53 protein-coding genes and 1 tRNA gene (2 of these 54 cut by a window edge) are annotated in these 57,128 nt (G+C 62.2%); 22 read left to right on the forward strand and 32 right to left on the reverse strand.

The annotated features are described in order from the left end of the window. The 7 genes from hisS to GRF63_RS16745 all read left to right on the forward strand — a co-directional run. Window positions 1-64, forward strand: partial view of a histidine--tRNA ligase gene (gene hisS / locus GRF63_RS12880; protein WP_160486463.1) — the 3' end only. Its footprint begins 1,193 nt before the window's first position; the window shows 64 of its 1,257 coding nt (coding positions 1,194-1,257); its start codon lies off the left edge, out of view; the stop codon is at window positions 62-64. Continuing rightward, a complete protein-coding gene (prfA, locus tag GRF63_RS12885; protein ID WP_160486464.1) occupies window positions 61-1,128 on the forward strand; it encodes a peptide chain release factor 1 in 1,068 nt (355 codons plus the stop codon). The genes hisS and prfA overlap by 4 nt, the downstream gene beginning before the upstream one ends. Next, on the forward strand, window positions 1,121-1,990 hold the full coding sequence (prmC, locus tag GRF63_RS12890; protein ID WP_160486465.1) for a peptide chain release factor N(5)-glutamine methyltransferase: 870 nt from the start codon (window positions 1,121-1,123) through the stop codon (window positions 1,988-1,990). The genes prfA and prmC overlap by 8 nt, the downstream gene beginning before the upstream one ends. Before the next feature lie 217 nt (window positions 1,991-2,207). Further along, window positions 2,208-2,987: a DUF4167 domain-containing protein gene (locus GRF63_RS12895; RefSeq protein ID WP_160486466.1), complete on the forward strand. Its 780-nt coding sequence runs from the start codon at window positions 2,208-2,210 to the stop codon at window positions 2,985-2,987. A gap of 77 nt (window positions 2,988-3,064) precedes the next feature. After that, window positions 3,065-4,672: an apolipoprotein N-acyltransferase gene (gene lnt / locus GRF63_RS12900; protein ID WP_337189666.1), complete on the forward strand. Its 1,608-nt coding sequence runs from the start codon at window positions 3,065-3,067 to the stop codon at window positions 4,670-4,672. Window positions 4,673-4,722: 50 nt separating this feature from the next. Continuing rightward, window positions 4,723-5,943, forward strand: coding sequence for a methionine adenosyltransferase (gene metK / locus GRF63_RS12905; protein WP_160486468.1), 1,221 nt, complete (start codon window positions 4,723-4,725; stop codon window positions 5,941-5,943). 21 nt (window positions 5,944-5,964) lie between these two features. Then, window positions 5,965-7,227: a DUF418 domain-containing protein gene (locus tag GRF63_RS16745; RefSeq protein ID WP_160486469.1), complete on the forward strand. Its 1,263-nt coding sequence runs from the start codon at window positions 5,965-5,967 to the stop codon at window positions 7,225-7,227. Here GRF63_RS16745 and GRF63_RS12915 read toward each other — a convergent pair. The 8 genes from GRF63_RS12915 to GRF63_RS12950 form a co-directional block, all read right to left on the reverse strand. Beyond that, window positions 7,190-8,473 carry a spinster family MFS transporter gene (locus GRF63_RS12915; protein ID WP_160486470.1) on the reverse strand — a complete coding sequence of 428 codons (1,284 nt, stop codon included), beginning with the start codon at window positions 8,471-8,473 and terminating at the stop codon, window positions 7,190-7,192. The genes GRF63_RS16745 and GRF63_RS12915 overlap by 38 nt on opposite strands. A gap of 274 nt (window positions 8,474-8,747) precedes the next feature. After that, window positions 8,748-9,122, reverse strand: coding sequence for a hypothetical protein (locus GRF63_RS12920; RefSeq protein WP_160486471.1), 375 nt, complete (start codon window positions 9,120-9,122; stop codon window positions 8,748-8,750). A 14-nt stretch (window positions 9,123-9,136) separates the two neighbouring features. Beyond that, the gene (locus GRF63_RS12925) at window positions 9,137-9,676 is read right to left on the reverse strand and encodes a hypothetical protein (RefSeq protein ID WP_160486472.1); all 540 of its coding nucleotides are present in this window, start codon (window positions 9,674-9,676) and stop codon (window positions 9,137-9,139) included. Between the two features lie 26 nt (window positions 9,677-9,702). Then, entirely contained in the window at window positions 9,703-10,245 is a 543-nt protein-coding gene (locus tag GRF63_RS12930) for a GbsR/MarR family transcriptional regulator (RefSeq protein WP_337189667.1), read from the reverse strand. A gap of 92 nt (window positions 10,246-10,337) precedes the next feature. Then, complete coding sequence (locus GRF63_RS12935; protein ID WP_160486474.1) at window positions 10,338-11,021, reverse strand: glutathione S-transferase family protein; 684 nt, start codon at window positions 11,019-11,021, stop codon at window positions 10,338-10,340. After that, window positions 11,021-11,344 carry a hypothetical protein gene (locus GRF63_RS12940; protein ID WP_160486475.1) on the reverse strand — a complete coding sequence of 108 codons (324 nt, stop codon included), beginning with the start codon at window positions 11,342-11,344 and terminating at the stop codon, window positions 11,021-11,023. The genes GRF63_RS12935 and GRF63_RS12940 overlap by 1 nt, the downstream gene beginning before the upstream one ends. 46 nt (window positions 11,345-11,390) lie before the next feature. Next, window positions 11,391-12,056 carry a CoA transferase subunit B gene (locus GRF63_RS12945; protein WP_160486476.1) on the reverse strand — a complete coding sequence of 222 codons (666 nt, stop codon included), beginning with the start codon at window positions 12,054-12,056 and terminating at the stop codon, window positions 11,391-11,393. Continuing rightward, window positions 12,053-12,772, reverse strand: a complete 720-nt coding sequence (locus GRF63_RS12950; RefSeq protein WP_160486477.1) for a CoA transferase subunit A — start codon at window positions 12,770-12,772, stop codon at window positions 12,053-12,055. The genes GRF63_RS12945 and GRF63_RS12950 overlap by 4 nt, the downstream gene beginning before the upstream one ends. Window positions 12,773-13,263: 491 nt before the next feature. Here GRF63_RS12950 and GRF63_RS12955 point away from each other — a divergent pair, with 491 nt between their 5' ends. Continuing rightward, window positions 13,264-15,570, forward strand: coding sequence for a CDC48 family AAA ATPase (locus tag GRF63_RS12955; RefSeq protein ID WP_160486478.1), 2,307 nt, complete (start codon window positions 13,264-13,266; stop codon window positions 15,568-15,570). A 55-nt stretch (window positions 15,571-15,625) separates the two neighbouring features. Here the strand turns inward: GRF63_RS12955 and GRF63_RS12960 are convergent, their stop codons facing one another. Both GRF63_RS12960 and polA read right to left on the reverse strand, forming a co-directional pair. Continuing rightward, window positions 15,626-16,735 carry a mechanosensitive ion channel family protein gene (locus tag GRF63_RS12960; RefSeq protein ID WP_237392488.1) on the reverse strand — a complete coding sequence of 370 codons (1,110 nt, stop codon included), beginning with the start codon at window positions 16,733-16,735 and terminating at the stop codon, window positions 15,626-15,628. After that, window positions 16,735-19,587 carry a DNA polymerase I gene (gene polA / locus GRF63_RS12965; protein WP_160486479.1) on the reverse strand — a complete coding sequence of 951 codons (2,853 nt, stop codon included), beginning with the start codon at window positions 19,585-19,587 and terminating at the stop codon, window positions 16,735-16,737. Before polA ends, GRF63_RS12960 begins: the two co-directional genes overlap by 1 nt. 216 nt (window positions 19,588-19,803) lie before the next feature. Between polA and GRF63_RS12970 the strand changes: the two genes are divergently transcribed. Further along, window positions 19,804-20,061, forward strand: coding sequence for a hypothetical protein (locus GRF63_RS12970; protein WP_160486480.1), 258 nt, complete (start codon window positions 19,804-19,806; stop codon window positions 20,059-20,061). A gap of 98 nt (window positions 20,062-20,159) precedes the next feature. Here GRF63_RS12970 and GRF63_RS12975 read toward each other — a convergent pair whose 3' ends face one another. The 3 genes from GRF63_RS12975 to GRF63_RS12985 form a co-directional block, all read right to left on the reverse strand. Further along, window positions 20,160-21,248, reverse strand: a complete 1,089-nt coding sequence (locus GRF63_RS12975; RefSeq protein ID WP_237392489.1) for a serine hydrolase — start codon at window positions 21,246-21,248, stop codon at window positions 20,160-20,162. 115 nt (window positions 21,249-21,363) lie between these two features. Continuing rightward, the gene (locus GRF63_RS12980; protein ID WP_160486481.1) at window positions 21,364-21,771 is read right to left on the reverse strand and encodes a baeRF12 domain-containing protein; all 408 of its coding nucleotides are present in this window, start codon (window positions 21,769-21,771) and stop codon (window positions 21,364-21,366) included. 82 nt (window positions 21,772-21,853) lie between these two features. Beyond that, entirely contained in the window at window positions 21,854-22,645 is a 792-nt protein-coding gene (locus tag GRF63_RS12985; protein ID WP_160486482.1) for a class I SAM-dependent methyltransferase, read from the reverse strand. Window positions 22,646-22,778: 133 nt separating this feature from the next. Here GRF63_RS12985 and GRF63_RS12990 point away from each other — a divergent pair, with 133 nt between their 5' ends. From GRF63_RS12990 to GRF63_RS13000, 3 genes are all read left to right on the forward strand, one after another. Then, a complete protein-coding gene (locus GRF63_RS12990) occupies window positions 22,779-25,049 on the forward strand; it encodes a DUF305 domain-containing protein (RefSeq protein WP_160486483.1) in 2,271 nt (756 codons plus the stop codon). A gap of 66 nt (window positions 25,050-25,115) precedes the next feature. Then, window positions 25,116-25,523 carry a hypothetical protein gene (locus GRF63_RS12995; protein ID WP_160486484.1) on the forward strand — a complete coding sequence of 136 codons (408 nt, stop codon included), beginning with the start codon at window positions 25,116-25,118 and terminating at the stop codon, window positions 25,521-25,523. Window positions 25,524-25,555: 32 nt separating this feature from the next. Further along, window positions 25,556-26,614, forward strand: coding sequence for a transporter (locus GRF63_RS13000; RefSeq protein ID WP_160486485.1), 1,059 nt, complete (start codon window positions 25,556-25,558; stop codon window positions 26,612-26,614). Window positions 26,615-26,679: 65 nt separating this feature from the next. Here GRF63_RS13000 and GRF63_RS13005 read toward each other — a convergent pair whose 3' ends face one another. The 5 genes from GRF63_RS13005 to GRF63_RS13025 form a co-directional block, all read right to left on the reverse strand. After that, on the reverse strand, window positions 26,680-27,981 hold the full coding sequence (locus GRF63_RS13005; RefSeq protein ID WP_160486486.1) for an APC family permease: 1,302 nt from the start codon (window positions 27,979-27,981) through the stop codon (window positions 26,680-26,682). A gap of 132 nt (window positions 27,982-28,113) precedes the next feature. Then, window positions 28,114-29,964, reverse strand: coding sequence for a DUF885 domain-containing protein (locus GRF63_RS13010; RefSeq protein ID WP_160486487.1), 1,851 nt, complete (start codon window positions 29,962-29,964; stop codon window positions 28,114-28,116). Window positions 29,965-30,087: 123 nt separating this feature from the next. Beyond that, complete coding sequence (groL, locus tag GRF63_RS13015; protein ID WP_160486488.1) at window positions 30,088-31,740, reverse strand: chaperonin GroEL; 1,653 nt, start codon at window positions 31,738-31,740, stop codon at window positions 30,088-30,090. Between the two features lie 62 nt (window positions 31,741-31,802). Further along, a complete protein-coding gene (gene groES / locus GRF63_RS13020; protein WP_160486489.1) occupies window positions 31,803-32,090 on the reverse strand; it encodes a co-chaperone GroES in 288 nt (95 codons plus the stop codon). 178 nt (window positions 32,091-32,268) lie between these two features. Beyond that, window positions 32,269-33,663 carry an MATE family efflux transporter gene (locus tag GRF63_RS13025; RefSeq protein ID WP_160486490.1) on the reverse strand — a complete coding sequence of 465 codons (1,395 nt, stop codon included), beginning with the start codon at window positions 33,661-33,663 and terminating at the stop codon, window positions 32,269-32,271. A gap of 178 nt (window positions 33,664-33,841) precedes the next feature. Here GRF63_RS13025 and GRF63_RS16580 point away from each other — a divergent pair, with 178 nt between their 5' ends. Both GRF63_RS16580 and GRF63_RS13035 read left to right on the forward strand, forming a co-directional pair. Further along, window positions 33,842-34,435 carry a c-type cytochrome gene (locus tag GRF63_RS16580; RefSeq protein ID WP_160486491.1) on the forward strand — a complete coding sequence of 198 codons (594 nt, stop codon included), beginning with the start codon at window positions 33,842-33,844 and terminating at the stop codon, window positions 34,433-34,435. Window positions 34,436-34,504: 69 nt separating this feature from the next. Beyond that, window positions 34,505-35,050 (forward strand): acyloxyacyl hydrolase, encoded by a 546-nt coding sequence (locus GRF63_RS13035; protein WP_160486492.1) that lies wholly within the window; start codon window positions 34,505-34,507, stop codon window positions 35,048-35,050. Between the two features lie 28 nt (window positions 35,051-35,078). On the opposite strand, the gene GRF63_RS13040 is transcribed toward GRF63_RS13035, so the two are convergent. The 9 genes from GRF63_RS13040 to GRF63_RS13075 form a co-directional block, all read right to left on the reverse strand. Further along, complete coding sequence (locus GRF63_RS13040; RefSeq protein ID WP_160486493.1) at window positions 35,079-35,345, reverse strand: DUF1294 domain-containing protein; 267 nt, start codon at window positions 35,343-35,345, stop codon at window positions 35,079-35,081. A gap of 146 nt (window positions 35,346-35,491) precedes the next feature. Beyond that, window positions 35,492-35,866 (reverse strand): 50S ribosomal protein L7/L12, encoded by a 375-nt coding sequence (gene rplL, locus GRF63_RS13045; RefSeq protein ID WP_160486494.1) that lies wholly within the window; start codon window positions 35,864-35,866, stop codon window positions 35,492-35,494. 75 nt (window positions 35,867-35,941) lie between these two features. Continuing rightward, window positions 35,942-36,457, reverse strand: a complete 516-nt coding sequence (gene rplJ / locus GRF63_RS13050; protein ID WP_160486495.1) for a 50S ribosomal protein L10 — start codon at window positions 36,455-36,457, stop codon at window positions 35,942-35,944. Between the two features lie 378 nt (window positions 36,458-36,835). Further along, entirely contained in the window at window positions 36,836-37,078 is a 243-nt protein-coding gene (locus GRF63_RS13055; protein WP_160486496.1) for a hypothetical protein, read from the reverse strand. 78 nt (window positions 37,079-37,156) lie between these two features. Further along, complete coding sequence (locus GRF63_RS13060; RefSeq protein WP_160486497.1) at window positions 37,157-37,363, reverse strand: helix-turn-helix domain-containing protein; 207 nt, start codon at window positions 37,361-37,363, stop codon at window positions 37,157-37,159. Further along, entirely contained in the window at window positions 37,363-37,914 is a 552-nt protein-coding gene (locus GRF63_RS13065; protein WP_160486498.1) for a DUF2975 domain-containing protein, read from the reverse strand. The genes GRF63_RS13060 and GRF63_RS13065 overlap by 1 nt, the downstream gene beginning before the upstream one ends. Window positions 37,915-37,940: 26 nt before the next feature. Further along, entirely contained in the window at window positions 37,941-38,069 is a 129-nt protein-coding gene (locus tag GRF63_RS16700) for a hypothetical protein (protein ID WP_272914672.1), read from the reverse strand. Window positions 38,070-38,307: 238 nt separating this feature from the next. Then, complete coding sequence (locus tag GRF63_RS13070; RefSeq protein WP_160486499.1) at window positions 38,308-39,327, reverse strand: phytase; 1,020 nt, start codon at window positions 39,325-39,327, stop codon at window positions 38,308-38,310. Further along, window positions 39,327-42,227 (reverse strand): TonB-dependent receptor, encoded by a 2,901-nt coding sequence (locus GRF63_RS13075; RefSeq protein WP_160486500.1) that lies wholly within the window; start codon window positions 42,225-42,227, stop codon window positions 39,327-39,329. The genes GRF63_RS13070 and GRF63_RS13075 overlap by 1 nt, the downstream gene beginning before the upstream one ends. Window positions 42,228-42,478: 251 nt before the next feature. On the opposite strand from GRF63_RS13075, the gene GRF63_RS16435 reads away from it, so the two are divergent. Next, window positions 42,479-43,444 (forward strand): hypothetical protein, encoded by a 966-nt coding sequence (locus tag GRF63_RS16435; protein WP_202131748.1) that lies wholly within the window; start codon window positions 42,479-42,481, stop codon window positions 43,442-43,444. Between the two features lie 40 nt (window positions 43,445-43,484). Here the strand turns inward: GRF63_RS16435 and putA are convergent, their stop codons facing one another. Next, window positions 43,485-46,592 carry a bifunctional proline dehydrogenase/L-glutamate gamma-semialdehyde dehydrogenase PutA gene (gene putA / locus GRF63_RS13085; RefSeq protein ID WP_160486501.1) on the reverse strand — a complete coding sequence of 1,036 codons (3,108 nt, stop codon included), beginning with the start codon at window positions 46,590-46,592 and terminating at the stop codon, window positions 43,485-43,487. Window positions 46,593-46,679: 87 nt separating this feature from the next. On the opposite strand from putA, the gene GRF63_RS13090 reads away from it, so the two are divergent. Then, a complete protein-coding gene (locus tag GRF63_RS13090; protein ID WP_160486502.1) occupies window positions 46,680-47,411 on the forward strand; it encodes an Nmad3 family putative nucleotide modification protein in 732 nt (243 codons plus the stop codon). On the opposite strand, the gene GRF63_RS13095 is transcribed toward GRF63_RS13090, so the two are convergent. Genes GRF63_RS13095 through ftsE form a run of 4 tightly spaced genes read right to left on the reverse strand, consistent with a single transcriptional unit; the run spans window position 47,408 to window position 50,292 of the window. Beyond that, the gene (locus tag GRF63_RS13095) at window positions 47,408-48,127 is read right to left on the reverse strand and encodes a 1-acyl-sn-glycerol-3-phosphate acyltransferase (RefSeq protein ID WP_160486503.1); all 720 of its coding nucleotides are present in this window, start codon (window positions 48,125-48,127) and stop codon (window positions 47,408-47,410) included. The genes GRF63_RS13090 and GRF63_RS13095 overlap by 4 nt on opposite strands. Further along, a complete protein-coding gene (locus GRF63_RS13100; protein ID WP_160486504.1) occupies window positions 48,124-48,654 on the reverse strand; it encodes a YdcF family protein in 531 nt (176 codons plus the stop codon). The genes GRF63_RS13095 and GRF63_RS13100 overlap by 4 nt, the downstream gene beginning before the upstream one ends. Next, window positions 48,651-49,571, reverse strand: coding sequence for a cell division protein FtsX (locus GRF63_RS13105; RefSeq protein WP_160486505.1), 921 nt, complete (start codon window positions 49,569-49,571; stop codon window positions 48,651-48,653). Before GRF63_RS13105 ends, GRF63_RS13100 begins: the two co-directional genes overlap by 4 nt. A gap of 4 nt (window positions 49,572-49,575) precedes the next feature. After that, window positions 49,576-50,292, reverse strand: coding sequence for a cell division ATP-binding protein FtsE (gene ftsE / locus GRF63_RS13110; protein ID WP_160486506.1), 717 nt, complete (start codon window positions 50,290-50,292; stop codon window positions 49,576-49,578). A gap of 163 nt (window positions 50,293-50,455) precedes the next feature. On the opposite strand from ftsE, the gene GRF63_RS16585 reads away from it, so the two are divergent. From GRF63_RS16585 to GRF63_RS13140, 6 genes are all read left to right on the forward strand, one after another. Continuing rightward, window positions 50,456-51,520: a zinc-ribbon domain-containing protein gene (locus tag GRF63_RS16585; protein ID WP_237392490.1), complete on the forward strand. Its 1,065-nt coding sequence runs from the start codon at window positions 50,456-50,458 to the stop codon at window positions 51,518-51,520. Between the two features lie 119 nt (window positions 51,521-51,639). Further along, a tRNA-Leu gene (locus GRF63_RS13120) sits at window positions 51,640-51,726 on the forward strand. Between the two features lie 207 nt (window positions 51,727-51,933). Next, window positions 51,934-53,418: a carboxylesterase/lipase family protein gene (locus tag GRF63_RS13125; RefSeq protein WP_160486507.1), complete on the forward strand. Its 1,485-nt coding sequence runs from the start codon at window positions 51,934-51,936 to the stop codon at window positions 53,416-53,418. 10 nt (window positions 53,419-53,428) lie between these two features. After that, on the forward strand, window positions 53,429-54,202 hold the full coding sequence (locus tag GRF63_RS13130) for an SDR family NAD(P)-dependent oxidoreductase (RefSeq protein WP_160486508.1): 774 nt from the start codon (window positions 53,429-53,431) through the stop codon (window positions 54,200-54,202). Between the two features lie 112 nt (window positions 54,203-54,314). Then, window positions 54,315-56,519: a TonB-dependent receptor gene (locus tag GRF63_RS13135; protein WP_160486509.1), complete on the forward strand. Its 2,205-nt coding sequence runs from the start codon at window positions 54,315-54,317 to the stop codon at window positions 56,517-56,519. Window positions 56,520-56,523: 4 nt separating this feature from the next. After that, on the forward strand, window positions 56,524-57,128 hold the 5' portion of the coding sequence (locus tag GRF63_RS13140) for an FAD-binding oxidoreductase (RefSeq protein ID WP_160486510.1). Its footprint extends 811 nt past the window's final position; only the first 605 of its 1,416 coding nucleotides appear in the window; the start codon lies at window positions 56,524-56,526; its stop codon lies off the right edge, out of view.

The following is a 57,128-nucleotide window of genomic DNA, read 5'->3' on the forward strand; positions in this document are numbered from 1 at the left end:
GACGAACGTCCGCATCAAGGCGGAAGACGACATGACCGCTCGCATCAAGGCAGTGCTGAATTGAGCATTCCCGCCGAACGCCTGCGCCAGATCGCAAACCGCTTCGCCGAGCTGGAAGCGCGCATGGCCAGCGGCCAGCTAGAGGGCGACGAGTTCGTCCAGGCAAGCCGCGACTATTCCGAACTGGAGCCGGTGGCGCAGATCGCCGCCGAGGTTTCCGCCATGCGCGAGGAAATCGCAGGGCTGGAGGATATGCTCTCCGACCCTGAGATGAAGGCGATGGCGGAAGAGGAGCTGGACGCGCTGCGCAAGGCGCTGCCCGAAGCAGAGCGCAAGCTCTCCCTCGCCATGCTGCCGCGCGACAGCGCCGATGCGCGTCCCGCCATGCTGGAAATCCGCGCCGGCACGGGCGGGGACGAGGCCGCGCTGTTCGCGGGCGATCTCTACCGCATGTACGAGAAATACGCGGCAGAGCAGGGCTGGAAGGTGGAACCTGTCAGCATGAACGCGGCCGAAGTCGGCGGCTTCAAGGAAGTGGTGGCCAACATCAAGGGCACCGGCGTGTTCGCCAAGCTGAAGTTCGAAAGCGGCGTGCACCGCGTGCAGCGCGTGCCCGTTACCGAGAGCGGCGGGCGCATCCATACCAGTGCCGCCACCGTCGCCGTGCTGCCGGAGCCGGACGAGGTGGACATCCATATCGACCCGACTGACCTCAAGGTGGATACCTATCGCGCCAGCGGGGCAGGCGGCCAGCACGTGAACACAACGGACAGCGCGATCCGCATCACGCACGAACCCTCCGGCCTCGTCGTCACCTGCCAGGACGGGCGTAGCCAACACAAGAACCGCGAGAAGGCGATGCAAGTGCTGCGCGCGCGCCTGTATGAAAAGACCCGCGACGAAGCGCAGGGCGCGGAGGCCGAGGCGCGGAAGGCGATGGTGGGCAGCGGTGACCGTTCCGAACGCATCCGCACCTATAATTTCCCCCAAGGCCGCGTGACCGATCACCGCATCGGGCTGACGCTGCACAAGCTGCCGGAGGTGCTGGAAGGCACCGGTCTTGGCGAAATGGTGGACGCACTGATTGCGGAGGACGAGGCCAAGCGGCTTTCGGCGATGGATGGCTGACACGGTCGCCAGCGCCATCCGGGAGGCCGCCACGCGCCTCTCCGGCACCAGCGACACCGCCCGGCTTGATGCTGAACTGCTGATGGCGCATGCGCTGGGTTGCAGCCGGTCTGACATGTTGCTGCGGCGCATGCAGGACGCCGCGCCCGCAGGTTTCGCCTCGTTGGTGGATCGCCGCGCCGCGTGTGAACCGGTGGCCTATATCATCGGCGCGCAAGAGTTTTACGGGCGCAGCTTTGCCGTCACGCCCGATGTGCTGATCCCGCGCGGAGATAGCGAAAGCGTGGTGGAAGCGGCCCTGAATGCTGTACTGAATGCTGCACCCGAAGCGCCGCGCATCCTCGATTGCGGCACCGGCTCCGGCGCGCTGCTGCTGACATTGCTGGCAGAACTGCCGGACGCGCAGGGCGTGGGTATCGATGCGTCTGCACCGGCGGTGGAGGTGGCGCGCGGCAATGCTGCCCGGCTTGGCATGACAGGCAGGGCGGACATTCGCGTGGCGGACTGGACCGTGCCCGGCTGGGCCGATGATCTTGGCCAGTTCGATCTCATCATCGCCAACCCGCCCTATGTGGAAAGCGATGCACAACTGGATGCCGATGTGCGCGATTACGAACCTGCAAGCGCACTTTTCGCCGGGCCGGATGGGCTGGACGATTATGCAATCCTGATCCCGCAATTGCCCAAACTGTTGATGAAAAACGGCATCGCCGTGCTGGAAATCGGGTCCACACAGGCTGAAATGGTTAGCGAAATCGCGCAACAGCATGGCTTTGCCGCAACTGCACATAAAGACCTTGGGCAGCGCGACAGGGCGCTTTTACTGCGATTAAGGCTTGGCAAAGCCGAATCGAGTGGCTAACCCTGATATCAGGTCCACGGCGCAAGGCGCTGGATCAAACCCCAACATTTGCCAGCTAAGCGGCGATAAGGCCGCAGCGCGACTGTTCAGAACAGAATAGGGCAGACAAGGGATCGGGATGCCTCGTGACATGCTGTTTTGACGACATGCTGTTTTCACGATGGATTATATGGCCGGACGGCTTTTGCCGCAGCCAGATTGAGGAAGCGAATAGCCCTTGAATAACAATCGGAACAACAATCGTCGTCGCGGCCGCGGTAACAACAATAACAACAATCGCGGCGGAGGCGGTGGTAACCTCTCCAACAACCGGATCGATTCCCGCGCGCGTGGCAACGCCCCGCAGATGCTGGAAAAATACAAGAAGCTGGCCAGCGAAGCCCAGCTGAATGACGATCGGGTGCAGACCGAATATTATCTGCAATTCGCGGATCACTATTTCCGCGTCCTGGCCGATAACAAGGCACAGAAGGACGAGGCGCAGGCCAAGCGCAATGCAGAGCGCGGCACTGACAATTCCGACGATGACGACGATAATGACGACGACGATCGCAATGATCGCGGCGACCGGAATGATCGCAACAGCCGCAGTGACCGCGGTGATCGGAATGACCGCAATGATCGTGGTCGCAATGGCCGCGGGAACAGCCGCAATCGCCGCGACAGCGACGATGATATGGACGAGGGCGTAGAAGGCGCAGCGGGCAATCAGGAGGATGATGACAATCCCTTCACCCGCGATGCCCGCGAAGAAAAGCCCAAGAGGGCGCGCAAGCCAGCCGCTCGCAAACCTGCCACCCGCAAGCGCAAGGATGCGGAAGACCAGGTGGAAGACGATGGCAGCCTGGACCCCAGCATGCTGCCGCCCGCCATCGCGCGCGCATCCGAAGATGACGATGCCGCAGAAGCAAAGCCGAAGCGCAAGCCCGCCACCCGTACGCGCCGCAAGAAAACGGACGAGGACGATGGCGGAGAGGCGCTTGAAGCGGTAGGCTGACAGGCGCGGTTGCGGCATAGCCCACGCGGCAGGACGCGACAGCAATGGCCAGCGGGCATTCCCTGAAACAGCATTCGGTGACCCAGCCCTCGGTGACACAGCGGCTTGATGCCCACCCGCATTTGGCGTCGCTGGGTCTTGGCCTGTTGTCCGCCACCGGGTTTCAACCGTTGGGCCTGTGGCCCGTCGCCTTGCTGGCAGTGGGGCTGTTTGCCCTGATCGCCGCCAATACCGCCAGCTGGCTGCGCGCGTTCAGACTGGGCTGGCTGTTCGGCGTGGCGCATTTCACCCTTGGCAACAACTGGATTGCCACGGCCTTCACCTTCCAATCCGAAATGCCCGCGATGCTGGGCTGGGCCGCCGTGCCGCTGCTGGCGCTGTATCTTGCCGTGTATCCCGCGCTGGCCGCGATAATCGCGCGGCTGGTGGTAAGAAACCGCGCAGGGCTGGCCTTTGCGCTCACCTTTGCCGGGGCCTGGATATTTACGGAATGGCTGCGAAGCTGGGTTTTCTCCGGCTATGTCTGGAACCCGCTTGGCATGGTCCTCCTCGGTCCGATGGACCGCCCTGGCCTCGCCGCGATCACGCCCATCATGGGCACCTATGCCCTGTCTGGCCTGGCGGTGTTGCTGGGCTGCGCGCTGGTGCTGATGCTGAAAGAGCGAAACTGGCTGGCGGCCGGGGCCACCGCGCTGCTGCTGGTGGCAGGAATGTTTTGGCCCGCCGGAGAAGCGCAGCAGGGTGATCTGCTGGTCACGATAGTCCAGCCCGATATCCGGCAGGAGAGAATTTCCGATCCGCGCTTTTTCGAGGCGAATTACAACCGACTGGCGCAGCTTTCCCGGCGCGAAGAAAGTGGCGCCGGTACGAATACCGACGCCGAACCGCGCATCGTCCTATGGCCCGAAAGCGGCATGGCGGATTATCTGCGAGAGGGATATCCGCAACGCTATTACGATCGCACCACCGCCTTGGGCAGCCCGCTCTATGCCCGCCGCCGCCTGGCCACCGCCGTGGGTGATGACAGCGTGCTGCTGACAGGCGCAGTGGACCTTGAAATAGGCGCGGACGAGACTGGCTTTGTGCGTGCATTGGGTGCGCGCAACGCCGTCACCGCGATTGGCAGTGATGGTGAACTTCTGGGCGGCTATGCCAAGGCGCATCTTGTCCCCTATGGCGAATATTTGCCCATGCGCGAATGGCTGGAGCCGCTGGGCCTCACCCGGCTGGTGGCGGGCTCTATCGATTTCTGGCCCGGCCCCGGCCCGCGCACGCTGGACTTGGGCGAATATGGCAAGGTCAGCCCGCAGGTCTGCTATGAAATCATCTTCAGCGGGCAGGTGACGGATCGCAGCAACCGCGCCGATTATATCTTCAACCCGTCTAACGAGGCATGGTTCGGCGGCAATGCACAGCCGCAGTTTCTGGCCCAGTCCCGCATGCGCGCGATAGAGGAGGGACTGCCCGTCCTGCGCGCCACCACTACCGGAATCAGCGCGGTGATCGATGCGCGCGGCGTGGTGCGGCAACACCTTGCCCAGCACGTGCAGGGACGCATTGATGCACGCGTGCCACCCGCAACCGCGCCAACGCTTTTTGCGCGTTTCGGGAACATGCTGGGCCTGGCATGGTCCATCGTCTTGATGCTGGCAGGTTTTGTTGCCATGCGTCGGCAGCCTGTCTAGGGCCGCCTGTCGAAGCAATCGATTAACCAAAAGAGAAGGCAATCTCCAACATGCGCCAATCCTATCTGTTCACGTCCGAAAGCGTTTCCGAAGGCCATCCGGACAAGGTATCGGACCAGATCTCCGATGCCGTGGTCGATCTTTTCCTGTCGAAAGATCCCGAAGCGCGCGTGGCCTGTGAAACGCTCACCACCACCAACAATGTGGTGCTGGCCGGCGAAGTGCGCGGCAAGGGCATGATTGATACAGATGGCAATTGGGTGATCGGCGCAAAGGCAGAGATCGAGAAGGCCGTGCGCGATACGGTGAAGGCCATCGGCTATGAACAGTCCGGCTTTCACTGGGGTGACCTGACTTTCGTCAACCACCTGCACCCGCAAAGCGCGGACATCGCGCAGGGCGTGGATGCGGGCACCGAAGGCTCCAACAAGGATGAAGGCGCGGGCGATCAGGGCATCATGTTCGGCTTCGCCTGTGACGAGACGCCGGACCTGATGCCGGCCCCCATCGATTACAGCCACAAGATCCTGGAACAGATGGCGGCAGACCGGAAGAACGGCACAGCCCCGTTCCTGGAGCCTGACAGCAAGAGCCAGGTTACGCTGCGCTACGAGGACGGCAAGCCCGTTGCCTGCACGGCAGTGGTCGTCTCCACCCAGCATGCCGAAGGATATGACGAGGGCGACAAGGAAGCCGAGCTGCACAATTATGTGAAGGGCGTTGTCCGCAACATCCTGCCGGACGGCTTCCTGTCGGACGACACCGCGTGGCACATCAACCCCACCGGCAAGTTCGTGATCGGCGGCCCCGATGGCGATGCCGGCCTTACCGGGCGCAAGATCATCGTCGATACCTATGGCGGCGCGGCCCCGCATGGCGGCGGCGCGTTCAGCGGGAAGGACCCCACCAAGGTGGACCGTTCTGCCGCATACATCACCCGCCACCTAGCAAAGAACGTGGTGGCCGCCGGCCTCGCCACGCGCTGCACCATCCAGATCGCCTATGCCATCGGCGTGTCGGAGCCGTTGTCGCTCTATGTCGACACGCACGGTACGGGCACGGTTGCCGACGACAAGATCGAGGATGCCATTCGCGGTATCGACAAGCTGGGCGGCCTGACCCCGCGCGGCATCCGCACCTACCTTGGCCTCAACAAACCGATCTACCAGACCAGCGCCGCCTACGGGCACTTCGGCCGTAAGGCTGAGGGCGACCTGTTCCCGTGGGAGCGCACGGATCTGGCGGATGATCTGAAGGCAGCGCTGGCGTAAACGCTTCAAGGGGCGGCGCGGGTGAGCGATCACGGCACCGCCTTGACCTCCACGCCATCGGCGAACAGGCGCATCGCGGCGCTAGACGCACTGCGCGGCGTGGCGATCATCGGCATCATTCCGATGAACGTCATCGCCTTTTCCATGCCCGCCGCGGCCTATATCAACCCGCGCGCCTTTGGCGGGCACGATCTGGGCGAAACGCTGCTGTGGGCGATCAGCTTCGTGCTGGTGGAGGACAAGTTCCGCGCACTGTTCGCCATGATGTTTGGCGCGGGCGTGGCGATCCTGCTGGACAAGCGCAGCGCCCATCCCCTGCGCGATCATTTTGCCCGCATGGCGGCACTGCTGGTGATAGCCGTGGCCCATGCGGTGTTCCTCGCTAATAACGACGTGCTGCGAAGCTACGCCGTGGCCGGCTTGCTGCTGCCACTGGCGTTGCGCTGGCGTGTGCGCACATTGCTGCTGGTCTCCGGCGCGCTGGTGGCGGGTCAGCTAGCGGTGTCTGGCTGGTATGCCTGGGACTGGCTGGCCTACTGGCAACAGCGGGCCGGCGGCGCGCTGGTGGACCCGGCACCGTGGCAGGTGGCGGAGGCGGCATATGGTTTCAATCCCGATGCGATCACCGCCGCTATCCAGCGCAATGACGCAGGGCTGTGGGAGCGGGTGACGCTGCGACTCTCGCAGGCAGAGCAGCAGTTGCGCTTCGTTGCCGCTTCGCTGCCATCGGCGCTGGCGGCGATGCTGCTGGGCATGGCTTTCTGGCGCTGCGGATTGCTGGCGGGGCAGTGGGAGGCGCGGCGCGCCATGCGCCTTGGCCTGATATGTGCGAGCGCGTCGCTCCCCGTGTTAATGGCACTGGCGGGATGGACGATGAACAGCGGTTTCGATCCCATCGTGACCGCTGCAAATGTGCTGGTGTGGAGCGCACCCTTCGACCTCGCGCTGGGCGTAGCCTATGCCGCGTTCGCGATGGCGCTGTTTGGCAGCTCGCTGAAAGAGCATCGCTCTACAATGCTTCTTGCCGCTGCCGGACGGATGGCGCTGACCAATTACCTCTCCACCAGCCTGATCTTCGCTGTCATGTTCGCAGGCTGGGGCCTTGGCCTGTTTGCCGAGGTTTCGCGCGGGCAGGCGTTGCTGCTCTGCCTTGTGCCTACCGCCGCAATACTGGCGTGGTCCGCCCCGTGGCTGCGGCATTTCCGCATGGGTCCGGCGGAGTGGCTGTGGCGCAGCCTCGCCGATCTCAAGCCACGGGCCCTGCGGCGGGAGGCGGGGTCCTGACACTGTCCATATCGGCGGGCAGCCGGCGCGCTGCGATAAAGTAATGCGCGGAGGCCCACAGGTAGCCAAGCCCGCTCACCGCCATGGCAACCGCCAGCCCGCGCGCCGCGCCATATTCGGGCGAAAGCGTGTCGCTCAGCAACCCCAGCAGCGATGGGCCAAGGCCGCCTGCCACGCCATATACGCCGTTGAGGATTGCCGCTGCCGTCGCTCGCATGCGCGGGTGCATCAAATTCTGCAAGGTGGCGTAGGTGATGCCGAGATAGCCGAAGTTCAGGAAGGTCGCGATGCTGACGAGGCCCAGCAGCAGCGGCAGATCCGTGCGCGTGATTGCAAAGGCATAAAGCGGCGCGCCGATCAGCAGGGAGACTGCGGGGATCAGCGCATAGGCGCGTGGGTTGCCCGCGCCCAGCCTGTCTCCCAGCCAGCCGCTGCCCACCACCGAAAGCGCCGCGGGCAGGCTGGCGATAAGGCCGGCGTAAAGCCCCGCCTCTGCCAGCCCCACGCCGAATTCGCGCACCATCAGGGAGGCAAAGAAGAAGTTGAGGCCGAAGCCCAGCATTGCCGCCAGCGCCGATCCGATGACGAGGTTGCGCGCGCTTGGCAGGCGGAACAGGCGCGCCAGCACGGCGGAGATAGGCGGCACGTCCTCGCTGGCGCCGGGATCGTGCTGCCCGCGCTTCGGCTCTGCGATGAAGAACCATGCGACAAAGCCCATCAACAGCCCCGGTATCGCGGCGATCAGGAAGGTCATGCGCCAGCCGAATTCCTGCGCGATCCAGCCACCGCCCACAAAGCCGATGAAGGCGCCGAGCGGCGGGGAGAGCAGGAGGCAGGAAATCGCGAAACCGCGCCTGTTTGCGGGGAAATAGTCTGCCACCACGGACTGGTTCGCGGGCAGGCCGATGGCTTCTCCCAACCCCACGCCCATGCGCGCCACCAGCAATTGCACCCAGCTTCCCGCCCAGCCGCAGGCCGCCGTGGCAATGGACCAGATGATCGTGCCGAAGGAAATCAGCGTGAGGCGCCGCACCCGCTCCGCAGTGCGCGCCACCACCAGCCCGGCGCCGATATTGAGCAGCGCAAAGGCCCAGGCCATCAGCGAAACCTGCGCATCGGAAAGGCCGAATTCGACCTTCACCGGCTCCACCAGCACATTCACCACGATCCGGTCGATAAAGCCGACGGTCGCGATCGATGCGATCACCACCAGTGCCAGCGTCGGCGATGCCTTGCGCGTTTTCATGTCCCTCTCCCGCAACAAGGCATAGACGAAATAGGCGACCCCGCAATGAAGCGAGGCTATTGCTGGCGATCTGGAACGGCGAAGGGGGGCTTTTGGAAATCGGCAATTGCCCGATTTATCGTTTGCGCGCAGCGCGATAGCTGCAGAACGAGAGACCGCTCTGTGACTTTTCGATCCATCTGCCCTCGCAGCATGAGGGGAGTGGGAATGAGGAAGGCTGCGCATGGGGCCATCCGGCCATGCGCAGCCTCTTGTAGGAAAGCCTGGCACCCGGTCAGGCGGGTTTCGCGCCGTGGTTCTCGCGCACCCAGCGGCCCACCTTGCGGCCGTAGCGGGCGATCATCTGCATGTTGAAGAAGTGCCAGCAGCCCAGCACCATCACCGCCAGCCCCACCTTGGTGGCGACGAAGCGGATGGCTTCGGCCAGCGTGGTCGGCTCTGCACCAAGGCTGATCGTCAGCAGGATGAAGCCGATGTTGACGAGGTAGAACCCCACCACCAGCAGGTGATTGGTGCTGCGCGCCAGCACCTCGTCATGGCCGAAGCAATCGACCAGGAAAACCTCCCCGTTCACGCTCAGCGTGCGCGCCACCCAGCCGATGAGGGCAATGGCGATGAAGAGATAGGCGAAATAGCTCAGTTCGGTCATCGTACTTCTCCTGCTTAGTAAATCATGTCGTGGAAGGGGTTGGTGGGGGCGCCTTCCGGCCCATCGGCCGCGCGAGCGACGTCTTCACGATAGCTGCCCCAGATTTTGCCGCAGACGCCGCCTGCCAATGCGCCGAACAGACCAAAGAAAAATCCAATCCAGAGCGTGCCACTGTTGAATGCGCCTTCCAACAAGGCGGCAAAGAGCATCGGCAAGACCAGTCCACCAACCATGCCGACTGCGGCGAAGATGGGCGCGCGCTCCCGGCGAAATTGGCGAAGCAGGGCGGTCAGCGGTAGGCCGATCAGAAGCATGCCAATCAGTGTTCCGGCCAAGGCGATTCCCAGCGGCAGCAGGCCCAGCAACAGGCCCTGCGGGTCGCCCTGCGAGATCATGGCTGTCAGGCCCGCCGGTACTGTAAAGACCAAGAAGAAACCGCCGCCAGCCACCGCGCCCCAGCCTGTGGCACGGAAGAAGGAGCCGATCATCAGGCCTAGCTCCTTGTCAGTAATTTCTGTAATTTCAGAAACGGTATTGCGTGGATCGGCAGTCATGACAATTGATCCTTTCGTATCGGGAGTTAGCTGTCGCTTTGCTTGCGGGCGGGGATGAAGCGGGCGACCTTGCCGCCAAGGTTCATCAGGGTGATGAGCGTGCCCTTGGGCAGCTTGCGGACATCGTCGAACCAGCCGGTCAGCGTGCCCATGAAGGTATGCATGCGTCCAATCCGCTCAGCGATATGCGGCGGCACGTCCTTGCGGCCTTCCAGCCTGGCAGAGAGTTCTGCCAGCGTGGCGAGCGTGGGGTCGATCTCGCGCTTCTTGCGCTCCAACGTGATGCGCATCAGCATTTCCCACAGGTCCGTTTCCGCCACGAAATGATCACGCCTGTCGCCGATGATGTGGGTGCGGCGGATGATACCGTAGCTCTGTAATTCCTTCAGCGCGGTGGAGACATTGCTGCGGGCAAGGCCCAGCGTATCGCAGATCTCTTCGGCATGCAGCGGCTTGTCCGAGAGGTAGAGCAGGGCATGCACCTGGCTGACCGAGCGGTTCACACCCCAATGCGAGCCCATTTCCCCCCAGTGGAGTATGAAGGCTTCGGCTTCGGGAATGTCTGTCACTCGCACGACTCGGTGCCGCCTTTTTCTATTTCTGTAATTTCAGAAATGCACGATAACGCAGCAGCCGTCAACTCTCGCCCGCCAACACATGGTCAGGTGGCGCGGAAATCTTCTACGATCTTGCCCGCCGCGCCCACTTCCGCTTCGTGGCTTTCCTCCCGCCAGGATTCCGCCAGCGCGGCATCTTCCCATTCGCGCATGGCCGGCAGCGCCAGCATCCGGTCCACCCAGGCTTGGCCAGCGCCCACATCAAGGGCGAAGGTGCGGATACGGAATACGACGGGCGCGAAGAACGCATCCATCGCGGTGAAATCCGGCCCCGCCAGCCACGGCCCGCCAAAGCGATGGAGCCCCATCTCAAACAGTTCCTTCAGCCGCATCACGTCCTTTGCCAGCGCTGTATCCATCGGCCCTGTCTGCACGCGCACGCCCACATTCATCGGGCACTGGTTGCGCAGGGCTGAAAAGCCGCCATGCATCTCTGCCACCGCGCTCATGGCGAAGGCGCTTGCCTCTTCATCCAGCGGCCAGATGCCGTCATGTCGCTGCGCCAGATACATCGTGATGCCGAGCGAATCCCAGATAGTGCGCGCGCCATCGCGCAGCACGGGCACCTGTCCGGTGGGGGAGAATGCGCGAAATTCGTCCCAGTTCACGGGCTTGGTAAAAGGCTCCACCCGGTCCGTGAAGTGGATGCCGAGTTCCTTCATCAGCACCCACGGACGCAAAGACCAGCTGGAGTAATTGCGGTTTGCGGTAATCAGTTCATAAGCCATCAGCGATTGTCCTTTGGTTGCTGCCACAGCATGGGCGCGGTGCCGATCACGAAGCCCAGGAACAGGCTCTGGAATTGCAGGGCGCGAAACAGGTCAAGCCAATCCGTGCGATAGGCATACCAGCTGTTCACGCCCACATCGGCCAGCATCACCAGTACACCCAGCACAACGCCCGCGCGCTGGCGCAGTGCCACCAATGCGCCCACGATCACATCGATCGGCAGCAGCAGCGTCCAGAACCAATTGAGCGCCAGTGGCGCGTAATCATACGGCAGCCAGCCATCGGCCAGCACATCGGCCGTGTGATTGCGGATGCCGATCACGAAACCGACAACCCACAGCAGGCGAATGCCTGTGACCAGGCGAGGCTCAGCTATCGTAATGCGCCGTGGTCTTTGCGGCCACTTCCTCTGCGGTAACGCCGGGAGCGAGTTCGATCAGCTTGAACGGGCTGTCATGATCGTCCCGCTTGAACACGGCGAGATCGGTGATGATCATGTCGACCACGTTCGTGCCGGTCAGCGGCAGGGTGCATTCGGGGATGAACTTGGGGTCACTATGCTTGCTGGTGTGTTCCATCACCACGATGATTTTCTTCACGCCGGCGACAAGGTCCATGGCGCCGCCCATGCCCTTCACCATCTTGCCGGGGATCATCCAGTTGGCGATATCGCCGTTCTGGGCCACTTCCATCGCGCCCAGCACGGTGAGGTCGATATGGCCGCCGCGGATCATGGAGAAGCTGGTGGCGCTGTCGAAATAGGCGGAATGCGGCAGTTCGCTGATGGTCTGCTTGCCAGCGTTGATCAGGTCGGCGTCCTCCTCGCCTTCATAGGGGAAGGGGCCGATGCCCAGCATGCCGTTCTCGCTCTGCAGGGTTACCTGCATGCCATCGGGAATGTGGTTCGCCACCAGCGTGGGGATGCCGATGCCCAGGTTGACGTAATAGCCATCCTGCAATTCATTCGCCGCGCGGGCGGCCATCTGGTTGCGATCCCAACCCTTGGTTTGTGCCTTGGTATCCTGGCTCATCATGCGGTCTCCCGTTCGCGAGTCGTGACGAATTCGATTTTCTTGTCGTAAGGCGCGCCCACCACCATGCGGTTCACGAAGACGCCGGGCAGGTGGATGCAATCAGGGTCCAGCGATCCGGCAGGCACAACTTCTTCAACCTCGACAACGCAGATCTTGCCGCAGGTGGCGGCAGGCTGATTGAAATTGCGTGCGGTCTTGCGGAACATCAGGTTGCCCGTCTCATCCGCCTTCCATGCCTTTACGATGGAAAGATCGGCAAAGATCCCGCGCTCAAGGATGAAGTCTTCCGGGCCATCGCCCTTGTCGAAGCTTTTCACTTCCTTGCCCTCTGCCACCTGCGTGCCGACGCCTGTCTTGGTGTAAAAGCCGGGAATGCCCGCGCCGCCTGCGCGCATGCGTTCTGCCAGAGTGCCTTGCGGGCAGAACTCCACCTCCAGCTCTCCGGAGAGATACTGCCGCTCGAACTCCTTGTTCTCTCCCACATAGCTGGAGATCATCTTGGCCACCTGCTTGCTGCGCAGGAGCATGCCGATGCCTTCATTGTCGATCCCGGCATTGTTGCTGGCGAAGGTGAGATTCTTCACGCCGCTGTCCTGAATGGCCTTCAGCAGCCGTTCCGGGATGCCGCACAGGCCAAAGCCTCCGCTGGCGATCAGCATGCCATCATGCAGCACGCCTTCCAGAGCGGCTTCGGCGGAAGGAAAGAGTTTTTGCATCGCGGCGTCCTTGATTGTGGTCGGTGCAGGTCGTGAGCTTGCGCATAATGCGAAGAGGCTAAATTGTCACCAGCGAAACGAGAAATGCCGCAATGCAGCAAACATGTTTTTCCAAAAGCTGATTCACCATTCAGTTTCTGCACTTCCATCCAAGTGCATGCATTATAAATTACTGATCCAAAACAGTTAACCATAGATGTTGCACGTCATGCAACACGCGATGAGCTTTTCGCACTTGCGAGATTGGGCGGATCGACGCATATGTCTCCCTGCCTTTCAGGCATCCTCTCCCAAAACTTTTAGGCCCGGTCGGCAACGATCGGGCCTTTTTTCTTTGGTCGAGAATTCTCCCTCGAAACTGTCCTGAAACTGGGCCGATACTGCACTGGGCCACAGGTTTTTCGGCACGATAATCGGGCCCGCCTGTTTGCAATAGCAGCGGGTGCTTCCTAGCTCCGCTGGATAGAAACTACCCAAAGGACAGGACAGCAATGGCCGAGGCGGATGCAGCAAAAGTGGAAGATGGCACGGTAAGATTGCAGGTGGCCGCCGCCCGGCAAGAAGAATCGGGCCGCGGCGTGGTGCGCATGCCGCGCAGCGCGTTTCAGAAGCTGGGCATCACCGAAGGCGATCCCGTAGAGATCGAGGGCAAGCGCGCCACCGTGGCCGTGGCCGCGCCATCCTATGAGGAGGACGAGGCGCTCGACGTCATTCGGCTGGACGGTTTGCAGCGCGGCAATGCTGAAACCGCATCGGGAGAGCATGTGACCGTGCGCCGCGCGGAAACAAAGCCGGCCACCCGCGTGGTGTTTGCCCCGTCCCGCCGCGAAATGCGCCTGCATGGGCCGGGGGAAGCGTTGAAGAAGGTGTTCTTCAAACAGCCGCTGACCGCAGGCGATCTGGTGGCCACGCACGGGCAGCAGCCGGTGCAGAACGTGCCGCCAGAGGTTCGCCGCATGTTCAACGCGCCCGCCTATGCGCTGACGCAGATCCGCCTGCAGGTGGTGAGCACGGTGCCCAAGGGCTTTGTCCATATCGACGAGAATACCGAAGTTGAATTGCGCGCCGAATTCGAAGAGCCGCGCGATGCCCGCGGCATGATCAATTACGATGACGTGGGCGGCATGGCAGACACCATCACCGCTCTGCGCGAAATGGTGGAACTGCCGCTGCGCTATCCGGAGCTGTTTACCCGCCTTGGCGTAGACCCGCCCAAGGGTGTGTTGCTGCATGGCCCGCCCGGCACTGGCAAGACCCGGCTGGCGCAGGCCGTGGCGAACGAATCGGATGCGCAATTCTTCACCATCAACGGCCCGGAAATCATGGGCAGCGCCTATGGCGAATCGGAAAAACGCCTGCGCGAGGTTTTCGAGGAAGCCGAGCGCAGCCAGCCCGCCATTGTCTTCATCGACGAGGTCGATTCCATCGCGCCCAAGCGTGAACGCGTGCAGGGCGAGGCGGAGAAACGCCTCGTCGCCCAGCTCCTCACCCTGATGGACGGGTTGCAGGCGCGCGCGAACCTGGTGGTGATCGCCGCCACCAACCGGCCTGACGCCATTGACGAGGCGCTGCGCCGTCCCGGCCGTTTCGATCGCGAAATCGTGATCGGTGTGCCTGACGAGGGCGGTCGCCGCGAAATTCTGGCCATTCACACGCGCGGTATGCCGCTGGGTGAAGGGGTGGATCTGAAGGAACTGTCCCGCGCCACGCACGGATTTGTGGGAGCAGACCTTGCCGCCCTGACGCGGGAGGCCGCGATCGAGGCGGTGCGCCGCATCATGCCCAAGCTGGATCTGGACGAACGTGAAATTCCGTCTGCCGTGCTGGAAGAGCTGTGCGTGGAAAAGAACGACTTTCGCGAGGCGCTGAAACGCGTGCAGCCAAGCGCCATGCGCGAAGTGATGGTGCAGGCGCCAACCGTCGGCTGGGACGATATCGGCGGATTGGACGATGCTGCGGAGAAGCTGAAGGAGGGCGTGGAACTGCCCCTGAAGAACCCGCGCGCGTTTGAACAATTGGGCATACGCCCGGCCAAGGGCTTTCTCCTTTATGGCCCTCCCGGCACCGGCAAAACCTTGCTGGCCAAGGCCGTGGCGAAGGAGGCAGAGGCCAACTTCATCTCGATCAAGAGCAGCGATCTCCTGTCCAAATGGTATGGCGAGAGCGAGCAGCAGATCGCCAAGATGTTCGCCCGCGCCCGTGCCGTGGCGCCGTGCGTGATCTTCATCGACGAGATCGACAGCCTGGTGCCCGCGCGCGGATCATCCGCGAACGAGCCGCAGGTGACGGCCCGCGTCGTGAACACCATTCTCGCCGAGATGGACGGGATGGAGGAAATGTCCTCCATCGTGGTGATCGGGGCGACGAACCGGCCAACGCTGGTAGACCCTGCATTGCTGCGTCCGGGCCGGTTTGACGAATTGGTGTATGTCGGCGCGCCCGATCAGAAGGGGCGTGAGCATATCCTTGGCATCCACACCTCTGCCATGCCGATGGCGGACGATGTGGACCTTGCAGCGATTGCGAAGGAAACCGAACGCTTCACCGGTGCTGACCTGGAGGATGTGGTGCGCCGCGCTGGCCTCAACGCCATCCGCCGGGCCAAGGGCTCTCCTGACAAGGTGACCAATCAGGACTTTACTGAGGCGCTGGAAGACAGCCGCGCCACGGTGACGGAAAAGATGGAAGCCGAGTACAAGAAGATGAAGGGCGAGCTGAAGAAGCGCGCGATGGAAGTGAACCCCATTGGCTTCATCACCGATGGCATGGTGGAAAGCACGCGCGAATCGAAACACTGATCTCGTGAGTTTTTGAATCAAGGGGCGGTCGCAGCTGCGGTCGCCCCCGCGCTGTTTAACGCCCGCTATCCATTCCGGCCTCGCCCGCTTCCCACAACGCCTCCGTCGCGGAGGTGACGCGGCGCACGGCAATGGCTTCGGGCATGTGTTCACGGATGAAGGCCAGCATCCCCTCGCGGATCTGGCATCGCAGTTCAAATGCCTCGCCTGCATTGCGCGCGCTCATCAGCAGGCGCAGTTCCATGGAATCGAGGGTGGTATCGGTAACCTGCACCGCCTTTGCGCGCTTGTCCCACAGGGGATTGGCCGCCACCAGCCTATCGAATTCTCCGCGCAGGCGATCCACTTCGGCCAGCGGGTCTAGGTGCAGGAACACCGTGCCCAGCAGTTCTGATCCCTTGCGCGTCCAGTTCTCGAATGTCTCTTCCAGGAATTTGTTGACCGGCACCACCAGCCGCCGCTCATCCCAGATCTGCACCACGACATAGGTGGTGCGAATATCCTCGATCTTGCCCCATTCGCCATCCACGATCACCACGTCGTCAATACGAATAGGCTCCGTCAGCGCCATCTGCAGCCCGCCGATCAGCGCCTTCAGGGCAGGCTGCGCAGCGGCGCCCACGGCCAGCGCGGCAAGCCCGGCAGACGCCATCAGCGTAACGCCGATATCGCGCACGCCGGGTATGGACAGCAGCATCAGCCCGATGGTGACGAAAACGATCACGAATGTGCCGATGCGGCTGAAAATGGCCAGACGGGTGCGGCGGCGGCGTGCCGCCAGATTGTCCGTGACGCTGATATCGGCTTTCAGCTCCATCGCCGCGACAAGGGCGCGCATGATCGACAATGCGATCCAGCCGATCAGTGCGGGCATTACGAAACCGGCGATCTTCTCCCATGCGGTATCGAGGATGGGCACTTCGCGCGCGGCCAGCACCACGCCCAACGCCACCATCGCCCATTTGGAGGGCCGTGCCAGATGCCGCACGACGATATTGTCGGCATCGCTTTCGCTAGATTTGGCCACTTTCTTCAGGATGCCGAACAGGATGCGGTGCGCCAGCAGCGCCACAAGCACACCGACGAAGACGGCCAGCGCCGCCACCAGCCATGCCTGCAGGTGATCGGGCACGGTGTCGCGCATGGATGACAGGGCTTCGTTCATCAGTGCGCCGCGTCCCAGCTTGCTCCTGTGCCGATCTCGATACCCAGCGGAACGCTCAGCTCCACGGTGGGCAGGGCAGCTTCGGCCATCACCTTCTCGATAATGGGGGAGGCGGCTTCAACATCGCCCTCGGGCACTTCGAACACCAATTCGTCATGCACCTGCAGCAGCATGCGCACATTCGGCAGGTCCGCTTCTGCCAAGGCTGGCAGCATGCGGGCCATCGCGCGCTTGATGATATCGGCGCTGCTGCCCTGGATCGGCGCGTTGATGGCTGCGCGTTCGCTGCCCTGCCGCTCAGCCTGGTTCTTGGACTTGATGCGCGGGAACCACGTCTTGCGGCCAAACAGGGTTTCGGAATATCCCTTGGCTCGCACGCTCTCCAGCGTCTGGTGCATGTAGTTCTGGATGCCGGGGAAACGCTTGAAATAGGTATCGATCACCTCCTGCGCCTCGTCCGGCTCCACACCCAGCCGGCCGGCAAGGCCCCAGCGCGAGATGCCATATAGGATGGCGAAATTGATCGTCTTGGCCGCCGCGCGCGTATCGCGATCCACCTCGCCGTACATTTCCTTTGCCGTGCGGGCGTGGATGTCCTCACCCTGTGCAAAGGCTTCCTTCAGTTCGGGCACATCGGCCATGTGCGCGGCAAGGCGCAGTTCGATTTGTGAGTAGTCGGCGGCCAGCAGCACATTACCGTCCTCTGGCACAAAGGCCTTGCGGATTTCGCGGCCGATCTCTGTGCGGATGGGAATGTTCTGCAGGTTCGGATCGGTGGAGGAAAGGCGACCCGTCTGCGCACCCACCAGCGAATAGGAGGTGTGCACGCGGCTGGTTTGAGCGTTGATCGCCTGCTGCAAGGCATCGGTATATGTCGATTTCAGCTTCGAAAGCTGGCGATATTCCAGCACCTTGTCAGCGATGGTCGCGCCCGATGCGCTCAGCTTTTCCAGGATCGCCTGATCGGTGGAATACTGCCCGCTCTTGCCCTTGCGGCCGCCCTTGTAGCCCATCTTGTCGAACAGGATATCGCCCAATTGCTTGGGGCTGCCGATGGTGAATTCCTCGCCCGCCTGCTCGTGGATTTCCTTCTCGATCCGCGCAGTGGTTTCGGCAAATTGTTCGGACAGGCGCGACAGTGCGGCACGGTCCACCTTGATGCCCTCGCGCTCCATTGCGGCAACCACGGGGATCAGCGGGCGATCCACCCGCTCGTAAATGCGCGTGGCGCCTTCCAGCGGCAGGCGCGGGTGCAGGTGCTGATAGAGGCGCCAGGTTACATCCGCGTCCTCTGCTGCGTATTCGGTCGCCTTGTCCAGCGGCACCTGGCCGAAGGGGATGGCCTTCTTGCCAGTACCGCAGATATCCTTGAACTTCAGGCAGGTGTGGCCAAGGTGGCGCTCTGCCAGCTCGTCCATGCCGTGCCCGCCGCCGATACCATCCAGCGATCGGCCTGCATCCATGGCGAAGCTGATGATCATGGTATCGTGCACCGGCGCAAGATCGATACCGGCGCAGCGTTTCAGCACGTTGATATCGTACTTGATGTTCTGCCCCACCTTCAGCACCGCATCGCTTTCAAACAGCGGCTTCACCATGGCGAGGGCGGCCTTGCGGTCCACCTGCGCGGGCCGTTCGGCGAACATGTCGTCACTGCCGCCGTCGCCGCCGAAATGCTCCAGCGGGACGTAACAGGCATCGTTCGGGCCAAGGGCGAGGCTGAAGCCGACGAGATCGCAGGCCATCGCATCCAGATCGCTGGTTTCGGTGTCCACCGCCACAAGCCGAGCTGCAAAGGCACGCTCAACCCATGCTTCCAGCCGTTCCAGCGTCTGCACGCATTCATATTGCGAACGGTCGACCGCGGGCCAATCGGGCAAGGGCTGGCGGTTGCCCTCGGTGGAGGCTTCGGCGCCCTTCTTGTCTGCCTTGGCGGGGTTCAGGTCATTGGTGCGGTCAGGGCTGCCGTTTCCGGCATCGAGGCGGCGCAGCAGGCTGGAAAAGCCATGCGTTTGCAGAAATGCGGCCAGCGGTTCGGGCGGAACGCCATCCAGTGCAAAATCGTCCAGCGGTTGGGGAAGTTCGCAATCTTCCTTCAGCGTCACCAGCACGCGCGAAAGCTCGGCATCCGCGCGATGCTCTATCAGCCGTTCCTTCAGCTTGGACTTCTTCATCCCTTCCGCCGAATCGAGCGCCGCGGTCAAATCCCCATGCTCGGCAATCAGCTTGCTGGCGGTTTTCGGGCCGACGCCGAAGATGCCGGGAATATTGTCCACCGAATCGCCCATCAGCGCGAGGACATCGCCCACCTTTTCAGGCGGAACGCCGAATTTCTCCTCGACCTCCTCGATATAGATGCGGGCGTTTTTCATCGTATCGAGCATGTCGATCTTCGCGCCGTCGACTTCGCCCACCAGCTGCATCAAATCCTTGTCCGATGAAACGATGGTGACGTCCCAGCCCTCGCGCTGTGCGGCGCGCGCATAGGTGGCGATCATGTCGTCCGCCTCCACATCGGGTTCTTCTATGCAGGGCAGGCTGAAGGCACGCGTGGCATCGCGAATCAGCGGGAATTGCGGCACCAGATCATCGGGCGGGGGCGGGCGGTTGGCCTTGTATTCGCTGTAGATTTCGTTGCGAAAGCTCTGGCTGGACTTGTCGAGAATCACCGCCAGGTGCGTTGGCCCCTCCGCCTTGTCCAGATCCTCCGCCAGCTTCCACAGCATGGTGGTGTAGCCATACACCGCGCCCACCGGCGTCCCTTCGGGATTGGTGAGCGGCGGAAGGCGATGGTAAGCGCGGAAGATATAGGCCGAACCATCGACCAGGTAGAGATGCTGTTTGTCGGCCATTTGCGCCTGCTAGCACGGCATCGCGCGCCTGTAAGCACGAATGATTATACGGATGATTCTGCCTTATTCCTGCCCTCGGTTCGCCGCATTTGTGCCACATTCTGCTTGCGCATGGGCAATTGTGGCCTTATTTAGGCATCAGAGCCGACGGAGAGGTTGGCTTCGGGAAAGGCAATAGCCGGACCTACAAACAAAGTAATTCAAGGATTTAAACCTATGCGTAAGATCGTTCTCGTCGCTGCCGCAGCTGCTGGCGCCCTCACCCTGGCCGCTTGCTCGGAAGGCACCCAGGACGCTGCAGACGCAACTGCTGAATCCGCAGCTGCCGACACCGAAGCCAACATGGAAGCCATGGAGCAGAACGCTGAAGAAGCTACTGCTGAAGCTGAAGCTACCCTGGACGAAGGCATGGCCGAAGCTGGCCAGGAAATGCAGGAAGCTGGCGCCGAAGTCGAAGCTGAAGCTAACGACTAATCGTCCAAGCTTTCGAGCCTGAACAAAGAAGGGCGCTGCCAGCAATGGCAGCGCCCTTTTTCTTTGCCTGACCGGAGGGTTGGTGAAGCGCCGACTGTCTAGCGGGCGTTTGCTGCCCCGCCGGTTGAATATCGCGCATTGGCAAAGCGGCGCGCCTCGGCCTGCTCTGCAAAGCCATCGTACAAGGCGCGCGCGATCGAAGCGATGCGGGCATCGCGGCGGCGGCGGGCTTCTGCCTTGTTGCGGTTCTCATCAGCCTGAGACGCGCTCTGCCCGGTCACAAAGATGGCTAGCGCAATCGCGCGGCCGTCGGGCATTTCGACAATGCCGATATCGCCAGCCATGCGGTTAAGCGTGCCGGTCTTGTGGGCAACGGTTGCACCCGCCGGGATCATCGCCGGAATACGGCGGCGACCGGTGCGGCAGCGTTCCATGGCATCAAGGATGACCTCGCGGCTCTGCGGGCTTAGCCACTCACCCTGATAGATGCCTGCCAGCAGGCGAACCATCGCCTGCGGGGTTGCGCTGTCACGCCCGTCGATATGGTAGGTGGGATCAAACTCGCCATCATCGCGAACAAGCGTGGCAATATCCCGGTCTAGGCTGAAATCCTTCAGGCCTGCGCGCCGTGCCCAGTCATTCACGGCAGAGGGGCCACCCACTGCAGCCAGCAAGGCATCGGTTGCAGAATTGGAGCTGCGGGTGATCATCAGATCGATCAGCTGGTGCGCGGGCATGTGCTGCCCGGCACGCACCGGCGCTACACGGGTGGAAAAACGCGGGGATCGAACTGCCAGCATCAGCGGAAATTCGCTGGTCAGGCTCCAGCGGCCCTTGTCCACGCCTTCCAGGAATGTGGCGGCAATGGCGATCTTGCTGGTGGATGCCATGGGGAAGCGCTGGTCCCCCAGAACGGAAACCTCTTCGCCGCTGACAAGGTCAATCGCGGCGACACCGATCCGGCCATCGCTGCCATCGGCAATCTGCGCAATGCGCCGTTCCAGCGGGGTGCTGGGCCGGGCGATGATTTCGGGTGGTTCGCGCAATTCCGTACCAAAGGCACTGTCGAATGCGGATTCAAGCTGTTGGGCACTCGCCGGTGTTGCCGCCGCCAGCGGGGCGAGCATCAGGGCGAGTAGTGCAATAATTCGTGCGATCACCGATTTTTCCATGAAGCGAAGTTGCATGAAACGTGCTTAGCAATTGCTTAATCGCATAGGAAAAAGCAATTCCGCGCGACGAATCGCGCGGAATTGACGGTGTGTCGAGTAAAAAGGGCCGATTTGGAGGAACCAGCGCGGCTTACGCGTTGGCGAGAACCTCCCCGATCTTCTCAAGCGGTTCGTGGGTCAGCGCCTTGTCAACTTCACCAACCAGCCGTTTTTCCAGCTCCTTGTGATAGTGTCGGCGCATCTCCCCCAATGTTTTGGGATCGGCGACGACCACCAGTTCATCGAACGCATTGGCCAGCGCCTTTGCATTCAGCCATTCGGCGGCTGCCGCTGCATGAGCCAGTTCGTTAAGATCGGTGCTGCCGGAAATTTGCCCGCCCTGATCCTGGTGCTTCACACCGGCGCTGAAATTGGTGGCTTCCAGATCGGGTTCTTCCACCTTTGAAAGCTTGGGATCGAAAATCTGGCCGTCGTTCCGCAGGAACAGGAAACGCTCTCCATCTACGAGTGCGACATGGGCCTTGTGCGGGATTTTCATTCTTTGCTCTCCTGCAATTGAAGTGTTTCATCACCAACGGGCAGGCAGTGGAATGGTGCCGGAAAAAGCCGCTGTTTCGGCCTTATTCGGGCTTTCGCAAGCGCCATGCGAATTGATCGGAGTTCCCGCGAATGGAATCGTCGAACACATTGGCATCGCGCGGATCGTCGGGGCGGGAATAGAGGTCTGCTTCCTCCTCCAGCACGAAGCCCACGCCGGTCAGCGCATCGAGCGCAAGCTGGCGGTCCATCCGGTGCAGTTCATCCGCTGCGTCCAGCCCGCCGTCCTCTGCCGCCAGGTGATCCACCACCACCAGCGTGCCGCCGGGTTTCAGCGCATCATACAGCATCTGAACGGCCGTATTCGCGGTGCCATCGGGCATTTGCGAGATGAAAAGATCATGGAAATTCATCACGGTGATGATGGTGTCCAGCGGTTCTGGCCATCCCGGCGCTGCAATCGGACCGCGCAGGGGGATAACGCCCACCGGATTGCCCTGATCATCGGAATAGGGCGCGACGGCGGCGTCCTGCTCCTCGGCATATTCCGGCCTGAAGGCGATGAATTCTTCGGGCTGGAAGGCATAGACCTTGCCATTGGCGCCCACTGCCGTGGCCAGCAGCCGGGTGAGATAACCGCCGCCCATGATATAGTCGCCCACCTTCTCGCCCTTGTCGATCTGGGCGAAGGCCAGCAATTCCCCCGGCTTGCGGGTCTCGTCATACTGGCGATCATCCATGCGGGCGATATCGTTGACGGCCTGCATATATTGGCGCGGCGAGTATGCGGCGGTTTCGGTTTCGGCTTCCTGCGGCTCTGCTCCGCATGCTGGCAGGGCCAGCAGCAGGGCGCCTGCGATGATGGCATTGCGCATTTCAGTTCTCCCCTCGATCCTCTGGCGTAGGAGGCTACGCCCAAGAGGCGGGGCCGTGCAAGCGGCTTGACCGGGCAGCAATTTCTGCCACCAATGAGGTAACACAGGAAATCAAAACCGGGATCGCACCTCCATGATTTATCGTCTCCGCCTGTTTTCGGGCGCTTCGCTCGCGGCCATCCTCTTCGCCAGCGCGGCCACTGCATCGGCGCAGGACGTTACCATCGTGCAGCCCGGTGCGGTGGGCCAGACACCGCGCACCCTGAGCGAGGACGAGGCGACGCGATTGGCGCGCAATGCCTACTCACCGGCGGACGTTGCCTTCATGCAAGGCATGATTGTGCACCACCAGCAGGCCGTGGACATGGCGGCGCTGGTGGGAGACCGCACCAATACAGAAGAAATCATGGCGGTAGCGGGCCGGATCGACGCCTCGCAGGAAGACGAGATTGCATTCATGCGCGGCTGGCTGTCCGATCGCAGCGAGCCCGTTGAAATGGCGGGCATGGGCCACGCCGCGCATTCCGGCATGGAGGGCATGGCAACGCCAGAGCAGATGGAGGCGCTGGCCGCCGCGCGCGGCACCAATTTCGATCGCCTGTTCCTGGAACTGATGGTGCGCCATCACCAGGGCGCGGTGACGATGGTGGAGGAATTGCACAAACAGCGCGGCACCGCCGCCGATCCGGTGATGTATGAATTCACCAGCGAAGTGGTGAACGACCAGAACGCCGAGATCGAGCGAATGAACGCATTTCTCGCCAGCCTTTCCGACGATCCGCGCGCCACCTTGCGTGCCGGCATTTTCGATGCGGAGGAGGCCATCAGCAACCTTCGCCACGTGGCCTTCCTGCGCAAGCCTGCGGGTTTCTTCGATCCTGAAAACCCGGCTGGCCTGCGCCCGGAAATACCTGCCGACGATAAAGCCGAGGACGCGCAGGCGGACGAGCATGCGGGCCATGCCAATCACGCTGATCATGCCGAAATGCCCAGTGCCGCAATACGCGATCCCGAAGTGGAGGAAGAGGAACGCCGCTATGCCCAGCGCGGCGGTATGCTCAGCTTCTCCAACACCGATCTTGCCTTTGCGGGCGACCTGATGGTGGCGGGCAATTATCACGGCTTCAACGCCTATCGCCTGGGTGAGGACGGCGTGCCGCGTCTGGTCAGTTCGGTCGTGTGTCCCGGAGGGCAGGGGGACGTCTCCATTGCGGGCGATCTGCTGATCATGAGCGTGGAGGAAACGCGCGGCCGCACCGATTGCGGGCTTGAAGGCGTGACCGACCGCGTGAGCGAGGACCGTTTCCGCGGCCTGCGCATCTTCGACATCTCCGACATTACGCGCCCCGTTCAGGTGGGCCAGGTGCAGACCTGCCGGGGCAGTCACACCCACTCCATCGTGACGCAAACCGATGACAGCCTGATCGTCTACAATTCCGGCACCGGCTCGGTTCGCGAGACGGACGAGCTGGAAATCTGCATCGGCGATGTGCCGGGCGATGATCGCACTGCGCTGTTCCGTATCGACGTGGTGGAAATTCCGCTCGCCGATCCATCGCTGGCGCGCATCGTATCAAGCCCCGCCGTCTTCGCCGATCCGGAAACCGGGCGGCTGGCTGGCCTCTGGCAGGGCGGCGATCATGGTGACAACACGCAGGATACCCGCCGGACGGACCAGTGCCATGACATCACCGTGTTCCCCAGTCTGAACCTGGCGGCGGGCGCATGTTCGGGCAATGGCATCATCTTCGATATTTCGGACCCGCTGAACCCTGTTCGCAAGGACGAGGTGGTGGACCCCGGCTTCGCCTATTGGCACTCCGCCACGTTCAACAATACCGGCGACATCGTTCTGTTTACCGATGAATGGGGCGGCGGCGGTCGCCCGCGATGCCAGGCCACCGATCCGCGCGAATGGGGCGCCAACGCCTTCTACGCCATCGAGGATGGCCAGCTGGAATATCGCGGCACCTTCAAACTGCCCGCACCGCAGGGCGATACCGAGAACTGCGTGGCGCACAACGGCTCCATCATTCCTGTGCCGGGGCGCAATATCTTCGTGCAGGCGTGGTATCAGGGCGGCGTGTCGGTGATCGACTTTACCGATCCTGCCAACCCGTTCGAGATCGCCTATTTCGACCGTGGTCCGGTGGATGCCGATCAGCTGGTGACCGCCGGATACTGGTCTGCCTATTGGTACAATGGCCGCATCTACGCCACCGAGATCGCGCGCGGGATCGATGTCTTCGCGCTGGAGCCGAGCGAGCACCTGTCCGCAGCGGAAATCGCCGCGGCAGAGGCCGCCAGCTATCAGGGCGATGTGTTCAACCCGCAAACGCAATATCCGGTCACCTTCAGCCAGGAAACGCTGAACGCAGTCGAGGATAGCCGCGTCGGCGGATGATCATTGAAATTGCAGCGATATGGCAATTGCCTCTCTGAAACACGCGGACTAGAGGCGGGGCCGATCATGCCCCGCCAATTGCCGATCTTCCTGCAAGTCATGCTGCTCGCCTCATTGGCCGTGCGGCTGGCGGTGGGTGCGCCGTGCTGCTGGTCTTCGGATATCGAGCAGGTCGAAGCCGAGCCGGTGCACCATGCGATGGCAGGCATGCAGCACGACATAGCCGACCATGGCGGTGATACCGATGTCGGCCATGATGGCCACGATGATGGCCACGATGATGGCCACGATGATGGCGACAACACCGCCGGGCCATGCTGCTCTGCCTGCGGACCGATACTGGCCAGTGGCAATCCCCCCGTCCTGACGGCTGCACTTGCCCCGCCGGTGCCGCTTGTCTTCACGCTGGATGACCTGCCGCAGCGTGACCTGCTGCGCCTTTATGAGGCAACCGGACCACCTCTCCACGTCTGATCGCAACAGCATTCAGACAATGGAGAATTTCAATGACACGTTTTCGTGCGGCGCTTTGCGTCGCCACTATGCTCGCCTGCGCGCCGGGCACCGTCCACGCGCATGATGTAAACGCACTCGACCATGCACCCATCGGCGTGATGGGCGATCACCGCCATGCGCAGGGTGAATGGATGGTAAGCTATCGGCTGATGCACATGGAGATGGGCGGGGTGCAGATCGGCACCGACGATGTCGATCCCGACACTGTCGTGACCACCGTTCCGAACCGCTTTGCCGGAATGCCGATGCAGCCCCTTAGCCTGCGGATCGTGCCCGACACCATGCGCATGGATATGCACATGCTGGGCCTGATGTACGGCGTTTCGGACGATATCACGCTGATGGCGATGGCCAATTACGCCGCCAAGGAAATGGACCACATCACCTACCAGGGCGGCATGGGCACCAACGTGCTGGGCGAATTTCGCACCGCGCCCGATGGCTTTGGCGATACGAAGCTGGCGGCACTGGTGGGCCTGACGGACAATGTGCACCTCAACGTGGGTATCTCCATCCCCACCGGATCGATCGAGGAGACGGGAGAGGCGCTGATGCCGATGGGCATGACCATGCCCGTGCGCCTGCCTTACCCGATGCAACTGGGATCCGGCACCTGGGATCTGGAACCGGGCATCACCTGGCGTGGCCAGTCCGAACAGCTAGGCTGGGGCGCGCAGGTGAAGGGCGTGGTGCGCATGGGCCGGAATGATGCAGGCTATGCGCTGGGCGATTCGGCGGCGGCCACGGCGTGGCTGGCCTATTCGCTGGATCAGGCGCTGGCCCTGTCTGCCCGCGTGGAAGCAAAAACCACGGGCCGGATCGACGGGATCGACCCTGCCATCATGGGGCCGGTGCAAACCGCCAATCCCGATTTTTCGGGCGGAGAAAGCGTGACGGGCTTCATCGGCGCGAACACCGTGTTCACCCACGGGGGGCTGGCCGGATGGCGCATCGGTGTGGAGGCAGGCCTGCCGCTGGTGCAGGATCTGAACGGACCGCAGATGCCGAATGACTGGTCCATGACGCTGGGCGTGCAAAAGGCGTTCTGACGGCACCGTCATCATGGGGTAGGCCCGGCGGGAGCGATCTCGCCGGGCTTATCCTTTTGCAGCGATCAGGCAGGCCGTACCTCTACGGCTTCGATGTCCCGTCCGTTGCGATGGGCGATCAGGAATACCGCGCCGCCCACCAGCAGCATGCCCAGCGTGGGGAGGGCGGCGTTCAGGGGAAGCTGCGCCATCATCCACAGTGTGAATGCCCCGGCGATCACGGTGATCACGCCCCAGCCGAACCCGAGTTCCTTGGCAATGCCGCCGGTACTGCGCCGCCACATGGCTATGAAGGTGGCAAAGACCCCCAGACTCACCAGCGATTCTGCCGCCACCAGCATATTGGCCAGCGTCTGGAACGTACCGCTGATCGCCAGCGCCGCGGCAACAAGGCCGTAAACGGAAATGGCAAACCACGGCGTTTCAAAGCGGGAGAGGCTGGCGCACTTTGCCGGCAGCAGCCCACGCCGCCCCATCGCGTAAATCAGCCGCGGCATCGCCACGAAATAGGTGAGCTGGCCGGAGCCGATGGAGAAGATCGCCGCCAGCGCAATCATCACGCCGCCCCATGGGCCGAACACCGTATCTGCCGCCGAAGCCAGCGGCCGGTCAACATTCGCGGCATCGGGTGCGATGGCGACGAAAGCCAGTTGCACCAGCGTATAAAGCGCCGCGATGATGGCAATGTTGATATACATGGACCACAGAACGGTGCGCTGGGCATTGCGCGTTTCCCCGGCGGAAATCGAGGAAACCGCTCCGCCGGAAAAGGCATAGGCCAGCAGCAGGGCGGTTGCCTCTATCTCGCTGAATTGCGGAGGCGCGAATTCTCCGGGCAGGCCGTTCACCGCCAGTCCCACTACGCAGAGCAGCAGGATAGGCCCGATTTTCAGCGCCGTGCCCACCCACAGCGCGCCGATGGATCGGCGGGTGCCGGAAATGGCGAGCAGGGTGAACAGGACGATCAACGCCAATATCGTGGCCATGCGTATAACCGGTTGATCGAATATCGGAAAAATCGCCGCCAGATATGACACCATGACGTGGAAATTGGCTGCCCGCGCCGCAAGGTTCGCGCCAAGGATGCACCAGCCCGCCAGAAAGCCTGCAAACCGCCCGAAGGCTTGCTCGATATACAGCTGCGGACCGCCCGACTGGTTGAACTTCGTGCTGATCTTGGCGACGATGGAAAGGTCAGCGGCCACCAAGGCTGCGAACGCGAATATTGCCAGCGGGGCATAGCTGCCTGCCCCCGCATAAAGCAGCGCGGGCAGGGCGAATATGCCTGCGCCCACCACGCCATTGAGGTTGAGCAGCACGGCACCTGGCAGCCCGATAACACGCGGCGGCTTGCGATCTGCGGTCATAGTATTTCCCCCGGCAGCAAGGCTTGGGCAAGCCGGGAGACAAGTCAAACGCTATCGCCGTGCGTTATCACGAAAAAGGCCCGGCAGAATCGCTCCCGCCGGGCCTCTCGATTTTCAGGACGGGTGGGGCGCCTAGCCTGCCTTTACACTGGCAATCCAGGCATCCACGCGCGATTCCAGGATGTTGAGAGGCATCAGACCGCCACCCAGCACCACATCGTGGAAGCCGCGAATGTCAAAATCGTCGCCCAGCTCCTCTTCAGCGCGGGCGCGCAGCTGCTGGATGCGGATCTGGCCGATCTTGTAGCTGGTCGCCTGCCCCGGCAGCACGAAATAGCGCTGCACCTCGCTGCGGGCGACAGTTTCCGGGTTGGGAGAGTTTTCAAGGGCGTATTGCACCGCCTCATCCTCGGTCCACCCCTTGGCATGAATGCCGGTGTCGACCACCAGGCGGATGGCCCGCCACATCTCGCTCTGCAACATGCCGAAACGGGAATAGGGATCTTCATAACCGCCCATCTCGTCCGCCAGCGATTCTGCATAGAGCGCCCAGCCCTCGCCAAAGGCCGAAATGAACTCGCCCTGCGCGCGGAATTGCGGAACGCCCTGCAATTCCTGCGCGATGCTGATCTGCATGTGGTGGCCGGGATTGCCTTCGTGATAGGCAATCGCCTCCAGCGGCGGGATCGGCATTGCCGTCATGTCAGAGAGATGCGCGTAATAGATGCCGGGACGCGATCCGTCGGGCGTGCCGGGATAATAGTGCTGCGCGGCGCCCGGCTGTTCGCGGAACGGCTCCACCCGGCGCACCTCCAGCGGTGCGCGCGGCAGGGTGCCGAAGAATTCGGGCAGCCGCGCGTTAAGCGCCTCGATATGCATGGTGGCGCGGTCGATATAATCCTGCGCGCCTGCCTCGTCGTTAGAGAAGAAGAACTGCGGGTCTTCGCGGGTGAAGACAAAGAACTCCTCCAGCGTCCCGTCGAAGCCGACTTCCTCGATCACCTGTTCCATCTCGGCGCGGATCCTTGCGACTTCGGCAAGGCCGAGCTCGTGGATCTCGTCCGCGGTCATGTCGGTGGTGGTCATCTGCTCAAGACTGTGGGCGTAGAAAGCCTCCCCATTGGGCAGGGTGGTCACGCCCTTGGCGACGGCATCTGTATTGGGCAGGTCTGCGGTGAACCAGTCGATCACGCGCTGATAGGCAGGCGCCATGTTCTCGACCAGCGCGGTACGGGTGGCTGCACGCAGTTCATCGGCGCGGGCTTCCGTGATGGTGCCCGCTGCCACGAGGGCGGCGATCCGCTCTTCCGCTCCGGCCATCAGGTCCGACGGATCGCCATTGTCGAATGGCGCGCCGGAAATCAGGCCCTGCGATTCGCGGATGACAGCGTCGTAGGAGAAGCGCGGCGGGCGTACGCCCTTTGCGGCATTCGCCTGCGCGCGCACCAGCAACTGATCCATCGCTGTGCCGATGCCGCTGATGCGAGAGATGAAAGCGACCATGTCCGCATCGCTCTCCACCTTGTGCTGACCAAGCAGGAAGCTGGGCAGATAGGCATGCGTGCCGCCCATCTGGTGCAGGATATAGGCCTGGTCCATGAATTCGCCCTGCGCTGCGGCCTGTTCTGCGCGCCACAGGAACATGTCGTAGGAAAGCTGCGCGTCCTCATCCAGCGCGTCGTAATCGAAGCTGGCCTGCAATTCGGCCGCGGCGTTCTGCCACCAGTCGTACCGTGCGCGCTCTGCTTCGGCGCTGAGATCATCGATCTCGCCATAGTTGGTCTTGAGGCCAAGGCCGGTCTGGCGCATCGGACTGAAGGCGAGTTCTTTCTCCCACTTGTCCGCAAACCACGCGTTGATGCACTCCGTCTGCGTCTGTGCGCATTGTGTGGTGGCGACGTTTGCAGGCGCGCTGTCGATGTTGGCGGTGGCGCAACCGGTGAGCGCGGCGGAGGCAAGCAAGAGCGCGGCGAGGCGTTTCATGGTCTGGAACTTCTCCTGAAGATTGGTGATGCGCAGCCTAGTGGAGTGCGGGCAAAAGAAAAGGGCCGGAAGGATTGCTCCTCCCGACCCTGTTTCTCGTGTCGGTAGTTCGGTAGCGCGGGCTTAGAAGCCCATGCCGCCGCCCATGCCGCCCATGCCGCCCATATCGGGCATGCCGCCGCCGGAGGACTTGTCCTCGGGGATTTCGGCGATGGCCGCTTCGGTGGTGATCAGCAGGCCGGCAACGGATGCCGCGTCCTGCAGGGCCGTGCGAACAACCTTGGTCGGGTCGATCACGCCGGCGCTCACGAGGTTTTCGTAAACGTCGGTGGAGGCGTTGAAGCCCATGGTGTCGTCATTGCCGTCGATCAGCTTGCCGGCGACAACTGCGCCATCGTGGCCAGCGTTTTCGGCGATCTGACGGATCGGGGCCTGCAGTGCACGGCGAACGATGTCGATGCCGCGGGTCTGGTCGTCGTTTACGCCGCTCAGGCCGGAAAGGGCCTTGGTGGCGTACAGCAGGGCCGTACCGCCGCCGGGAACGATGCCTTCTTCAACGGCAGCGCGGGTAGCGTGCAGAGCATCGTCGACGCGATCCTTGCGCTCCTTCACTTCCACTTCGGTAGCACCGCCAACCTTGATCACGGCAACACCGCCAGCAAGCTTTGCCAGGCGTTCCTGCAGCTTTTCCTTGTCGTAATCGGACGAGGTGTTGTCGATCTGCGAGCGGATCTGTTCGACGCGGGCCTTGATGGCTTCGCCGTCGCCCGAACCGTCGACGATGGTGGTGTTGTCCTTGTCGATGGTTACGGTCTTGGCTTCGCCCAGCATGGAGAGGCCGACGTTTTCCAGCTTGATGCCCAGATCTTCGGAGATCATCTCGCCATTGGTCAGGATAGCGATATCCTGCAGCATGGCCTTGCGGCGATCGCCGAAGCCCGGTGCCTTCACGGCTGCAACCTTCAGGCCGCCGCGCAGCTTGTTCACCACGAGGGTGGCCAGCGCTTCGCCTTCGATGTCTTCAGCGATGATCAGCAGTGGACGCCCGGCCTGCACCACGGCTTCCAGCACAGGCAGCATGGCCTGCAGGTTGGAAAGCTTCTTTTCGTGGATCAGGATGTAGGGGTTTTCCAGCTCTACCGTCATCTTCTCAGGATTGGTGACGAAGTAGGGCGAGAGGTAGCCGCGATCGAACTGCATGCCTTCGACGGTCTCGAGCTCGAATTCGAGGCCCTTGCTCTCGTCGACGGTGATCACGCCTTCCTTGCCGACCTTTTCCATGGCTTCGGCGATCTTCTCGCCAACCACGCGGTCGCCATTGGCAGAGATGATGCCGACCTGGGCAATCTCTTCGGAACCCTTCACATCCTGCGAACGGTTCTGCAGGTCTGCAACGACCTTGGTCACGGCAAGATCGATGCCGCGCTTCAGATCCATCGGGTTCATGCCGGCGGAAACCGACTTCATGCCTTCGCGAACGATGGCCTGGGCCAGCACGGTGGCGGTGGTGGTGCCGTCACCGGCAGAATCATTCGCCTTGCTGGCGACTTCGCGCAGCATCTGCGCGCCCATGTTCTCGAACTTGTCCTTGAGCTCGATGTCCTTGGCGACGGTTACGCCGTCCTTGGTGATGCGCGGGGCACCGAAGCTCTTGTCGATCACCACGTTGCGGCCCTTGGGACCGAGCGTGACTTTCACGGCATTGGCGAGCGTGTCTACGCCCTTCAGGATGCGCTCACGCGCATCGCGGCCGAACTGTACGTCCTTGGCAGCCATAATTGTTTCTCCTGGAGATTTGTTTGTGTGAGGTAAGCGTAATCAGGTCGTGCGCGGGCAGATCAGCCCAGCACACCCATGATGTCGCTTTCCTTCATGATGATCAGGTCTTCACCGTCGATCTTTACCTCGGTGCCGGACCATTTGCCGAACAGTACGCGGTCGCCGGCCTTGACGTCGAGAGTGACGCGGTTGCCGGAATCGTCGCGAGTACCTTCGCCAACGGAGACGATTTCGCCTTCGCTCGGCTTTTCCTTGGCGCTATCGGGGATGATGATGCCACCGGCCGTCTTTTCTTCGGCCTCGAGGCGGCGGACCAGTACGCGGTCGTGCAGCGGACGGAATGCCATATGTATGACCTCTTCCATAATGAGTGTTGTTACAGTTTTGGCACTCTCCGACCGAGAGTGCCAGCGAGGCGCATTTGGTGCGCCGTACATGTGGAGTCAATGGCCAGGGCGGAGAAAAGTTTGCGCCTGTTCGGCGAGGCGAGAGCCGCGTGCGTCAGGCCACACCCGGGGCCAGGGCTTACACCACGCCTGCCTGCGTCAGCCCCAATTCCTCTCGCCGGTGCCAGCGCCATGTGAGGAGCGCTGCGGCAACTACAAGGCCTGTGGCAAGACCCAGCCACACGCCAAACCCTTCCAGCGGAGTGTAGAAGCCCAGCAGCACCGCCACGCCCATGCCCGGCACCCAGTAGGAAAAGATCGCGATCCACATCGGCATGCGCGTATCCTTCAGCCCGCGCAGGGCACCCGCAGCCACCACCTGCAGCCCGTCGAACAGCTGGAAAAACGCTCCCACGGCGAGGAAGGACAGCGCGTATTCCACCACGCGCGGGTTCTCCGGGTTCCACGGATCGATATAGATCGCCAGCATGTAAGAGGGCGCAAACAGCAGCAGCAGCGCCGTCATCGTCATGAAGCCTCCACCCATCACGATGGAAACCGCACCCGCCCGGCGAATGCCTTCCTTGTCCTGCGCGCCAAAGAAATAGCCGACGCGGATGGTGGCAGCCTGGCTGACGCCGAACGGCACCTGGAACATGGTGGCCACGATTTGCAGGGCGATGGCATGGGCGGCAAGCTGATCTGCCCCCAGCAGGCCCAGCAGGAACGGCGCAGTGGCGAAGATGCCTGCCTCTGCCACGATGGTAAGCCCGATGGGCGTGCCGATGCGCACGATTTCTGCCAACCGCGCCCAGTCCGGCCGCCAGAAGAAGCCAAACACGTGATAGCGATGGAGCCGCGCATCGCGCCTGATGGCAATCACATAAGCCAGCAGCATCGCCACGGTGGTGATGATCGTGGCAATCGCCGCGCCCTGCAGACCAAGTGCGGGCGCGCCCCAGTTTCCGAAAACGAAGGCATAATTGCACAAGCCATTCACCACGATGCCCAGCGCAGTGATTGCCGTGGCAAATATCGGCCGACCCAGGGTGGATACGAAATTGCGCAGCACGCCAGCCGCGATCATCGGGATGACGGAAAACAGCAGCAGGTTTGAATATTCGCCCGCCAGCGCGGCGATGCGCGGTTGCTGCCCTGCTGCCAGCATTAGCTGTTCGGCAAAGGCACACATCGCCATCGCCACCAGCCCTGTTCCAACAGACAGCCACAGCGCCATGCGCACCGCGCGGCGAACAGGCCGCAGCGCCGGGCCACGTGCGCCCAGCTCTGCCGCCATGATGGGGGCAACGGCGCCCGTCAGCCCGCTGAGTGACAAGATCAGCAGCCCGAAGACCGACACCGCGAGAGAGGATGCGGCGAGTTCGTCTGCCCCCAGTCGCGCGATGAAGATCACGTCGATCGAATAGATCGCCATCTGCAGAATATTGGCAAGCGCCAGCGGCCCCGCGAGGCGGAAGGTCTCTATACCTTCGGCTTTCCAGCCGGGCGTTGAAGGATGTGCAACGGGTCTCATCGGCTTTTGCCATCCAGAGATGACAGCAGCGCGGATAGGCGTGGCTGCCACGCGGCGAAAGCTTTTCGCCGCCACTCTCCCCCAAAAGCGAAGCTGTGCGGCGCTGTGGTAACAGCACTTGCCGATCATGGCACTGCGCGCCTAAAGGATATTGTCAAAGTTTCAGCGGAAGGACCTTATGCGTAATCAGCTTGCCCTTGCCACCACCACTGCCCTGGCCATGATGCTTTCAGCCTGCGGCGGCGCGGATGACGATGCACCCGAAATATCGCCCATCGATGAAGTCGTGACAGCCGAGCCTGCTGATGAAGCGGCTGTAACTGGCGACACGGAAGCAGCCGAAATGACCGAGGAACAGGCGGACGCAGCCGAGGATGCAGATGCGGATGATGCGGAAGATTCAGCGCCGGAGCCTGTCGCCAGCGCTTCTGCAACGCCCAAACCCACACCCACGCCGCGCGCTACGCCCACGCAGGTTGCCAGCATGGAACCGCCTGCTGCATTCACCACCTGCGGCGTGTGCCATGCGGTTGAACCCGGCAAGAACATGATCGGCCCGTCGCTGGCGGGCGTTGTCGGCCGCAAGGCGGGCACCGTGTCCGGCGCGAATTACAGCCCGGCAATGAAATCCGCGAACCTCACCTGGAACGAGGCGAACCTGCGCCGTTACTTGCGTGATCCCGGTGCCGTTGTGCCCGGTGGCACCATGCCGAACCCCGGCCTGGATGCTGCACAGACGCAGGCTATCGTGAACTACCTCAAGACGCTTTGATCCTACAGCCGCAAGCGGGCCGAATTTTCGGTCAGCTTGCGGAAAGCCGGGACCTGGCAAAGGGTTTGCATGTTCAAACCATTTGCCATCGCTGCGGCAGCCATTTCGCTGTGCGCAATTCCCGCTTCTGCCAGCGCGCAGGAAGTGTTCGGCGGCGTCTATGCGCATGCCGTGGACACGCCTTTCACTCTGGAAACCACGGAAAGCGGCTCTATCGATATTGCCGCGGGCGTGCGCTTTGGCGGGATAGAGGCGCTGGATTTCATCGGCTCTCCCGAACCCTACATCGTGGGCTCTCTCAACACGTCGGGCGATACGTCCTTTGCCGGGGCGGGCCTCTCATGGACGATCGGCAAGGGGCCCTTCTACGTGCGGCCCGGCATTGGCCTGGTGGTGCATGACGGGCCGGAACTGCGGGTAAATCCTGCCACCGGCATTCGCACGGATCTTGGCAGCAGGGTGCTGTTCGAACCCGAAATCGGCGTGGGCTATCGGGTCAGCGAGCGGGCATCGGTGGAGGCGCACTGGATGCACATCAGCCAGGGCCAGATCTTCGACAGTAACCAGAACCCCGGTATCGACATGATCGGGGTGAGGGCGAACTGGAAGCTGTAAACCGGCAGCTTGCCGTGTTGCCAGTAGCCTACAGCAGGAAATAGCCAACCAGAGCCCCGATTTGCAGCGTGAAGATCACCTGCAGATAGGTTGAGAATGGCTCCTTGCGGGTCTTGTGGCGAAACAGGTGCCTAGCCAGAAATGCGCCGGGCGATCCGCCCATCACGGCCAGCCCCAGCAGGTCCGCTTCGGGGATCCGGCGCCTGCCATTCACCGCGCGCGCCTTGTCATCCCAGAACCTGTACACCGTCCAGATGTTGATCATCAGCAGGGCGCAGAGGGCATATTGCAGCATTGGCAGCCTCTAGGTGGCGCGATGTTATCAAGCGGTTACCGGCGCCATCCGGGCCACCGTTGGCAGATGCAAAAAGGGCGGCACCTTGCGGCACCGCCCTCCTATCCGCAGGCGCTTCAAGACACCCACGAAATTTGCATAAAGGCTTACTTCAGCTCGACGGTGCCGCCGGCAGCTTCGATCTTGCCCTTGATTTCTTCGGCTTCAGCCTTGTTCACGCCTTCCTTGACGGCCTTGGGCGCGCCTTCGACGAGAGCCTTGGCTTCGGTCAGGCCGAGACCCGTGATGCCACGGACTTCCTTGATGACCTGGATCTTCTTGCCACCGTCGCCGGTCAGGATGACGTCGAATTCGTCCTTCTCTTCGGCTGCGGGGGCATCGCCACCACCGGCAGGACCGGCAACAGCCACGGCAGCAGCGGCGCTAACGCCCCACTCTTCTTCCAGGGCCTTGGCGAGTTCAGCGGCTTCCATAACGGTAAGCGACGACAGTTCTTCTACAAGCTTGGCAATATCAGCCATGATGTTTCACTCCAAATTGGGCGGGGCGGTAAAATTGCCCCTGAATGTTTCGTCTCGAATGCGAGAATGCGTCTCTTATGCGGCATCCTTGGCGCCATAGGCACCGAAGACACGAGCAAGCTTGGCTGCCGGCTCGTTGACAACGCGGGCGATTTTCGTCGCCGGTGCGTTGACGAGGCCAACAATCGTGCCGCGCAGTTCGTCGAGGCTGGGCATCGAGGCCAAAGACCGGATACCTGCTTCGTCGAGCACCTGCGCGCCCATCGATCCACCGACGATTTCCAGCTTGTCGTTCGTTTTCGCGAAATCGACAGCAACCTTGGCGGCTGCAACCGGGTCTACAGACCAGGCCAGTGCTGTGGGACCGGTGAGGTATTCATCGATCCCGACATAATCGGTGTCTTTCAGGGCGAGCTTGGCGAGACGGTTCTTCGCAACCTTGTAGGACGCACCGGCTTCACGCATCTTGTTCCGCAAGTCGGTGGACTGATCCACCGTCAGGCCGAGGTTGCGGGTGACAACCACCACGCCAACTTCGTTGAACACTTCGCTGAGCTGGGCGACCGCTTCGGTTTTCTGCGAACGATCCATGCCGTACTCCTTCACTATGGCTGCGGATGGCCTGCCAAACGCTGGCAGACTGGCCGCAACCGGCTCAAAATCATCTCGCCGCTCATGCGACGAGACAAAGTCCGTTGATGGGGAAGGAGGTGCGTGAACATCACGCTGAAGGCAGGACGAAAAATCGGCCTGCGAAAACTCTTTTCCCCGCCTAGGCTGGAAATTAAGACCGGCAAATCCCGGTCACCAACTGTCTCGGACGGATGACGACCTGTAAGCCGTCAGGGCGGGCCAATAGCTTTTGTGCCCGCAGAGTCAAGGCTGGATGGTCAAGGCTGGATGCAAAGCGGCCGCGCGTTCCGGTGGAGCGCGCGGCCGTATCTCTATTCGGCAGATGCCGAAAGCGAATTAGATTTCGTCGGCAGTCTGTTCCAGCTGCTCAGCTTCGGCTTCAGCCGCTGCTTCTGCAGCTTCGTCGCCCATCTCGTCAGCCAGGTCAGCTTCTGCTTCGGCAACACCGGCCTGGGCGTCCATCACTTCAGCTTCAGCTTCGGCAACGTCACCAGCATCTTCTGCTGCTTCTTCTGCCGGGCTGTCACAAGCGGCCAGACCGAAGATCAAAGGAGCGGCGACAAGCATGATTTTCTTCATTTTAAAGTCCTGTAATTTGCGCCCGCGAAACCGGGGCCGCGGCATCTTTGCCACAGTCTTGCCACAATTCCAAATGTTTTACTCGTCTTCATAGCCCAGCAGGTCACCCGGCTGGCAATCGAGTTCGCGGCAGATCGCCTCCAGCGTGGAGAATCGAATGGCCTTGGCCTTGCCGGTTTTCAGGATCGAAAGGTTGGCCAGCGTCAGGCCCACGCGGTCTGCCAGTTCGGTGAGTGTCATGCGCCGTTCGTGCAGCAGATCGTCAAGTTTCACACTGATCGGCATTACACCGTCCCTTCCAGGTCTTCGCGCATCGCGGCCCCGTGGCGGAACACGCGGGCGAGGATGAACAGGATGATGACGAGCAGGATGCCGGTAACATCCGTTCCCCCGTCGACCGTCACGTTCACGTCTTCCAGCTCATCCGCAAATTGCGCAAGGTGGACACCCAGAGCGACGGCAGGGATCATGGCCAGTTGCACGCCGAGCATCAGCCATCCCATGCGCGAAAGGCGATCCGCGTTGGCAGGGGCGAAGGGGTCTCGATCACCCACAGTGCGGATGATCTTGCGCAGAATTCCGAAGAACAGGAACAGCATCGCGACAATCGCCAGCCCGATCAGCATTACGCCCAGCAATGTATAGACCGGGAACACGGCATCGGGATCGCCGATTTCGGCGGCGTATTCGGCAATGATCGTACCTTGCCAGATCAAGAGCGCGGCTGCCGCAACGATCAGCGCAACGGCGCCAATCGCCATGATGGCCTGCATGATTACGCACAGGACCTTTCCGGCCAATAGCAGCAGATCGTTCGGGCGGGTGTCGTGGTTCATGGGAACTCTCCTGTCATTCAATGCGATCAGGCCAGCAGCGGCGCAGCGGTAACCGCATCGCTATGGTCGGGAACGGTGACGATGGCAGACAGCGAGGTGAGCGCGATCAGTACGGCGGCCACGGCGGCGAGGCTGTTGTTGAGGAAGGTGGACATTTATCGATCTCCTTGATTGGGTTTGTTGATAATCGATATGTCTGTGGCGAGGTTTATTGTCAAACAATAATATCGAAAAACGATGTGGCTTTTATCGTTTATCGCTTGAAAATATGTGGGAAGACATTGTAAATCAGTGTCTTGCGCAGATGCCCATGCATGAAAAAAGTGCGCCGCAACATTCGCTGCGACGCACTCGAATTTCGGGACTTTCCCAAATGCTGGCTGCGACTCGGCCTTAATCCAGGTTGAGCGCACCCAGGATATCGGCCCAGCTTGCCAGCTTGAAGTTCTGCGCCGCGGGCGGGTTGATGCCGTCCTGCGCCACGAACAGGCCCTGCGGATATTCGGGGCCGAAGCCTTGCGTGCTCAGCGCAATACCGTCCGTCTCCTCGGTAGCGCCGAATGTGCCCGCCGCGATGCCGAAGCGGCCAAGCGGCGCCATGTCGGGAAGCGAATAGACGGCATAGGCATTGTCGCCTTGGCTGGACGCGATCAGATAGCCCCCGCTGGCACCCTGCGGCGCAATCGCCAGTCCTTCCACATCGGCAACAAGGTACTGCTTGTCGATCGGCGCGACCAGTTCGCCCTGGGTCTGCCCATCGCGGAACCGCCAGATGCCGGCCACTTCCTCGCCCACGTAAAGCGTGCCATCGCGATCGTCGTAGACGCAGCCTTCCGGCTGGGTGGGGACGGACATTTCCCGCACCAGGGTCGCACGCGGAGTCTGGCCGGGAGTGACCACCGCAATCTCATACTCGCGCAGGCGACCGTCCTTGATGACGGCAAGCGCCTTCAGCCCGCCGTGCTGGCCAAGGCAGAAGCCATACCCTTCGCCCGGCCCGCTGGCGATGCGGCCCAGGGGTGAGAGTTCACCGCTGGCAGTATCGAGGGTGAAGGTGGAGATGTGAGAATTGGCAAGGTCGATCCGATCACTGGCGGCCACGAATACCGTGCCATCCGCCAGCGTCACCAGATCCACATTGTTCACCGCGCCAGCGTCGCTGAAGCTGCGCACCTGCCCGTCCAGCCCATAGACATAGAGGCCGACCTTTTTGTCTGTGGCTACGATCAGGCTTTGTGACGGGTCATCCGCATTGTGCCAGATGGCCGGATCGTCTGCCGCATCCTCGTTGGCGGTGCCCACCGGCTCCGTCTCGCCAATGGCGACGACAGAGACGGGCGGCAGTCCGGTGGGCGTGGTGGCACAGCCGGCCAAAAGCGCGGAGATGCCGATGGTAAGTGTCTTGCAGCGCATCAGAATGTCACCTTGACGCCGCCCTTGAAGGTGCGGCCATAGACTTCGTACTGATAGTTGTTCTGCCGCCCACCCACGGTGTTGTAGGCGAAATATTCGGCATCGGTGAGATTGACCGCTTCGACGTAGAGCTGGACGCCCTCGGTCACGGTGAAGCGTGCGCTGGCGTCCAGCTGGAAGTGGCTGTCGACAAAGCGGTACTCCGCCGGATCGCCGCCCAGTTCATCCAGATAATCGTCGCGGTACGTTCCCGCCAAACGCAGGCTTACCGGACCCTTCTCATAACCCAGCACGCCGTTCAGCGTGTGCTTGCTGCTGGCGGGCAGCGGAATTTCCCGCGTGCCGCCTGCAAAACCCTGCCCGAACAGGTCAATCGCATTGTCAGAGATTGTGGCGCTGGCATCGGTGTAGGTGTAGTTGGCCTGCGTGATGAAGCCGTCGAACGGTGCGGGCAGCATGTCCCACTGCATGGCGAAGCCAAGCTCCACGCCCCAGACTTCCGCACTGTCACCGTTCACCGGGATTTCCGCCTCGTTGAAGGGGATGCCGTTGAAGGCCAGCAGTTCATCGGCAGTGATCGCGTCATCGCCGTTCAGGTCTTCCGCTTCATAGGCGACTGTCACGATGTAATCGGAGATATCCTTGTAGAAGACCCCGGCGCTCAGCGCGCCATTGCCGCCAAAGTAATATTCCACGCCTGCATCCAGGTTCCATGCCTTGTAGGGCTGGAGATTGGGGTTGCCGAATTCGCCCTCCACCTCGTCATCATCATTGCGTTCGGTGATGAAGCGCGGGGCGAGCTGGGAAAAGCCCGGCCGCACCAGGCTGCGATAGCCTGCTGCGCGGAAAACCAGATCGTCCACAGGCTCGAAACGCACGTTCAGGCTGGGGAGCCAGAAGCCGTAATTGGAAGGCGTTGTCTGCGGGGTAACAATCACCGTGTCATCGGTGGCGGTGGTGCCATCGGGCAGGGTGCCGTCCTCTTCCACCAGCAGGGTGAAATTGCCGATGATGTCGGTCTGCGTGTGCTCGTAACGCACGCCGCCGATCACGGTCAGGCTGTCATTTTCCCAGCGGCCCAGCAGGTAGCCGGCGTAGATGTCTTCCTCAATGGTGTAATCCTGCGCCGCGCTGTCGAACAGGCTGTCGGCCTCCTGCAGCTCGAAACTGGCAAAATTGTCGAAGAAGAAATCGGATGCGCCGGTGTAGCTGGCGACGGGGCCGATATCGGTGATGCGATAGGTCTGCTCCCCCACCACATCGGCCAGCGTCAGCCCGTCCAGCTCGTAGAAGCGAATTTCGCCGTCATACCTTTTCTCGCGCCACCGGCCCTTGAAACCGGTTTGCAGGGAGAACACGCCGCTGTCCGATGCAAACTCGCGCGCCACGTCGAAGCGGGCGGAGTATTCGGTGTCCTCGGCATCGGAAAGCTGCGTCAGCTCGATGTCCTTCAGCCCGTAGGTGGAGGCATCCGAGAAGTCGCCCACGCCGCTGATGGAATAGAGCGGGATGCGCGGGTTGGAATAATCGACGGTTGCGACAAGGCCTTCGCCTTCGAACTCGCGCTCAAACTGCGTGGGATCGACGCTGTTGTCTTCCTTCTCACTCGATTGTGCCCAGCTGCCCATGTATTCGATGGTCCAGGGCCCGGTCACGGTCTCGCCGCCCAAGCTGAACGAGTAGATTTCCTGCCGCTCGAACCGGTCCTTCACATCACGCTCCACCGTGATGGCATATTCCTCGCCCGGATCGGACGGATCGGCATCGGCAAAGCTGGCGGTCAGCCCGCTGCCGGTGACGAAGGCATCGCCAAGGTCGAAGGTGGTGCGGCGGCGATATTCCTGATCGTCAAATCGGCTGTAGAGCCCGCGGACGTAAAGGTCCGTGGTGTCGGATGCGCGAACATCGAAGCCGAGCGAGGCGCTGATCCGCTCACGCTCCACGTCGTAGTCGCGATACTGGACCTCCTCGGCATAGATGAGGCCATTGTCCTCTTCCCAGTCGTCAGCCTCGATATTGTCGGTTTCGAAGAAGCGGTTGTAATAGCTCAGGCCGCCCGAGACGCCGAGGTTGTCGGCCAGGCGATAGGCGAAGTTGACGCTCGCCTTGGGGTTCACTTCCTCGGCGTACTCATTGTAGCTGCCCTCGGCAGAGATGGTGACGAAATTGCCGCGCCGGTCGAAGGCGGAAACGGTGTTGATCTCGATGCTGGCGCCGATGGTGTCACCATCCATGTCGGGCGTCAGAGACTTTTTCACCTCGATGCTCTCGATGATGTCGCTGGCCACCACGTCCAGCGCCACGGCGCGAATGTCGCCTTCGGGAGAAGGCAGGCGAACGCCGTTGATCGAGGTTGCGTTGAGGCTGGGATCAAGCCCGCGCACCGCCACGAAGCGGCCTTCACCCTGGTCGTTCAGCACGTTGATGCCCGGCAGGCGGCGCAGGCTTTCCGCCACGTTCTGATCGGGGAACTGGCCGATGGCATCGCGCGTCAGCACGTCCACGATGGTGTCGCTGCCGTATTTGCGGGACAGGGCGTTCGCCTGGTTGGCGCGCTGACCGTAGACAAGGATGTTCGATGCATTCTCGCCGCCTAGCATGAAGTTGGCGGCGACCGTTCCCTGCGCAGGCACGATCAGGGTCTGCGTTTCGGTGGGTACGCCGATATAGCGCGCCTCGATCGTGTATGTGCCTTCGGGCAGGTCCGCGATGCGGAAGGAGCCGTCGCGTTCGGTGGTTACAGAGCGCCCCAGCTCGGGGATGCGAACCACAGCCGATTGCAGGGCAACGGTATCGGTTTCATCGATGACGACGCCGGTGACGTCTCCGGCCAATGCGGGCGAGGCGACAAGTGCGAGGGCGGTAATGCTGGCAGAGCCGAGCAGGCGAACAGGTTTCATAAAAAGGACCTCCAAATCCAAGAATTGAAGGTCCCGCTAGGGGCGACGTATGACAGGCTTTGGTCTTGGCGGTGACCTCTGGGTTACGCCGCGATGACAATTGCATGACGTTGCATGATAGCCACGGTGAAGGCCGCACTGTCTGCCATGTGGCGCAGCGTGGATCGGGGGTGCTTTGCCTGCCTGCAATTACATCTTGAAAAGCGGAATCGCGACGGTAATCCTGAACAAAGGATAGGGAGAAGAACCTCATGGGGAAAGTCGAGACGTCATTCGCGGCGCTGGTCGCTGCTGCATTGCTTACATCCTGCGGTGGCGGTTCCAGTTCGCCCACACCGACGGCAACAGCCACGCCAACGCCTTCCCCAAGCCCAACTCCCACTCCGACACCAACGCCCACGTTTTCTTACGATAAGTTCGATGAACTGAGCGGTGACCAGCAGTTCGCCACGGGTTGTGTCGAATTTGCCCCGGCCAATGGTGGCGCGTTCCAGGCCATGCTTGTCAGCAGCCTGGGGCAGTTCAGGCAGATCAGCTATGTCGAGGGGAGCGAGACCTGGACGGTCGCGACAATCGACGGCAGCGCTTCGGACAGCTTCGGCCCTGCCGAGTTCGTAGAGCTGTCGGGCACTGTGAACATCTATCGGAACACCACCACCAGCCCGCCAAATTCATTCCAATTCATCCAGCTGGAGATTGATGGACAAAGAGCCGGTTATACGCGCGCGGCGGCCTATTTTCTTGGCGGACAGAACGCCCTGTGCACTTTCGGAGTGCCGACTGTCCCGGATGATCTGCCTTCAGCGGGAACTCTCACCTTCAGCAATCTTGTACTGGGCGGATCATATGCGGAATGGCCGGGAGGCGGAGCCGCACCGACGCTGACAGCCAGCATTGCCGGCGGATCGGGCACGATCAGCGGCGACACGGCAACCGGCGATTTTACTGTTGAGGTGACGCTGACCCTGCGCGAGCAAAGCGGCACGGAGTATACGCGCGGCCCATTCCGGGTTGCCGGCTCAGCCGATGTCGGATCCGATGCGATCGGCTTCCTGGGGAGGAGCGATGCCAACGCCTCTTACGTCGCAGAACTGACAGGTGGTCTCTACGGGCCACAGGGCGACGAAGCTGGCTTTGCCATGGTGATCACGGAAGATCTCAATAACGATGGCGTGCCGGATCGCTCCTACGTAGTTGGCGGCGCTGCCGACAACTAAACGCTGCAATGCCAGCGCCCGGCCGATGCCAGGCGCTGGCTCAGCCGGCAGCCAGTAGCGAGGCGTTGCCGCCCGCTGCCGTGGTGTCGATCGTGGTCACACGTTCCGTGGCAAATCGCGTTACGTAATGCGGGCCGCCGGCCTTGGGGCCAGTGCCCGACAGGCCTTCGCCGCCGAACGGCTGGCTGCCGACCACGGCGCCGATCTGGTTGCGATTGACGTAGAAATTGCCGACCTTGGCGCGTGCTTCCACGAAATGGCGTGTCTCGTCGATGCGGCTGTGCAAGCCCAGCGTCAGGCCGTAACCCGTCGCGTTGATGTCATCCAGCACCTTGCCCATGCTGCCCGCGGGGAAGCGGCAGATGTGCAGGATGGGTCCGAACTGTTCTTCATCCAGATCGAGGATCGATCCGATCTCCACGATGGTGGGAGAGAAGAAATTGCCGTGCTCGCATTCTGTGGGCATGGATCGGCGCCAGACGGGGAAACCGTCCTCGATCATCTCGGCCACGTGATCCTGCAATTTCTCGCGCGCCTCGGCATCGATCACTGGGCCGACGTCGGTTTCCAGGTTTGCCGGATCGCCGATCACCAGCGCCTTGAACGCGCCCTTGATCATTTCCAGCATTTCGTCCGCCACGTCTTCCTGCAGATAAAGCACGCGCAGGGCAGAGCAACGCTGGCCCGCGCTCTGGAAGGCGGAGGCAACCACATCGCGCGTCACCTGTTCGGGCAGGGCGCTGGAATCCACGATCATGGCGTTCATGCCGCCGGTTTCTGCGATCAGCGTGCCGATGGCACCGTCGCGCGCGGCGAGCGAGCGGTTGATGGCATGCGCCGTATTGGTGGAGCCGGTGAAGGCCACGCCGGTAATGCGCGGGTCGGAGGTGAGCGCGGCGCCCACCTTGCCGTCTCCCGGTACCAGTTGCAGCACATCCTTGGGGATGCCCGCCTCGTGACACAGGTCAATCGCCAGCGCGGCGATCAGCGGCGTTTGTTCGGCAGGCTTGGCCAGTACGGTGTTGCCCGCGGCCAGCGCTGCGGCGGCAGGGCCCATGAAGATCGCCAGCGGGAAGTTCCACGGGCTGATCGTGGCGAACACGCCGCGCCCGTGCAGGCGCAGCAGGTTCTGTTCGCCCGTTGGGCCGGGCAGCGGCTGCGGCGCGCCGAACAGCATGCGGGCCTCGCACGCGTAATAGCGCAGGAAGTCCACCGCTTCGCGCACTTCCAGCACGCCGTCCATCATGGTCTTGCCCGCCTCGCGGCGGCACAAATCCATGAAGCGGGGCATGTTTTCTTCAAGCAGGTCCGATGCCTTGATCAGCAGCGCGGCGCGTTCTTGGCCGCCCAGCGCATCCCACATCGGCTGCGCGGCAACGGCGCGTGACATGGCAAGATCGAGATCGCGCTCTGTCGCCATGATCTGGTGGCCCACCACCTTGCCCGATTGCGGGGCGTGGACTTCGATCTTCTCGCCCTCCAGATCCGCCATCAGCGTGGGCCGCGCAACGGGATGATCCTGCCGCCAATAGGCCAGCTTCTCTCGCAATTCCGCCATTTCGGGCGGGTGCGCAAGGTCAACGCCCATGGAATTGCGGCGGTTGGGATAGATGTCGATAGGCAAGGGGATGGTGGGGTTGCGATAGGGTACGCAGGCGGCAAGATCGCTGACCGGATTGGTCACCAGCTCCCCCACGGGCACATCGGCATCGGCCATGCGGTTGACGAAGGAGCTGTTGGCCCCGTTTTCCAGCAGGCGGCGCACCAGATAGGCCAGAAGTTCCTTGTGCCCGCCCACCGGCGCATAGATGCGCACAGGCGTTTTCTTCTGGCCTTCCAGCTTGCTGAGGGCGCCGTAAATATCCTCCCCCATGCCGTGCAGGCGCTGGAATTCGAACGGGGTATCGCCCGCCATCGCCTTGATGGCGCCGATGGTATAGGCGTTGTGCGTGGCAAAGGCGGGGTAGATCGAATCCTCCGCCTTTAGCAGCTCTGCCGCGCAGGCGAGGAAGGAAACATCGGTGCCCACCTTGCGGGTGAAGACCGGGAAATCCTTGTATCCGCCAATCTGGCTAAGCTTGATCTCGGCATCCCAATAGGCGCCTTTCACCAACCGCACGAACAGCTTGCGCTCATGCCGGCGGGCCAGCTTGGCGATCCAGCGGCACAGCGGCACGCCGCGCTTCTGATAGGCCTGGATGGCGAGGCCAAAGCCCTGCCAGCCCTCTTCGGTGCCATCGTCGAACAGCTCGTCATCGGCCATCAGTTCTTCGATGATGTCGAGGCTCAGCTCAAGCCGCTCCGCCTCTTCGGCGTCGACGGTGAAATGGATATTCGCCTCGCGCGCCTTCATCGCCAGTTCGCGCACGATGGGCACGATGGTCTTTCGCGCAGCTTCGGCATGGAAGAAATCATACTTGGGGTAAAGCGCGGACAGTTTTACCGAGATGCCGGGGCCGCTGTGAACGTCGCCCGGTTCCTGCGCCAGCCGCTCAATCGCGTCCCAATAGGCGCGGGCGTAGCGATCGGCATCGTCGAAAGTCATCGCCGCTTCGCCCAGCATGTCGAAACTGTGGGTCAGGCCGCGCTTCTTCTCCGGCTTGGCGCGGCCCATCGCTTCCTCGATCGTGCGGGCATAGACGAATTGCCCGCCGATGATGCGCATGGCCTGCCCGGTGGCGTTACGGATAACCGGTTCACCAACGCGCCCCGTGGCGCGGCGCAGTGCGCTGGCAAGGCCCTTTTCCTTGGTCTTGCCGCCCTTGATAACCTCGCCTGTCAGCATCAGGGAGAAGGTGGCCGCGTTCACGAACACGCTGCCGCTTTCGCCGATATGTTCGGCCCAGTCCTGCGATGCCACCTTGTCGCGGATCAGCGCGTCTCGCGTCGCCTCGTCCGGCACGCGCAGCAGCGCTTCTGCCAGGCACATCAGGGCGATGCCTTCATCGGTGTTCAGGCCGTATGAATGCAGGAATGCGTCAAGGCCGCTGCTCTCTCGCTTGCGGGCCTCCAATATCAGTTTTGCCGCAAGATCTGCCGATTTTTCATGCAGCTGGTTGACGGCGGAAGCTTGCTCCATCCGTTCAGCCAGGCAGGTGTCTTCATCAAGGCGATAAGCGTTTCTGAGCGCGGTTCTGTCTAATGCCATTGGGGGCTCACATGCACATCGTTTCGCCTGTTATCAAGCGAAGTCGGGGGTTGGGGCTAGCGGGCTGGGGGCGCTAGGGGACGAGTCATGAGAATGGTTTTCAGCCGCAAAGGTTTCGATTCTTCCGCTGGCGGCGGGCCTTCGCCCATTGTCGATGGCCGCCCGATCAGCCTGCCAATTCCTGCCAGCGCGGGGCTTTCGCGCACCAGCTATGGCGAACTTGGATTGGCCGAACATGCTGCGGCGGCCAGCCGGGGGAAGCTGGGCGCGGCGGATCTGTGTCACCACGATCCGATGTTTCTTCCCGGCAAGCGGGCCGTGCTGGGCCAGTGCGGCGCGGCGCAGACGCATCTTGAACGCCAAGGCGTTGGCGTGGGCGACTGCTTCGTATTCTTCGGCCTGTTTCAACAGCAGGGCGAAAGGCCGCACCATCGCATCTTCGCTTACCTGCAAATTGAAGAGGTATTGCCACTTACCGATGCGCCGCCTGCCCGGCTGGCGGAGCTGGCCAAGGTGGGCATGCCGCACGCCATCGGCCTGCACGCAGCGAATGACACCGCCTATATCGGCACGGGGCAGGTGGCACAGCGGGCCAGCGACAGCCTGCGCCTCACCGTGCCGGAGGGGCCGCCCAGCCTGTGGCAGGTGCCGCAATGGCTGTTTGGAATAGGCTTGTCCTATCACCACCGTGCGGATCGCTGGCGAGATGACAATCGCTTGCAAAGCGTGGCGCGGGGGCAGGAATTCGTGGCCGACGCCGGGAAGCGCAAGGATGCGCGCGACTGGCTGGCAGGCGTTATTGCAGAGATTGCGGGCTAGCCAGGTTGCCCTTGCGGCACGCGCTGCACGCCGCCGCCATTGTTAAGTGCATTCATGGCCGAATGGACGCGTGCCTCGATCTCCGGGCGCGGCAGGCCGGGCTCTATCACTTCGCCGAAGTGAATGGTGATCGTGCCGGGCGTTTTCCATAGTTTGTGATAGTTGGGCGCGCTGTTCACCGCCACCGGCACCACCGGCAGGCCTACCAGCTTGTACAGGGCGGCAAAGCCCGCGCCCAGCGGGGGCCGCTGGCCATGCGGCACGCGCGTGCCTTCGGGAAAGATGATGATCGGCCTGCCCGCATCTACATGGGGCCGGGCTTCGCGGATCATCGTGCGCAGCGCCTTTGCCCCTTCCTCCCGCGCAACCGGGATCACGCCATATTGGCGCGCGGCACGGCCCCAGCCGGGAATGTCGAACAGCTCCTGCTTGGCGAACAGCGCAGGATAATCGAACAGGTGGGGCAGGCCGATCGCTTCGAAAAAGCTTTCATGCTTGATCGCGTAAAAGGCTTGGAAATCGGGGCGCTGCCCGGTCTCCACGATGCGGATGCCCAGCATGTTCTCAACACACCAGTGATGCAGGCCAGACCACACATCGCACACCCGGCGCACCCACAGGGGAGAAACATATCCGCCCAGCAAGGCAGCCAGCACCAGGAAGATGGAGCTGCCGTAGAAGGTCAGATAAAAGGCGATGTTGCGAAGGTAGATCACCCCAGGGCCTGCAATAACCAGACTGCTATCAGCTTGTGATATTCCACGAACAGCGTGCCAAGGCTGGGTTGCGAGCGCACTGCATCGTGGATGACGGATATATCATCGGGCAACTGGTCCTGCAATTCCAGTGCGGCACGGCGCATGTGCCAGTCTGCGGTGACAAGGCGCAGCGAGTTATACTCACGCTCTTCCAGCCACTGCGCCGTTTCGCGCGCATTGCCGCGCGTATCCAGCGCGGAAAATCCCAGCGTAACGCAGCAATCCATCACCCGCTGCGGCACTTCGAATTCCTTCACGAATTCATCCGGCTGCACGGCGGCATCGACGCCCGTCACCAGCATCTGCTGCGCTGCGCCCGTTTGCAGCATTTCCAGCCCGCGCTGGATGCGCCCGCCGCTGCCCGTGGGCACAACGATGGCATCGGTTTGGGACAGCGGCAGAGGTTGGGGCAGGGCGATGGCAAACCAGATAAAGCCCAGCGCCCACGCCACAAGCGGCAGGGCAAGGAGGCGGCGCACGGTCATAACATCCTCCTGAGCGCTGCAATCACGGTGAAGCGCGCCGTCAATACGGCAAGCACGATGCCCGCCACTGGGACAGCGGCAATAGCCAGCCAATCGCGCCAGTCCAGCGTGCCGCCCGCCACAAGGCCGGATCCCAGCGCCGCGAACTGCTGCCCCAGCACGAAGATCGCACCGATGCCCAGCATCAGGCCTGCCAGGCCGCCCAGCGCCGCATCAATGCCGATGGACCGCTGAAAAATCCGCGCGATCTGGCCATCCGTGCCACCCAGATGATGGATCACCTCTATCGTATCGCGATTGGTGCCCAGCGCGCTGCGGGCAGCCAGCCATACTGCCGCCACGCTGGTGGCTGCCAGCAGCAGAACCAGCCCGATGGCGAGGTATTGCAGGGATCGCAGCGCCTCGAACACCGGGGCGAGCCAGCCTGCCTGCGCATCCAGCCGGGCAGCAGGCACCTGCGCCAGCAATTGGGCGCGCAATTCGCGCAGCCGCGGCGCGGTGACAGGGCCGGACAGGCGCACATCGATAAGGGCGGGCGTGGGCACTGCGTCTGCATCATTGGCGGCCTCCCCCAGCCAGGGTTCCAGCAGGTCTGCCAGCTCCTCGTCAGGAACGCGGCGGACGGAGGCGACATCGTCGCGCGCGCGCAGCAGCGATACAGCGGCGCGGGCCTGACGCTCTCTGGAAGCAGGCGCACCTTCCACCACCTGCACGGTGATGCCGCCCGAAATCTCGTCCCTCGCGTTGGTCGCGACATTGTTCAGGGCCAGCCCGGCACCAGCTGCCATCACGGTGAGTGCGATCATGATCGCCATCACCCACGGCATTGGCCCGGCAATGCGCGTTTGCGGCAACATGCGCGCGCTCTCGCTGCCGAAGCGCGGCGCCGTGCGACGGACAAGGGGATCAAGCGCCATCAGCCTACATCCCGCGCCTGGGGGGATAGCGCAATGCGCCGGTGGGATCGGACAGCGCGCCCTTGTCCAGCCGCATGATCAGCGAATCCGGCACCTTGCGCAGCAATTGCACATCATGCGTGGCCACCACCACTGTCGTGCCCAGCCGATTGAGGGCTTCAAACAGGCGCAGCAGTTTCACGGCCATGTCTGGATCGACGTTGCCCGTCGGCTCGTCCGCTACCAGGATTTCGGGCCGGGCGATCACGGCGCGGGCGATGGCCACGCGCTGCTGCTCTCCGCCAGAAAGCGTGGCAGGACGCGCATCGCGCCGATGATCCAGCCCCACCCAATCCAGCATGTCTGAAACGGGTTTCTGGATATCGCTTTCGCTAATGCCGCTCACCCGCAGGGGCAGGGCGACGTTGTCGAAGGCAGAGAGGTGCGGGATCAGGCGGAAGTCCTGAAACACCGTGCCGATGCGCCGCCGGAATTCGGGCAGGGCATGGCGCGGCTGGGTAATTAGGTCATGCCCGAACATGCGAATGGCGCCGCGCGTGGGCCGCTGGGCCAGGTACAGCAGCTTCAGCATGGATGTCTTGCCCGCGCCGCTGGCGCCGGTGAGGAAATAGAAGCTGCCGGGGTACAGCGTGAAGGAGATATCGCTCAACACCTCACGATCGGTGCCGTAGCGAAGTCCGACATTATCGAACTGGACAATGGAATCTTCGCTTCCGCTCATGGCCGTGTGCTAGTGCCTGTGAACGGCGCGGGGAAGGGCTTTGCGGGCATTTGGGGGCGCTATAGACGCTGGTGCTTGTGGAAAAAAGGTGGAACCGCACGCTTGTTGGGGTCAGGTATGCTTGCCCACGCATATCCCCTGGGCGTAGGGACAGGGAAGTCAGATGATTTTACAATGCCCCGCCTGCTCGACGCGTTATGTCGTGCCCGATACCGCCGTTGGCGTGGAAGGCCGCACCGTGCGCTGTGCCAAATGCAGGCACAGCTGGTTTCAGGAAGGGCCATCCCTGCCTACGCCAGCCAAGGCCAAACCCGCGCCCACTCCGGCGCCACCACCACCACCTCCTCCTCCTCCTCCTCCTCCGCCCCCACCACCGCCCCCGCCCCCGCCAGCGCGGCCCTCTGCGCCTGGGCAGGACATGCTGGATGCGGTGGACGGCGGCAGAACGGCCAGCCTGCATAACCCGTCGCACAAGGTCGACATTTCATACAATGTGGACAGCCCCAAGGTCATCAGTCCGGGCGTTGCCAGTTCCATTCCTTCCGCCGCCGCAGTGGCGCACGAAGCCGAGGAACACACTGATGAGCAGGCCGAAGAACAGGCCGGGGTCGAGCACCCTGACGAGGCCGATGATAATCGGGGATACGAAGCCGAGGTAGAACCAGCTGCCGATCACTCCGAAGCGCTGGATGAATATGATCCCGCTACGGACCGTGTGGAGGAACCGCTGGGCTACGCCGCGCTGGCCGATGACGGGGAAGACTATTCTCCCTTCGATTCAGAGCCGCCCTTCCGCGCGCGCCGCAATCCGCTGAAGATGTGGACCTGGGCCGCGGCGATCTTTGCCATCGTGGTGGCCGGTACGATCTTTGCCGTAAGCTATTGGGGGCTGCCCGCATGGGTGCCGGTGGAACGGCCAACCTTCGCCGCCGCCCAGCCGGATCTGCAACTGGATTTCCCGCAGGAGGAGCAGGAACGCCGGACCTTGCCGAACGGCACGGAATTTTTCGGTGCCAGTGGCCGTATCACCAATATCGGCACACAGACGCGCAACGTACCCACGATCCTGATCGTGCTGCGCGATGCCCGCGATGCCATCGTCTACAGTTACGAGGTGTATCCGCCGAAACGTGAACTGGCGCCGGGAGAGACGGTGACGATCAACGAAGCGGTCACCGATATTCCCAAGCGCGCGGCCTATGCCGAATTCGGCTGGAATCCAGAGTAAGCCACGCGAAATTCGCCCACCGGGCAATTGGCCTCATTTGATTGCTTGCAGCGGGATAACCTTCTTGCTAGTGGCGCGCTCCTACCACGGCGGGCTGCGGCTCGCCTCTGTATCGATGTGCGGTCGTGGCGGAACTGGTAGACGCGCAACGTTGAGGTCGTTGTGGCCGAAAGGCCGTGGAAGTTCGAGTCTTCTCGACCGCACCATCCAATTCGACAAAAGAACAATTTTCGCCTTCGGGCGAACCGCAGCTGGCGGCTGATTCAGGCTTTTGCAGGCGCGCCGACTGATTCGGCAATGCAGTGATGCACGACGGGATCGAATTGAACGGCCTGTACAATCGGCAAAGCCTTAGTGCGGATTGGCATACGCTTTGATACTGCGTTGCCGCGCTCGGCACGTCATAACGAGGCATGGATACAGATTTGCCCACCGACACGGTTACGATCTCCGGCGGAAAGGTGCGGGGACAGTGCTCTGGCACCATCAGGACCTTCCTTGGCGTGCCCTACGCCAATCCGCCGCAGCGGTTCGAACTTCCAGAACCCCGCACCCCGTGGCAGGATGTGTTTGACGCAACCGATCCCGGGCCCAGCGCGCCGCATCGGATCAGGCCGTTTCCTGCCATCAATGTTGCCCCGTTGGTGGGGACGGGAAGCGATGGCAGCGACGGCGACTATCTCAGGCTGAACATCTGGGCCCCGCGCGAGGCCGAGAACGCACCGGTCATGGTATGGGTGCATGGCGGGGGTTTCGTGGTTGGCAGCAAGGACGCCGCGATCAGCGATGGAAGCGCATTCGCGAAAAGCGGCGTTATCTGCATCGCGATCAATTACCGCATGGGCATCGACGGCTTTCTGCCCGTGCCGGGTGCGCCCACAAACCTGGGACTGCGAGATATCCTGTTCGCGCTGCAATGGGTGCAGGACAATGTCGCCGCTTTCGGCGGCGATGCCGATAACGTCACCATATTCGGAGAGAGCGCGGGGGCGATGGCAATTGCTGACCTGATGACGTCTCCCCTGACAAAAGGGCTATTCCGCAGGGCCATTGTGCAAAGCGGGCACGGTGCGATGGTGCGCGACATTGGTGTAGCGCAAAAACTTGTCACGAAACTCGCCGCCAAGCTGAGAGTGACGCCGGACGCCGAGGGTTTTCGAACGGTAGGCCATGATGCTGCGGCGGACGCTATCGATGCGCTGGCAAAACCCAATGCGATTGACCTTCGCGATGCCGATGGCTTCGAACCTGTGTTCGGCATCAGCCGGTTCATCCCCGTCTATGGAGACGACGTCCTTCCGCAAAAGCCCATCGACGCCTTGCGGCAGGGGGCAGGCTCCGAGATCGACCTGCTGATCGGAACCAATGCGGACGAGATGAACCTCTATTTCGTGCCCACGGGCGTGCGATCGAAACTGCCACACCTGATGGCATGGTGGCTTCTTTCCAGATCGCTGCCCGACGCGCGCAAGGCGCTCAAAGCGTATGGCCTGGGCCAGATAGGAAAGCGCGCTGGCGAAGCATTTACCGAAGCGACGACCGATCTGGTTTTCCGCTCTCCGGCCCGGCAGTTTGCCGAGGCGCATCAGGGCAACACCTGGATGTACGAAATGGAATGGCAATCGCCCGCTTGCGGCGGCCGACTCGGCGCGTGTCACGGCATCGAAATGCCATTCGTGTTCGACACACTCGACACGGTAACCGGGCCGCGCGGTCTGGCGGGGGAAGATCCACCTCATGCGCTGGCGCGCCGCGTCCATAAGATTTGGGCAGACTTCGGGCGCGATGGAACGCTCCCTTGGCCCAGGTGGAATGGCGAGAAGCTGGTTTACCAACTGGCAGCAGGCAAGGCGATCACCGAACCGGCGATGCCCGCCGCGGCTTTCCTCCCGGACTGAAGGATAAGACATGTACCTTGAAAAATTGCGCCTGGACGGGCGGACGGCCTTCGTGACCGGTGGCGCGCAGGGCATCGGCCTCGCCTGTGCGGAAGCCTTGGGAGAAGCGGGCGCGCAAGTGGTGATCGCGGATCGCGATGCGGATGGGCTGGAGCGGGCCGTCATGCACCTGCGCGGAAAGGATGTGTCCTGTTGTGGCCAGCTGCTCGATGTCACCGATCCGGCGGCAGTCACTGAAGCTGCCGATGCCATGATGCAGCAGGAGGGCCGCATCGATATTCTCGTCAACAATGCCGGCATCGCGCGCAGCGATACCGCTGCGGAGGATGTGGGCGACGAGCTGTGGCTGAATGTGCTCGACGTCAATCTCAACGGCAGCTTCTGGTGCGCACGCGCATTTGGCAGGCACATGCTGGCCGCGGGACAGGGCGCCATCGTCAACGTCGGATCGATGAGCGGTTTCATCGTCAACCGGCCGCAGGCCCAGAGCTATTATAACGCATCAAAGGCGGCGGTGCACCAGTTGACAAAGAGTCTTGCCGCAGAGTGGGCGGATCGCGGAGTGCGCGTCAACGCCATTGCCCCGACCTATATTGCCACGCCGCTCAATGCCTTTGCCGACAAGGACAGCGAAATGTACCGGCGCTGGATCGACGGAACGCCGCAGGGCCGGCTGGGAGAGCCGGAGGAGGTCGCGTCGATTGCGCTGTTCCTTGCATCCGACATGGCATCCCTGATGACGGGCAGCATCGTCCTGGCAGATGGCGGATACACCTGCTGGTAAGCCAATCGGCACAGGGTTCCTGACATTCGGCAAACTCTCCAACCTTTCAGATAGGTTGAAAAGCTGTAAGATAGGTCGTCTAAGAACTATAAGATGACCTTTGGAGAGGCCAATGAAACTGACACCCTGCCACATGCTGTTCGCCAGCGCAGCCGTACTTGCCATTTCACCCGTTTGCGCGGTTGCGCAAACCTCGCTTGGTGACGATGCGAATGCCTCGGGCGAGGTGACTGATAACCCCGTGATGGCGCAGGACATGGGCGGCAATACCATCGTGGTAACCGCTCGCAAGCGTGAAGAAACGCTGCAGGATGTGCCGATTGCAGCCACCGCAATCGATGGCGATGTGCTGTCGGCGCGTGGCATCAATTCGGTGCGAGAGGCAGCTTCACTGGCGCCCGGTCTCAACATAAACAGCGACGGCGGCGGGCGTGCGTTCGTGGCCATTCGCGGCGTGGGTGTCACGCTGGTGCAATCGGTTCAGCCGGGCGTCGGCCTGTTTGTCGATGGCATCTATCGGCCCAACACCGGCTATCTCAACAACCCGCTGCTGGATGTCGAACGCATCGAGGTTCTGCGCGGGCCGCAGGGGACGCTTTACGGCAAGAATACGCTTGGCGGCGCGATCAATGTCATCACGCGCCAGCCCGGCAACAGCTTTGAAGCGCGCGCGAGCGCCAGCTACGCCGGACCCGACGATCAGCTTGTCCTCGCCGGTTCGGTTTCCGCGCCGCTGGTGGACGATCTTCTCGCGGTGCGCGTTGCCGCATCCCATCTGGAGCAGGATGGATTCATCCGTAACACGCTGCTGGACATTGACGGCAATCCGCTGAAATCCGATTCCGTGAACGCGTCGATTCGCTTCACGCCGGACCCGTTAACGCTGACGGTGAACGGCTATTACGACTGGATCGACACGGTGAATACGCCCTATTCATCAGTCGCCAATCCGGACGACTATTCCCGCGAGATCCGGTTCAACGCGCCGGGCCGCGTCGAATACAAATATCGCGGCATAAATGCGAAGCTGGAGGCGCCCATCGATGGCCTCGACAGCACGCTGACGCTGATCGGAGCGCTGGATGCGCGCGACAGTGACAGCCCGGATGCCGATGCAGACTTCGGGTCCGGCGATTTCGTCCGCTCCACCGGCGGAGATGATCTGCGCACCCGCACCGCCGAACTGCGCCTCGACAGCCAGATCAGCGACAATATTTCCACCCTCATTGGTCTGTTCTACAGCAACGAGAAAGTCTCGGCCCGCGATGTCTCACTGATCAAGGGGGCTTTTACAGGCCTGCCGTTCGATATCGAGCGGACCTCCACAAGCGAAACGCGCGCCAACACCTATGCGGTGTTCGGGACAATCTTCTGGGAGCCGACGCCCGACCTGGAAGTGGCCCTGGGCCTTCGTTACGACCATGAAAACCGCACAGCCAATGGAACGGTCATCACGGTCCTGGGTCCGCTCGGCGCATCAGGTGGTCCATTGCCCGAAGCGCAGATCAAGTCGGACGAATTCCAGCCCAAGCTGACCGTCACGCGAAACTGGTCGCCCGATTTCATGACCTATGCCTCGGTCGCGCGCGGTTATCGCGGCGGCGGCTTCAACGCGCCCACCGCGCCTTTCCGCACATACCAGGGTGACAGCGCATGGACATATGAAGTGGGTGCCAAAGTCGCGTCCCCTTCGAACGACTTCAACCTGGCGGCGGCCATCTTCTACAATGACTACTCCGACTATATTGGCCTCAACTCGATTGCCCCTGCCGCTGGTGGCGGGCTGGTGACGGTCGATCTGAACAGCGGCGATGTCGAATCCTATGGCCTGGAGCTGGAGGGGCTTTTCAGGCCCACCCCGGCCTGGTCGATCTCCGGCGGTCTGACGCTGCTGCATGCTCGCCTCACCAATTCGGACGCCTACACGCAGACCACCGGCCGCACGCTCTCCTCCGACCGGCTGACCTTCCAGCCCGACTGGATGGCCAATCTCGCGACTGACTATGTTTTCGAACTTTCGGGTGACAGCGAGTTCGTGCTGAGCGCGAATGTGACGGGCAAGGGGAAGCGGCTGGCCGCCACGCTGAACGAAACAACGCCAACGTTCCTCGACAGCTACTGGCTCGTCGGCGCGTCTGCCACCTATCGCAACGGGCCGTTCGAAATTGCCGCCTTCGTGCGTAACGCATTCCAGGAAGATTACTGGGAAAGCTATATCGAAAAGACCACGCTGCTTCTCGCCGGACTTCCGGGGACCGATCTTGGCATCATGGGCGATGCGCGCCGCTACGGCATTCGCGCCAGCTTCCGGTACTGATCCGATGCCGCAGGAGCACGCAACAGATAGCGCTGGGGCTAGTCCGCCCCCGCTACCCCAAGGCTTCCTGGAAACCTTGCGCAGCCAGTTTGGTGACAAGGTGGAAAGCGGGCAGGCGATCCGCGAGGAGCACGGTTCGAGCGAAGCACATTACAAATCGATGTTGCCTGATGCTGTCGTCTTTGCCGAGGACACCGACGATGTCGTGGCGCTGATGAACCTGTGTGTCGAACACGGTGTGCCGCTAATCCCCTTCGGTGCGGGCACTTCCATCGAAGGCAATGCGGCGGCGGTGCGGGGAGGCGTGTCACTTAATATGACGCGCATGGACAAGATCGTCGCGGTTCATGCCGAAGATTTCGATTGTGTGGTGCAGCCGGGCGTGCGGCGCGAGGAACTGAACCTGCACCTGCGTGATCAAGGGTTGTTCTTCCCCATCGATCCGGGCGCAAATGCCACGATCGGCGGAATGGCGTCGACACGGGCCAGCGGCACCAATGCCGTGCGCTATGGCACTATGCGCGATGCGGTGCTCAGCCTGAAAGTGGTGACGCCGCAGGGCAAGGTCATTCGAACGGCAAGAAGGGCGCGCAAATCGGCTGCGGGCTA

The organism is Aurantiacibacter rhizosphaerae, assembly GCF_009807005.1.
Lineage (GTDB): Bacteria > Pseudomonadota > Alphaproteobacteria > Sphingomonadales > Sphingomonadaceae > Alteraurantiacibacter > Alteraurantiacibacter rhizosphaerae.

Bases quoted from the DNA above. Each gene is read 5' to 3' on its own strand.
- metK (WP_160486468.1), top strand. From the start codon at position 4,723: ATGCGCCAATCCTATCTGTTCACGTCCGAAAGCGTTTCCGAAGGCCAT.
- GRF63_RS12950 (WP_160486477.1), bottom strand. From the start codon at position 12,772: ATGCAAAAACTCTTTCCTTCCGCCGAAGCCGCTCTGGAAGGCGTGCTG.
- GRF63_RS13025 (WP_160486490.1), bottom strand. From the start codon at position 33,663: ATGAGACCCGTTGCACATCCTTCAACGCCCGGCTGGAAAGCCGAAGGT.
- GRF63_RS12975 (WP_237392489.1), bottom strand. From the start codon at position 21,248: ATGCAACTTCGCTTCATGGAAAAATCGGTGATCGCACGAATTATTGCA.
- GRF63_RS13010 (WP_160486487.1), bottom strand. From the start codon at position 29,964: ATGAAACGCCTCGCCGCGCTCTTGCTTGCCTCCGCCGCGCTCACCGGT.
- GRF63_RS12970 (WP_160486480.1), top strand. From the start codon at position 19,804: ATGCGTAAGATCGTTCTCGTCGCTGCCGCAGCTGCTGGCGCCCTCACC.
- GRF63_RS12915 (WP_160486470.1), bottom strand. From the start codon at position 8,473: ATGAAAACGCGCAAGGCATCGCCGACGCTGGCACTGGTGGTGATCGCA.
- rplJ (WP_160486495.1), bottom strand. From the start codon at position 36,457: ATGGATCGTTCGCAGAAAACCGAAGCGGTCGCCCAGCTCAGCGAAGTG.
- GRF63_RS13130 (WP_160486508.1), top strand. From the start codon at position 53,429: ATGTACCTTGAAAAATTGCGCCTGGACGGGCGGACGGCCTTCGTGACC.
- GRF63_RS13065 (WP_160486498.1), bottom strand. From the start codon at position 37,914: ATGAACCACGACACCCGCCCGAACGATCTGCTGCTATTGGCCGGAAAG.
- GRF63_RS13135 (WP_160486509.1), top strand. From the start codon at position 54,315: ATGAAACTGACACCCTGCCACATGCTGTTCGCCAGCGCAGCCGTACTT.
- GRF63_RS12960 (WP_237392488.1), bottom strand. From the start codon at position 16,735: ATGAACGAAGCCCTGTCATCCATGCGCGACACCGTGCCCGATCACCTG.
- GRF63_RS13000 (WP_160486485.1), top strand. From the start codon at position 25,556: ATGACACGTTTTCGTGCGGCGCTTTGCGTCGCCACTATGCTCGCCTGC.
- groL (WP_160486488.1), bottom strand. From the start codon at position 31,740: ATGGCTGCCAAGGACGTACAGTTCGGCCGCGATGCGCGTGAGCGCATC.
- GRF63_RS16585 (WP_237392490.1), top strand. From the start codon at position 50,456: ATGATTTTACAATGCCCCGCCTGCTCGACGCGTTATGTCGTGCCCGAT.
- GRF63_RS13035 (WP_160486492.1), top strand. From the start codon at position 34,505: ATGTTCAAACCATTTGCCATCGCTGCGGCAGCCATTTCGCTGTGCGCA.
- GRF63_RS13105 (WP_160486505.1), bottom strand. From the start codon at position 49,571: ATGGCGCTTGATCCCCTTGTCCGTCGCACGGCGCCGCGCTTCGGCAGC.
- prmC (WP_160486465.1), top strand. From the start codon at position 1,121: ATGGCTGACACGGTCGCCAGCGCCATCCGGGAGGCCGCCACGCGCCTC.
- GRF63_RS13055 (WP_160486496.1), bottom strand. From the start codon at position 37,078: ATGAAGAAAATCATGCTTGTCGCCGCTCCTTTGATCTTCGGTCTGGCC.
- GRF63_RS12920 (WP_160486471.1), bottom strand. From the start codon at position 9,122: ATGACCGAACTGAGCTATTTCGCCTATCTCTTCATCGCCATTGCCCTC.
- GRF63_RS13070 (WP_160486499.1), bottom strand. From the start codon at position 39,327: ATGCGCTGCAAGACACTTACCATCGGCATCTCCGCGCTTTTGGCCGGC.
- GRF63_RS13090 (WP_160486502.1), top strand. From the start codon at position 46,680: ATGAGAATGGTTTTCAGCCGCAAAGGTTTCGATTCTTCCGCTGGCGGC.
- GRF63_RS12935 (WP_160486474.1), bottom strand. From the start codon at position 11,021: ATGGCTTATGAACTGATTACCGCAAACCGCAATTACTCCAGCTGGTCT.
- groES (WP_160486489.1), bottom strand. From the start codon at position 32,090: ATGGCATTCCGTCCGCTGCACGACCGCGTACTGGTCCGCCGCCTCGAG.
- GRF63_RS16700 (WP_272914672.1), bottom strand. From the start codon at position 38,069: ATGTCCACCTTCCTCAACAACAGCCTCGCCGCCGTGGCCGCCGTACTG.
- GRF63_RS12995 (WP_160486484.1), top strand. From the start codon at position 25,116: ATGCCCCGCCAATTGCCGATCTTCCTGCAAGTCATGCTGCTCGCCTCA.
- rplL (WP_160486494.1), bottom strand. From the start codon at position 35,866: ATGGCTGATATTGCCAAGCTTGTAGAAGAACTGTCGTCGCTTACCGTT.
- GRF63_RS12985 (WP_160486482.1), bottom strand. From the start codon at position 22,645: ATGCGCAATGCCATCATCGCAGGCGCCCTGCTGCTGGCCCTGCCAGCA.
- GRF63_RS12990 (WP_160486483.1), top strand. From the start codon at position 22,779: ATGATTTATCGTCTCCGCCTGTTTTCGGGCGCTTCGCTCGCGGCCATC.
- GRF63_RS13075 (WP_160486500.1), bottom strand. From the start codon at position 42,227: ATGAAACCTGTTCGCCTGCTCGGCTCTGCCAGCATTACCGCCCTCGCA.
- GRF63_RS12980 (WP_160486481.1), bottom strand. From the start codon at position 21,771: ATGAAAATCCCGCACAAGGCCCATGTCGCACTCGTAGATGGAGAGCGT.
- GRF63_RS12945 (WP_160486476.1), bottom strand. From the start codon at position 12,056: ATGATGAGCCAGGATACCAAGGCACAAACCAAGGGTTGGGATCGCAAC.
- GRF63_RS13005 (WP_160486486.1), bottom strand. From the start codon at position 27,981: ATGACCGCAGATCGCAAGCCGCCGCGTGTTATCGGGCTGCCAGGTGCC.
- GRF63_RS12925 (WP_160486472.1), bottom strand. From the start codon at position 9,676: ATGACTGCCGATCCACGCAATACCGTTTCTGAAATTACAGAAATTACT.
- GRF63_RS13060 (WP_160486497.1), bottom strand. From the start codon at position 37,363: ATGCCGATCAGTGTGAAACTTGACGATCTGCTGCACGAACGGCGCATG.
- putA (WP_160486501.1), bottom strand. From the start codon at position 46,592: ATGGCATTAGACAGAACCGCGCTCAGAAACGCTTATCGCCTTGATGAA.
- GRF63_RS16580 (WP_160486491.1), top strand. From the start codon at position 33,842: ATGCGTAATCAGCTTGCCCTTGCCACCACCACTGCCCTGGCCATGATG.
- GRF63_RS16435 (WP_202131748.1), top strand. From the start codon at position 42,479: ATGGGGAAAGTCGAGACGTCATTCGCGGCGCTGGTCGCTGCTGCATTG.
- polA (WP_160486479.1), bottom strand. From the start codon at position 19,587: ATGGCCGACAAACAGCATCTCTACCTGGTCGATGGTTCGGCCTATATC.
- GRF63_RS13040 (WP_160486493.1), bottom strand. From the start codon at position 35,345: ATGCTGCAATATGCCCTCTGCGCCCTGCTGATGATCAACATCTGGACG.
- ftsE (WP_160486506.1), bottom strand. From the start codon at position 50,292: ATGAGCGGAAGCGAAGATTCCATTGTCCAGTTCGATAATGTCGGACTT.
- GRF63_RS13100 (WP_160486504.1), bottom strand. From the start codon at position 48,654: ATGACCGTGCGCCGCCTCCTTGCCCTGCCGCTTGTGGCGTGGGCGCTG.
- GRF63_RS13125 (WP_160486507.1), top strand. From the start codon at position 51,934: ATGGATACAGATTTGCCCACCGACACGGTTACGATCTCCGGCGGAAAG.
- GRF63_RS12955 (WP_160486478.1), top strand. From the start codon at position 13,264: ATGGCCGAGGCGGATGCAGCAAAAGTGGAAGATGGCACGGTAAGATTG.